We start from the raw sequence: 57671 nt of genomic DNA, 5'->3' as shown, positions 1-57671 counted from the left end.
AATCATAGGTTTTGCTGTCGTTCAGCGCGGAATAGGCGGTGATGTCGAATAGGGCCGGTTGCGTGATGCCGTCGACTTGCGTCGGCATCGGCATCGCCTTCAGATAGGTCGGATCGGCCACCACCTGCAGTTTGTCATGCTTGGTGAACGTCTGTTCCAGCGACTTGAGTCGTGCCTCGTCTTCTTTGCCGGGAACGGCGATTTTCGAAAGTTCTGCGGAAGTGACGCCACCTTTGTTGACGAGCTGTTCCAGCATGGTGTTGTCGGTGGTCCATCCTTGCGCTTCGAGCGGCTGCACGATGGTGATATTCATCGCGGGCGTGTCGGGGGTATTGATTCCAGCTCCGGTCCGTGTTGCGAAAGTGTGTGCTTTGTCTTGCTGGACTCCGCCGGCCTCATAGCTGAGAGTGATGGGCTTGGGACCCCAGGAGTTGATGGATGCCAGTGCCTCTTGGCTTGATTCCGCGTCGATGCGCACGTTCGCTGAAGCTCCCGGCTGAAGCGCGGGAACCTCGCTTTGGCCCACGATATTGGGCGTTGGGATCTGCCCGATGCCTTCCGACCATTCCTGGATATCGTTGCGCGACACGAACGTGTAGAAGGCGTTCATGGCGAGGGTCAGCGTGCCCGATGGGATTTCCTGATCTGTGGTGTTGGTCACCGTTGCGCTCAGATGATAGCCGGAAGTGTCTGTCAGCACGGCTGTGGAGGAGTCGATTGACAGCATGGCTCCCGATTGTGTTTCCTGTGTTTCTTCGGCTTTGGCATGTGGCGTAGGTGCGTATAACAACATCAACGCCATGGTCATGACCATGGCGAGGATTGCCGAAAGAGCACGTATGCCGTGCGGAACGTTCCGTTGTGCGGGTTGATTCACCTTCACGCCTGTCTGTTGAGTTTCCTTGCGTACAACCATGCTATCTTTCGTTCGTTCGGGTAGCTGAGAACGTCGTCCAAATCAGCAAAATCCACCCAAATCGCGTCTTCTGCCTCATGGTCCGGGTCGCCTTCCACCGTCAGCTCGCCGCCGATCTGGCGCAATGCGAAGTGATGCACCAGCTTGTGCACGCGCTGGCTGGTTCCCGTGAACCAGTAGTCGATGGTAGCGATGGAATCGACCACTTCACCCAAAATGCCGGTTTCCTCATGTACCTCGCGAACGGCGGTTTGCTGCGGTGTCTCGCCTTTTTCGATATGACCTTTCGGCAGGCACCATTCCAAATGCCCGCTGCGTGAATGACGTGCGATGATCGCCACACGGCCCTTGTCATCGAACACGAGACCGCCCGCCGAATATTCGCGTACCACCGGCAGTTCCTGCGCGTCGAGCGAGGCGAATGTGGTCGGACCGTCTGTGGCGCGCCGTTGCGGCATCATTGCTGGGGTGGGTGCGCTGGGCGTGATGATGGTCTCTTGCCGCAAGGAAACGGACTGCGATGTGTACAGCAGTTTGTCCGATTCCATCGGATTTTGGGTATGGTCGTCCGCAGCATGGGCAAGCATGCGTGCAAGGTCTGCGGGCGTAATCATGATTCCAACCATACTCAATTCTGTGTGCAGGTGGGGTAACGGTATGCTAGTAAGGCAGAAACTTGTGGTGTCGGAAAGGGATGGCGTGAACTTCGAAGTGTGGCCAGAGGCCATTGAATTAGGGCGTATGTTCGCCGCGGAAGGCTATGAATTGGCGTTGGTGGGAGGTCCCGTCCGGGACCTGCTGTTGCATCGTAAATCGCATGATTTGGATTTTTGCACGTCGGCGCGTCCTGAGCAGTTTGAACATATTTTGCGCCGTTTTGGGCGTGATGGCTTTTGGGATATGGGACGCAAATTCGGCACGCTGGGTGCGATGCGCCGTCGCGAGGATGGCACGGAAGTGCAGGTTGAGGTAACGACTTACCGTTCCGACACGTATGACCCCGACTCGCGCAAGCCGGAAGTTAATTATGGCGACACGCTGGAAGGCGATCTTTCCCGCCGTGATTTCACGGTGAACGCCATGGCATTGCGCGTGCCCGAACTGGAATTTGTCGATCCGTTCGGCGGTGCGAACGATTTGGCCAAGGGCGTGTTGCGCACGCCGGTCGATCCTCGCCAGTCGTTCGATGACGATCCGCTGCGCATGATGCGCGCCGTGCGTTTCGTGGCGCAACTGGGCTTCCGCATCGAACCGGAAACCGCCGAAGCGTTGACCGACATGGTCGATCGCATCGAAATCGTTTCCGCCGAGCGCGTACGTGACGAACTGGTCAAAATGCTGCTGTCCGATCGACCGCGTGCAGGTATCGAAGCGCTGGTCGATTCCGGTCTTGCGGATATCGTCTTCCCGGAAATTCCGGCATTGCAGCTCGAAATCGACGAACATCATCGTCATAAGGACGTGTTCGAGCACACCATGATCGTCATTGATCGTGCTGTCGCTCTCGAAACCGGCCCGGACGGTCCTGTGCCAGCTCCAGACCTGACGTTGCGTCTTGCCGCGCTCATGCACGATATCGGCAAGCCGAAGACGCGTCGTTTCGAATCGGGCGGCAAGGTGAGTTTCCATCATCATGATGCGGTCGGCGCGAAAATGACCCGCAAGCGCCTTAAGGCATTGCATTTCGATCATCATATGGTCGAGGACGTCAGCGAACTGGTCAACCTTCACTTGCGTTTCCATGGATACGTGGAGGAGCCGTGGACGGATTCCGCGGTCCGCCGTTACGTCAAAGACGCAGGCCCGCTGTACGAGCGTTTGAACCGCCTGACGCGTGCCGACGCGACCACGCAGAACAAGCGCAAGGCCATGGTGTTCTCGTCGGCGATGGACGAGATGGAACAGCGCGTGCGCGATCTGAAGGAGAAGGAGGATTTCGACGCGATCCGCCCTGATCTGAACGGTGACGAAATCATGCAGCTGCTCGGCATTGAACCGGGACCGCTGGTTGGCAAGGCGTACAAGCACATGCTGGAATATCGTCTCGATAACGGCCCGGTCGAGCGTGATGTTGCTGTTGCCGAGTTGAACCGTTGGTACGAGGAACAGCAGGCCGAATAATCCGCCTTCTGACCTCACGATTTGCAAACTGACCTCATGATCTTGATTTTCAGTAAAAAATCGAAATCATGAGGTCAGAAAATGAAAATCGCGAGGTCAATCCAAGAATCTGCAAATCAAAAAAATCTGCAAATCACACGGCGTCGTGTTCGGGGGCCTTCTGCACGTCGGCCATCTTGTCGACGGTAACGCATCCTTCGAAGCTTTCGATCTTCTTGCCGGCGGTCGGCACTTGCTTTTGATCCTGCAGATTGTCGAAGGTTGCGCCAACCACAACGTCGATCAGCATATCCTCGCGATCGTCCATCACCATTTTCGCGTCGGTGAAGTTGCTGTTCACCGTGTACGCCTGATTAACGGCGTTCTTGCCGAAGATGATCATCGTGCGCTCCACCTGGGAACTGGTGTAGTTGCCGGCGGCCTGGGTGTTGAACTCGCGATTCTGTAGCGCGCTGCTGACGGCTTGTGCGAAGCCGGAGAATTCAGTGCCGTTGAGCACGCGCACGGTGATGTTGCGGTTCTCCACGTATTTGCCGTTGCTTCCATCCTGTTCCTGGGTGGCGCAAGGAGCCTGCTGGCCGTAATTCGGTTGTACTGCAGCCGACTTGACCCTGCCCAATCCTCCAACATGGAAGAAGAACAGCAGGGAAGTCACCAATGCGACCGTCAAAATGGCGCCAGTTATGGTGAACGCCACCTTTTGACGGCGGCGAATGTACTGTTTGCGCGCGGCGCGCTCATCGTTAGCCTGAGTCATGTACGAGTCCTTCTCCAAAAAATCTGTTGACTTCAACCTTACTGTTACGCGATGATATGCACAATCGGATGGGCCGGTGCCTTGGTGGCGATGATGCGGTCGACGCAACGGCTTTCCTGCCATGCCGACTGCACCGCGTGTGCGGCATCGTCGGTTGGTACGAATGCGATTACGGAAGGGCCGGATCCGGAGACGAACGCTTGCTTTGCGCCTGCCCGCAATGCTTCGTCGATCGCCTGTCCGCTGCGTGGGTGCAGTGAGATCGCCGCTTGTTGCAGATGATTGTTGTCTCCTGGTCCGGCGCCGATTTGGTCGAACATGGCATACACTTCCGGCGTGCGCAGTTCCGCCTGATATGCGCCGACCAGCAGGCGGCCTGCAAAACCCTGTCTCGTCAGATTTCGCACGTCGTCGCTGTACTCGCTGAGCTGTTCGATCTGCTCGCCGAAGCCTGTGCCTCGCGCGTAGCCTCCGGTCAGACAGAACGGCATATCCGCGCCTAATGTGGCGGCAACCTGCTGCAACCGTTCGATGGGCCAATCAAGATTCCATAGCGTGTTCAACGCCAAAATCGTGGCAGCCGCATCCGCGGAACCACCCGCCATGCCTGCGCCGACGGGAATGCGTTTTTCGATGTTCAACGCCACATCCGGTTCATGGCCGCTCGCCTCGGCCAAAGCGAACAGGGCAAGTACTGCGTGGTTGCGTCGCATATCGTTGCCTGAGGAGGCCAGGTCGCCAAGATAGGCGCCTTCGAGGTTCAGTGAAAACCCGGATCCAGGTCTTTTGCGGCTGGCGGTGACGGTGTCGTACACGCTGACGGCGCAGTAAATGGTGTCCAGCTCGTGCCGGCCGCCCCATTCGCTGCGTGGCTTGCCTACGTGCAAGGTCAGATTCGTTTTTGCCGGGCAGTCCACACTGACCGTGTTGATTGCGTTGCCGTTGCCGCTCATGCTTCCGGCACCTCGCCCATGGCTCGTGCCAGTGCCACGAATTCGTCGATGGTAAGCGTCTCGCCGCGTCGCGTCGGATCGATGCCTGCTCGCTCAAACGCTTCGGAAGGTACGATTTTCTTCAACGCGGCATGCAGGGTTTTGCGTCGCTGCCCAAATGCGGCGTCGATGAGACGGAACACGGTTTCGCGGTCCACCACGGAACCGTCGGGATTGTTGGCGGAAGGCGTGTGCCCGCCCTCGTATCGTTTGAACAGCACCAGCGCGGAATCCACATTCGGCGCCGGCCAGAACACATTGCGCCCGATAATGCCCACACGTTCCGCGGTGCCGTACCATGCGAGCTTCACGCTTGGAGTGCCGTAGATCTTTGAACCGGGTTTTTCACTCAGTCGGTCCGCGACTTCCTTCTGCACCATCACCAGAAAAGTTCCGAGATTGTCAAAACGTTCCAGCAACGTCAGCAGAATCGGCGTGGCCACGTTGTATGGCAGATTTGCTACGAGTGTGAACGAATCGTCATTATTGAAATCAGGCAGATTTTCCGGCGTTACGGTCAAGGCGTCACGGTTGACTACACGGAAACGATCCACCGCGTCCGGCATGAATTCGGCGATGGTGCCAGGCAGTCGTTCCGCAACGGGCGGGTCGATCTCCACGGCGGTCATCGTTGCACCGGTTTCCAAAATCGCCAATGTCAGTGAACCCAATCCAGGTCCGACTTCCAGCACGTGATCGTCGGCGGTCACACCCGCCTCGCGCACGATACGACGAACCGTGCCCGGGTCGATTACGAAATTCTGCCCGAATTTTTTTGTCGGGCTGATACCGGCCTCGGCTGCGATACGGCGAATGTCAGCAGCCCCCAACAGGTGGCCTTGCACAGTTTCGTCGGTTTCGTTGGTTTCGTTCGCGTTTTCTGTCATTACCTCATTATCCGTTCAACTGGTATGAAAAAGTGTGTGTTGTTACGTTTGCGTATTGTTGCGATCGGCGTTGTTTAATACCATCCGACTTGCTCGGAATGCTCCCATGCCTTCGATGGGTTGCCGTATCGTTGCGCGATGTAGCTTAGACCCCAGTCGATCTGTACGGCCGCATCGTCACGCCAGTTTGCGCCGAATGCCGCCATTTTGCTGCCTGGAAGCGATTGCGGGATGCCGTAAGCTCCGGAAGATGCGTTTTCCGCATACCACAGCCAGCTTGATTCGCGCGTCCACAGTTTCACCAGATCGGTCCAGTTTTGCCCGGTCCAGCCATATTGCGCCGCGGCTCCGGCTGCGTAGGCCTGTGCCTGCGCGGGGGAAGGGTGGTAGAGGCGGCATCCTGCCGAAGGATCGGAAGGTTGCGGTGTCGGGGTGGGCGTCGGTGTCGGATCCGGTGTGGGGGCCGGGTCCGGAGTTGGCGTCGGATCCGGGTCCGTTTTTGATCCGGAATCGTCTTTCTTGCTGTCGTCTTTATTGTTGTCGCCCGAATTGTTCGTATTATCGGAATTATTGTTCGACTCGTTTTTCTTGTCGGAATTATCGGAATTGTTGTTCTTATCCGAATTATCGTTCTTTCCGGAATTATCCTTTTTCCCGGAATTGTCGGCATTGCCGGTATCTCCGGAATTGCCGGATCCGCCACCCGAACCAGAATCGTCGGAAGATGCTGCCGGTCCTACTGCGATGATCCGGTCAAGGGCGATTTTCGTGGTTGTTTCGTTGGTCAGCGTCTCGCTTTCCTTCTCGCCATCCACATACGTGACGTCGTACGTTTGCTGGATTTCGCCTTCCTCGCCTTCCTGCCTGACTACGACTTCGCCAGGCTGCAGACTGGGATCGATGATGGTTTGCGTGCCGAATGGCACCGCTTTCGTGCGTGTCTCCTCGCCGTGCGTCACGCGGCGGACGCGCAGGATCGTTTCGCCGTTGTCTTTTTCGACGCTGACGCGATCCTCCTTGTTCAGCGTGATGCCTTTGGAGTCAAGAATGGAGGCCGCCGGCAGTTTGCCATTTGGTGCTGCGGAGCTTTGCCCGTCTGCGATGACGGTGACCGGCCCGTTTTGGTTGATGATCAGTCCGCCGGTGAGTTTGTTGTACACGTTGTCGATATTGACGGTGACTTTTGCCGCGTCTGCTTCATTTTGTTCGAAAAAGCCGATTAGCTGATCCGCGCTGGTCGCCACTGTCCAGAAAGGTACTTCCTGCCCGTTGATGGTGATGGTGGTCTGGTAGGCGCTTCGTACAGTCACCACGTCATGGTTGTTCAGCATGCTGGTGGGGCTGGTGGATTCCACAAGATCATGCGTTTTGACTTTCACGCCACGCTCTTGCAGCAGACGGTCGACACTCATCGCGTATGTGGTTACTGTGGTGGTTTTGCCATCGATGGTCAGAGCTACGGTTTTGCGCGCGCCTACGCCGAATGCGAGCGTCGAGGCGAGCGTCAATGAGACCACGCATGCCGTCACACGAACACGCCGAAGCGTCACAAATCTCCGGGGGGTCCACCTTCTTGTCATACGTCCTCTTTCCAGCGACTGTCTACATCGCCGTCATTGTAACGGTCAGATCGGGACGAGTGGCATGGTTCCCGCTGGTTTTATCTATACCGCCACATTTTTGAGGAAAAGGAATAAAGAAAAAGGGGGCAGGAGAGAAGGGGATATCCTGCCCCCTGTCCGGACGAGGCAGGTTGGGGGAAGCCTTGTCCGGTTACCAGAAGCCATAAGTTGGGGGAAGACTTCTGGATCACTTACCCATGGTAAGAGGTTAAAGCCCGTCAAAACGGGTTTCGAGCCTCCTGTCGGGATCGAACCGACGACCTGCCGCTTACAAGGCGGCCGCTCTGGCCATCTGAGCTAAGGAGGCTTATGCCGCTTTCTAGCATAATGCATAAAAACGGCAACGATTGAATAGCATAACCAGCGTGCCCGATGCCGTCAACTTGGAACTGCGCTTTGGCTGGCACGCTGGCGAGTAGGGGGCTATTATTTTTCGATTATGAGGATTGAGTAGGGGGTGATCACTTACCAGTGGTGTTGGAGATCGGATCCTTGTCGGAGCCGATGGAGGGCATCACGCCTTCCTTTCCAATATCGTCTGACTTGATTCCAATGGCCTCCAGCAGACCTTCCTTGATGGTCTCCTGCGCGGTGCTCAGCTGGTTCATATCCCAGAACTTGCCGTTGATGGTCACCGTTGGGGTGGTCATGCTGCCCTTGTAGTTTCCGGACGTGTTCCACAGTTCGGAACGCTTCGGCGTATAGGCATCGATGGCGTCGAGCCAATCCTGGTAGTCACGGCCGAACGCCTTGTCGGCAACCTCTTCGGAAACGCCGGAAGCGATCATCTGCTTCTTGATCTGATCATCGCTGACTGACTTGTAGTTAGAGCTTTCCTCAGGCTGGAAATCCTCGGCGTACATTTTTTCCATGAACGTGATCAGATGCGTTGGATTGCTGTCATGTTCGGCCAGGTAGATTGCGGCATTCGCGGCACGGCTTGAATATTCGTCAGTGGACCATTTGTCCATGAACGCCATGAAATGCAAGTCAAGATTGATCTGACCGGCGTCGACCATCTTCTGCAGATCCGCATCAAGCTGACGATGCAGATTGCCGCAACCGGGGCACAGGAAATCCATGTAGATCGCAACCGTCGGAGCGCCTTCGACAGACTTGCCGTAGCCATCCTTCGAAATCAGCAATCCGCCCTTGTTGTCGACGAGCTTTGGCGTGTTCTCGGCCTTCTGCAGCTTGTCGTATGCCTCTTCCACGGTTTGGGTGGAAGCTTGGGTTTCGGCATTCTTGTGCATGTTGTGATACACGGTGAACGCGCCGATCGCCACCAGGATCACCAGCACGGCCACCACGATGGCACCGATGATGGTCTGCTGCTTGCGTTCCTTTTCCATCTGTTCGGCGCGGGCCTTCATGGCCGCGGCCTCAGCGGCCCTACGCTCGGCGCGGCTGGCGCGCTTCTGCGCATCCTTACTGTTCTGGGCCATCCACATTCCTTTCGATGTTTCATCGTTTGCTGCGCACTATAGTAGTGTGGGCGCGTTATTGCTGAATGAAGTATTTCGTAAAAGCTTATGTTGCCATACTACGTGCGATTGTCTGACGTTTTTCTGAGGATTGCAAACGTTTGCCGATTCTTGGTTTTCGCTACATTTCATATGGATTCCGCAGGAGTGCTGGATTTCGGGCGACCACGTAGCGTTCCAGCTCCCAATCGCAACACCAGAGCTCCCGGAGTGAGGGCGGAGACCAGCCAACCGATGGCGCAGCAACCAGCCTGGACGACGCCGCTTTGCGAAACCGGTCCTTCAATCCAAGTCGGCAGTGGAATCGTGAATCCGAATATTGCGGTATCCACCATGGTGAACGGCAATTGCAATGCGACTGTGGCGATCGCCAATCCCAATGCGGCGATCGCAGCCATGATCAATGCGCGCGGCACCGCATAACCCAGCCCCTTGAGCACATGCCAAGGCAATGTGGCGGCGCGTGCGAACCAATCAGAGGCTTTGCGGCTGCCTCCACGGCGTCCCTCGCGTTCCAGCTGCGCTTCCATATTGAAGCCTATGGTGGTGAGCAGCCAAGCCAGCAGTGCGCCCGCAGCCCATGCCAGCCAAGGCGAGAACAAGCCGAATAGCGCTACGGGAATGGCCAAGAGCGCGCAGAGGAGCGTGCCTCGGCTCAACAGCTCGCCACGAAGTACATCGGCTGGATTCGGTGGCTGCGGCGCATTCGGGTTGAGCGGCGCAACGGGGGTGATTGCTGCAGTTGGAGTAATTGACGAGGCTGAGACGACCGGTGCGGCACCTGGCTGCGCAGCTTGCGCTGCCTGCGCATTCCGTGCGTTTTGCGCCATTTCAACCGATGCATTCGGTATTACGGCAGGCGGCCGCTGGTTGGCGATGCGTTGCAACGCAGGTTTGATGGTCGGATCGATCTGCGTCTGCTCTTCGGCGGGATTCCAAGCATTCTGAACAGGCATCACCCGCGTGGATTGCGACGTGTCTCGTGGCAATACGCTGGTGGTTTCGCTATTGGCAGGAAGTACTCGTGTGCCGGTGGCGTCGATGGTTTGCGTGGCCTCAACGAATTGCGGCAAGGTGCGTGTGCCGATGGCGTCTTCGCCTGTTATGTGATCCAGCGCCCGCCAAAGCTCTCGTGGATTGTCAGGCGATTCAGCAAAAGGGGGCATCGCCTCCGGTGTGCCCGCAGCTGAACTGGCAGTATCTGCAGCATCCCAAGCTTGCGGATTCAACGCATCCAACGCAATCGCCTGCAACAATTCGTCGGGCGTGCAACGTTTCGTACGATCCGGATTCAACGCTGAACGGAACGCGGCCATGGTTCCCGCCGGGAGCCCGGCCAAATTCGCGCTTCCCGCAGCGGCACGCTCCAACACGGTCATCATCGGCTTCGTACCGAACACCGGCTCGCCGGTAGCGGCAAACGCCAGCACGCTCGCCACTGACCACCAGTCGCTCATCTCATCGGATTCCGCGCCATCAATGATCTCCGGTGCGATGAATCCCGGCGTGCCCATAACCAAACCCGTGCGCGTCACATGACTTTCGCCCTCGCCCATGGCAATACCGAAATCCACCAATACCGGTCCGGTATTCGACACCATCACATTCGTCGGTTTGATATCGCGGTGCACAATACCGGCCGCATGCACGGCCTTCACCGCCTCGATCAGCTTGCGCCCCAACCGCTCCAAATCGTCGCCCACATACCTGCCGTTGGCTCGCACATCCTCACGCAGATTCTTGCCCTCGATCAACTCGGTCACAATGAAGGCCAGAGCATCATCCAATTCCATATCCACAATGCCGCACACGCCCGGATGACGCACCTTCTGCAGCGCCATAGCCTCCCTGCGCAGACGCTCGCGTGCGGTCAGCTGATCGCGGGAACGTTCGCCGGATGCATCTTCCTCGGCAAGGGAATCGCGCAAGATCTTCATCGCATACTGGTGTCCGCCGTCATCGCGCACGCGCCATACCGATCCCATCGCCCCCGATCCAAGCCGTGAAATCAACGTGTATCCGCCAACGAGGCTGCCCGCCTCCAGATTCAATGCGCTTAAGTCGCTCATGGAACCCATGGTACTTGCCTTGCGTCAGTTGCCGTTGAAGCAGCTCGCCGCAGTGTGCCGAAATCATCATAAAAACCGCGATCGTGCATCCAACGTTCGATTAAGAACAGAGATTTACGCAATATAGCAACGATATTCAGTAAGATGAGCAAGGATTTACAACAATCTGCGGAGAAATGCATATTGTTGCATACGCAATCATGCAACAGGACTATATGTGCGCGAACGGTGGTTTTGCATGCGCAAGTGGCATGCAGATTATGCGCGTGAAACGACAGGCTGGGAAAAATCAGGACGCTTTTTCCGCGGATTTTGGTGAAATTAAAACATCGACATGAAGAAGTGTCTTCACTTCTGAAAATCATGCGGTGCGGGGCAGCGTTACGTGATTTTTGGTTTCGATGAGGAAATCGGGGCCTGTATGTCGTTTGGTTATGAGAATCAAGGAGGAGGCAGACCATGCTGCAGATCAACATGGCTGACGTCATGAACGTTATTGGTTCGTTGACGCCGTACCTGATTGCGATTGGCGTAATATTTGTGCTCGCGCTGATCATCACTTTTGCCGTCAATAAGAAGACGGTGAAGGAAGTGGCGACCCGTAAGATCATCCACTCCGAGTCTTGGCTTGTGGCGCTGGTCGGTATTGTCGTCGCGGTTTCCATGATGCTGTCCGGTCCATTGTCGACGCTGCTCAACAATGCGACCGCCACCAAGTACATGCTGTCTGATGCTACTGTTTCCAAGGCTAACGATCTGGCCAAGGAAGTGCAGTCGGAAGCTATCACCATGCTGAAGAACGATGATTCCAACCTGCCGTTGAGCAACAAGAAGGTCAACGTGTTCGGTTGGGGTTCCACCAACCCGGTTTATGGCGGCACCGGCTCCGGTTCCATGTCTGACCAGTACGACACCGTTTCCCTGCTCGACGGCATGAAGGAAGCTGGTCTTGAAACCAACGCCGACCTGACCAAGCTGTACACCGACTACCGTGCTGACCGCCCGGTTGTTGCTATGTGGTCCCAGGATTGGACCCTACCTGAGGTTCCGGCCGACCAGTATTCCGATTCTTTGATCTCTGATGCCAAGAGCTTCTCTGATGAGGCTGTTGTGGTGCTCACCCGCGTTGGTGGCGAAGGCGCTGACCTCCCGACCAACATGAAGGCCGAAACTATCACCTACAAGAACAACTCCAAGGACTACGACGACTTCCAGGATGGCGAGCACTTCCTGCAGCTGAGCAAGACCGAGCGCGACATGCTTGATCTGGTCACCAAGAACTTCAGCAAGGTCACGCTCGTCTATAACGGTGCAAATGCTTTCCAGTTCGACTTCCTGAGCAACTATCCACAGATCAAGTCCGTGCTGTGGTGCCCGCCTGCAGGCCAGACCGGCTTCTCCGCACTCGGTGACGTGCTCGCTGGCGAAACCAACCCGTCCGGCAAGACTTCCGACACGTTCGTCAAGAATCTGACCAAGACTCCAGTGTTCAACAACACTGATGGCGCAGCTGCTGCCAGCTCGTCTTCCGTCGGTGCCGATGGCGCATTCGTCTACGATAACGTCGACGATCTGGCCGCCAAGTACACCGGCTTCACCGGTCAGGAAACCACTGTGCTCCCGTCCTTCGTCAACTATGTCGAAGGTATTTACGTGGGCTACAAGTTCTACGAGACTGCTGCCGATGAAGGTCTGATCAATTACGATGACACGGTCATCTATCCGTTCGGTTACGGCCTGAGCTACACCAGCTTCGAGCAGAAGATGGGCGACGTCTCCTACAAGGACGGCAAGGTCACGTTCGACGTGACCGTCACCAACACTGGCGACACCGCCGGCAAGGACGTTGTTGAGGTCTACTACAATCCGCCGTACACCGATGGCGGCATCGAGAAGGCTTCCAAGAACCTTGTCGCTTTCGAGAAGACCAAGAAGCTTGAGCCGGGCGCCTCTGAGACTGTGAAGATCGAGTTCGATGATGACGACATGGCTTCTTATGATTACCAGAACGCCAAGGCATACGTGCTCGAAAAGGGCGATTACACCATCTCCATCCAGTCTGATTCCCATCATGTGATCGATTCTGAGAAGATCAATGTTGCTGACACCATCACCTACGATTCCGAGTCGAACACCCACAACGATGATCAGACCGTGGCTACCAACCAGTTCGACTATGCCGCTGGTGATGTGACTTATCTGTCCCGTGCCAACCACTTCGCGAACTACGCTGAAGCCACCGCAGCTCCGACCAACTTCTCCATGAGCGACGAAGTCAAAGCTGCTTTCACCAACAACGGCAACTACGATCCGACCAAGTACGACGATGATTCCGACGAAATGCCGACCACCGGTGCCAAGAATGGCCTCCGTCTGGCCGACATGTACGGCAAGGATTACGACGACGCTGATTGGGAAAAGCTGCTCGACCAGTTGACCTTCGACGATATGGACAACCTCATCGCCAATGGTGGCTACGGCACTCCGGCCGTCTCCTCCGTCGGCAAGATCCAGCTCATCGACGCTGACGGCCCGGCCTCGCTGAACAACAACTTCACCGGCGTTGGCTCCATCGGCTTCCCGGCTTCCACCGCATTCGCTTGCACTTGGAACAAAAATCTGGCCAAGCAATTCGGCGAGATGATCGGCGATATGGCTCACGACATGCACGTTGCCGGTTGGTACGCTCCGGCTATGAACATTCACCGTGGCGCATTCTCCGGCCGTACTTTCGAGTACTTCTCCGAGGATTCCCTGCTCTCCGGAGTTATGGCATCCAACGAGATCGCAGGCGCCAAGGAGAAGGGCGTGTACTCCTTCATGAAGCACTTCGCACTGAACGATCAGGAAACCAACCGTACCAACATGGTGTGCACGTGGGCGAACGAGCAGGCCATCCGCGAAACCTACCTGAAGCCGTTCGAGATGAGCGTGAAGGAAGGCGGCGCACAGGCTGTGATGAGCTCCTTCAACTACATCGGTTACACCTATGCCGGCGCTTCTAACAACCTGCTGAACACCGTGCTCCGTGACGAGTGGGGCTTCAAGGGCTTCGTCCTGACCGATTACTTCGGCGGCTACGGCTACCAGAACGCCGATCAGGAAATCCGCAACGGCAACGACTCCATGCTGGCTACCACCAAGGTCACCAACCACATCACCGACAAGTCCGCAACCTCCGTGAAGGCCATGCGTACCGCTGCTCACAACATTCTGTACACCGCCGCCAACAGCTGGCAATATGCAGACGGTGAGCCGAAGGTTGCCACTCCGATCTGGAAGACCGCCATGTACGTGGCTTGGGGCGTGACCGCAGTCCTGGTGATCGCGCTTGAAGCTTTGACCATCAAGCGCTACATGAATCGCAAGAAGGCCAAGGCCGAAATCTCCGCCTGATTTCGCTTCCTTCTAGTGGATCAACATCAATAACTGAATAACAACTGAAGAGAGCAGCTGAAATACAGCGAGGGCCGCCGTCTTTCCCCAGTCGGCGGCCCTCGCTGTATTTCAACGTGTATTTCATTGCGTATGTCACTTCCAGTGTGGCCAGGTCTATTTTTGCCTTCGTAAAGCGGTGTTGGATTCCTCATATGTTCCTTACGTGGTGCCGACACGCCCGGGTGTTGGCTTGCGGTGGGGTGTTTTGAGGTTTTTCCGACGGTCTTTTGCCGCGCGATGGTGTTCCTTGCCCGCTTTTCCCGTGTTTTCGACACGCCGGTGGAGTCCAGTGTTTTCAATGGTTTTCGTGGTGTTCGTGGATGTCCGATTTGCGTTGCCGGCCGTTGTGCTGTAGGTTTATCTCTTGCTGCCGCTCAGCGAGTGGTTCCCCGGCTGGGGTTCCTTGAGGTGGGTGAGTGGTGGTGGTTTGAGAACTCAAAAGCGTATTTGTACTACTTCTTTATAGTCAATGATTGCCAGTCCGTCTTACGGCCCGCGTGTTTGGCGTGGGTGCCGGGAGGCCGGTCAAACGGGACGGGGTTTTTGCGGACAGTCCGTTTTCCTTATAAACGGATGTCGGTTTCTTTATTTTTGAGAGTCACATGTTGGTTCTCTTCATGAAAGGTTTTTTGTGGAGGGTTCGATTCTGGCTCAGGATGAACGCTGGCGGCGTGCTTAACACATGCAAGTCGAACGGGATCCATCAAGCTTGCTTGGTGGTGAGAGTGGCGAACGGGTGAGTAATGCGTGACCGACCTGCCCCATACACCGGAATAGCTCCTGGAAACGGGTGGTAATGCCGGATGCTCCGACTCCTCGCATGGGGTGTCGGGAAAGATTTCATCGGTATGGGATGGGGTCGCGTCCTATCAGGTAGTCGGCGGGGTAACGGCCCACCGAGCCTACGACGGGTAGCCGGCCTGAGAGGGCGACCGGCCACATTGGGACTGAGATACGGCCCAGACTCCTACGGGAGGCAGCAGTGGGGAATATTGCACAATGGGCGCAAGCCTGATGCAGCGACGCCGCGTGCGGGATGACGGCCTTCGGGTTGTAAACCGCTTTTGATCGGGAGCAAGCCTTCGGGTGAGTGTACCTTTCGAATAAGCACCGGCTAACTACGTGCCAGCAGCCGCGGTAATACGTAGGGTGCAAGCGTTATCCGGAATTATTGGGCGTAAAGGGCTCGTAGGCGGTTCGTCGCGTCCGGTGTGAAAGTCCATCGCTTAACGGTGGATCTGCGCCGGGTACGGGCGGGCTGGAGTGCGGTAGGGGAGACTGGAATTCCCGGTGTAACGGTGGAATGTGTAGATATCGGGAAGAACACCAATGGCGAAGGCAGGTCTCTGGGCCGTTACTGACGCTGAGGAGCGAAAGCGTGGGGAGCGAACAGGATTAGATACCCTGGTAGTCCACGCCGTAAACGGTGGATGCTGGATGTGGGGCCCGTTCCACGGGTTCCGTGTCGGAGCTAACGCGTTAAGCATCCCGCCTGGGGAGTACGGCCGCAAGGCTAAAACTCAAAGAAATTGACGGGGGCCCGCACAAGCGGCGGAGCATGCGGATTAATTCGATGCAACGCGAAGAACCTTACCTGGGCTTGACATGTTCCCGACCGCTCCAGAGATGGGGCTTCCCTTCGGGGCGGGTTCACAGGTGGTGCATGGTCGTCGTCAGCTCGTGTCGTGAGATGTTGGGTTAAGTCCCGCAACGAGCGCAACCCTCGCCCTGTGTTGCCAGCGCGTCATGGCGGGAACTCACGGGGGACCGCCGGGGTCAACTCGGAGGAAGGTGGGGATGACGTCAGATCATCATGCCCCTTACGTCCAGGGCTTCACGCATGCTACAATGGCCGGTACAACGGGATGCGACATGGCGACATGGAGCGGATCCCTGAAAACCGGTCTCAGTTCGGATTGGAGTCTGCAACCCGACTCCATGAAGGCGGAGTCGCTAGTAATCGCGGATCAGCAACGCCGCGGTGAATGCGTTCCCGGGCCTTGTACACACCGCCCGTCAAGTCATGAAAGTGGGTAGCACCCGAAGCCGGTGGCCTAACCCCTTGTGGGATGGAGCCGTCTAAGGTGAGACTCGTGATTGGGACTAAGTCGTAACAAGGTAGCCGTACCGGAAGGTGCGGCTGGATCACCTCCTTTCTACGGAGTTTTCAGGACGCCGTCTTGGCGTCCGTCGTGTGGCCCATGCGTCGGGAATGGTTCCCGGTTTCGCGTGGGCGTGCTGGTGTGGAAGAGATCATGGGCTTTCGGATTCCTTTCGGGGGTCCGGGGAGTGGTATGGGTATGCTTTTGGGCTCCCGGACCGCCACCCGCGACTTGTGGTCGCGTGCGGTTTTCCGGATGCCCCTGGTGGGACGCCGTGGGCCTGTGGGCCTCGGGTCGGGTCCTGGCGGGGCGCGTGGTGGTTTGAGAACTGGATAGTGGACGCGAGCAATGCGATGAATTCTGTTTCATCGTTTGCTTTATCGCGATTTCGCCAGGCTCTTTTTTGGAGTCTGGTTTCGAGATCGATCGTTTTGTGATCATTTTTTACAGTGTGATGATTTGTCGTCTGGCGTGATGAAGCTATCATTAGGGTTTTTCGGGGCGTGTGCCGCCCTGAAGGGCGTATGGTGGATGCCTTGGCAGACAGTACCGATGAAGGACGTTTGAGGATGCGATAAGCCTCGGGGAGCCTCCAACATGGCTTCGATCCGAGGATTTCCGAATGGGGCAACCCGCCGGCCGTCATGGGCCGGCACGGAACCTTGTTGTTCCGGGGGTACGCAGGGAAGTGAAACATCTCAGTACCTGCAGGAAGGGATACTCCGTGAGTAGTGGCGAGCGAAAGCGGATCAGACCAAACCATGGGCGCGTGATACCCGTCGGGGGTTGCGTCCGTGGTGTTGAGGGAGCGTGTGTCCCGGTTCCGACGGACCGGGCGGGAGTCATAAAACGGCTTGCCAGGGGAACAGGCTTGAAGGCCTGGCCGCAGAGGGTGCCAGCCCCGTACCTGGAAGCTTGCCGTCTTCCGATCATGCGTCCCAAGTAGCGCGGGCCTCGTGGAATCCCGTGTGAATCCGCCCCGACCGTGGGGTAAGTCTAAGCATACCTGTCTGACCGATAGCGTACCAGTACCGTGAGGGAAAGGTGAAAAGCACCCCGGGAGGGGAGTGAAAGAGTTCCTGAAACCGTGCGCCTACAATCCGTCGGAGCCTTCTTTGTGGGGTGACGGCGTGCCTATCGAAAAATGAGTCTGCGAGTCAGTGGTGCGTGGCGAGGCTAACCCGTCGTGGGGGAGCCGTAGCGAAGGCGAGTCTCAAAAGGCGTTTTGAGTCGCGTGCCCTGGACCCGAAGCGGGATGATCTAGCCCTGGGCAGGTTGAAGCGCGGGTAAGACCGCGTGGAGGACCGAACCCACCTGGGTTGAAAACCGGGGGGATGACCTGGGGCTAGGGGTGAAAGGCCAATCAAATTCCGTGATAGCTGGTTCTCTCCGAAATGCATTTAGGTGCAGCGTCGGTTGATTGCATCGCGGGGGTAGAGCTACTGGATGCTTGCGGGCCCGTGTCGGGTACCAATAGCAGCCAAACTCCGAATACCGTGGATGTGTATTCCGGCAGTGAGTCGGCGGGGGATAAGCTCCGTCGTCGAGAGGGAGACAGCCCAGATCGTCGTCTAAGGTCCCGAAGCGTGTGCTAAGTGGGAAAGGATGTGGAGTCGCATAGACAGCCAGGAGGTTGGCTCAGAAGCAGCCATCCTTGAAAGAGTGCGTAACAGCTCACTGGTCTAGTGGTTCCGCGCCGACAATGTAGCGGGGCTCAAGCACACCACCGAAGACGCGGCAACGGCCTTTTCGGCCGTTGGGTAGGAGAGCGTCCCGCGTGGGGCGAAGCGGCCGTGGAAACGTGCCGTGGACCGCGCGGGAGCGAGAATGCAGACATGAGTAGCGAGAGACGGGTGAGGATCCCGTCCGCTGGATGACCAAGGGTTCCGGGGCCACGTTCGTCGTCCCCGGGTGAGTCGGGTCCTAAGGCGAGGCCGACAGGCGTAGTCGAATGGATGAACGGGTGGATATTCCCGTACCGGCAGCGAACCGCAAGAGCCGAACGGATGAGTACTAACCTCCGGTCGCGTGGCGTCGTTCCCTTCGGGGTTCGGTGTCCGCGATTGTTGGGAGCGTAGTCCTGGTAGGTTAGCGCACAGGGGTGACACGGAATGGGAGCCGGCCGCGGAGGTGGTTTTCCGTGGTCAAGCACGCAGCCCGTCCCATAGGCAAATCCGTGGGACATGTAGGGTGAGGTGCGATGATGGGCGCCTTTTGGCGCGATATCCGGTGGTCCAGGCCGTCGAGAAAAGCCTCGGCGCGAGGGGCGTTGCCGCCCGTACCCCAAACCGACACTGGTGGTCAGGTAGAGAATACCAAGGCGATCGAGCGAATCCTGGTCAAGGAACTCGGCAAATCACTCCCGTGCCTTCGGTATAAGGGAGACCCCCGGACGTGAAGAGGCTTGCCCTCGGAGCGTCGGGGGGTGGCACAGACCAGGGGGTAGCGACTGTTTACCAAAAACACAGGTGCATGCGAAGGCGCAAGCCGCTGTATATGCACTGACGCCTGCCCGGTGCCGGAAGGTTAAGAGGATCCGTCAGCCCTCGGGTGAAGCGGTGAATTCAAGCCCCGGTAAACGGCGGTGGTAACTATAACCATCCTAAGGTAGCGAAATTCCTTGTCGGGTAAGTTCCGACCTGCACGAATGGCGTAACGACTTCCCCACTGTCTCGACCAGGAGCTCGGCGAAATTGCAGTACGAGTAAAGATGCTCGTTAAGCGCAGAAGGACGAAAAGACCCCGGGACCTTTACTATACCTTGGTATTGGCGTTAGGCGCGGATTGTGTAGCATAGGCGGGAGGCTTCGAAGCGCGGGCGCCAGCCCGTGTGGAGCCGCAAGGTGAAATACCGCTCTGTTCTCGTTTGACGTCTAACCTCGGCAAGTCATCCTTGTCAGGGACAGTGCCTGGCGGGTAGTTTAACTGGGGCGGTTGCCTCCCAAAGAGTAACGGAGGCGCTCAAAGGTCCGCTCAGCCCGGTTGGCAATCGGGTTTCGAGTGTAATCGCACAAGCGGGCTTGACTGCGAGAGCGACGGTTCGAGCAGGGACGAAAGTCGGAGATAGTGATCCGGTGCCGGCGCACGGGCGCGGCATCGCTCAACGGATAAAAGGTACCCCGGGGATAACAGGCTGATCATTCCCAAGAGTCCATATCGACGGGATGGTTTGGCACCTCGATGTCGGCTCGTCGCATCCTGGGGCTGGAGCAGGTCCCAAGGGTTCGGCTGTTCGCCGATTAAAGCGGCACGCGAGCTGGGTTCAGAACGTCGTGAGACAGTTTGGTCTCTATCCTCTGCGCTCGTTGGAATCCTGAGGAGGCCTGCCCATAGTACGAGAGGACCTGGGTGGACGGACCTCTGGTATGCCGGTTGTCGCGCCAGCGGCATGGCCGGTTGGCTACGTTCGGGAGGGATAACCGCTGAAAGCATCTAAGCGGGAAGCCTGCTCCAAGATTAGGATTCCTTGGCACTTCGGTGCCTGTAGCCCGCATGTGGAACACGTGTTCGATAGGCCGGAGGTGGAAGCCCCGCGAGGGGTGGAGCCGACCGGTACTAACGGGCGATCGCGGCACATTCTTCCAATCCTGTTGGGTTGGGTCTCGTCCTGTGGTGGTTTCTCGTTGGATGGCAAGGAATGCTGTTTCTTGTGGTCACGACGACGATACTGGTAAGGCGTTTATCGCTCGCGTCCGTTGTCCGGTTCCCGGACCGCCACGATCGGAATCGGTCGTGTGGCTGGTTCCGTTTGCCGGCCGATCCCCTGGTGGGTTGGCCGTTATATTGGTTTTGCGGTGGTCATGGCCCAGGTGAGACGCCCGGTCCCTTTCCGAACCCGGAAGCTAAGGCCTGGCTGCGGCGATGGTACTGCACTCGAGAGGGTGTGGGAGAGTAGCGCGCCGCCGCATTGAATTTAGGAATATGAGGATCCCCGGTGGAGCTTGGCTCCCGGGGATCTTTTCGTATCCGTGGGGTTACGGGCCTTCCCGGCGGGAGGATCGTTCTGGCCACTGAAAGTTCCAGTACGCCGACAGATCTCAGGAATGTTAAGGGACCTTCTTGCGCTTATCCGATGGTTGAATAGACTGAAGAACTATGCATTATTTCGTACCCAAACGCTGTGTCGAATCGAACAAAATCATGTATCACGACAAAGCAACAGCTCAGCAGGCCGCTGACCAAAGTTGGCGTGAACGTGGCACCGAACTTTGGGTATATCGGTGCGAATTCTGCGGAACCTGGCATCTCACGCATCGCGATCCACAATCCAGCTATACGTACGTTCCATTTAATCAGCAGATTAAACCGCATTCCCGCAAAAAAGGCTACAAACCACGTCGTAAGTAGCCGTACCGTCCTAATCTTTCCACCGACTGGAGGTTTATGGACGTTTAGAGGTCTGTAGGCGGGGGTTTCTTCCAGCGACTGGAGGAATCACCCCGCTCGCATGCTTCCTAGCGTCCCGATTTTTCCAGTGAGTGGGATTTTGGGACTCCCAGAGACTGTGAGCGGGGTGATTGTTCCACTGACTGGAAGTTTTGCTCGGGCGGAGCGCATGGGGGCAGTTCGTCGAAGCCGTAGTTTCGTTAGCGCTCGAGGCGGAAGCCTTGGTGCTTGGCGTTTGGAGCTACGGCCTTGCTGGTCACACCGGAATCGACCGCATTCGACGCAATCTGATCGCTGAACGTATCAACCGGGCGCTCGGTATTGCGCAAATCGTAATACCGATGCACTTCCTCGTCGAAATCCTGCAAACCAGCAAGTAACGTCTCATTGCTCGACGGATATTCATTCTCAAAGAACTGCATGGAACGCGGCATACGCGGCTTGAGTGCAGGATCCTGATCGGGCTTGCCGATCGCAAGTCCCAGCACAGGGTACGTGTATTCCGGAAGATTCAGCAGATCAATCAAAGCCGGAACATCGTTAAGCAGCGAGCCGAGAATCACGCAACCAAGACCGAGCGAATAAGCGGCAGTCTCCATCGCATGAAGCGCCAAAACTGCGTCATTCTGCGCCTGAGCGTAACGATAGCTGCCATTCAACGTAAACTCGTCGGAAGCGGTCTCAACGCCCTTGGAAGCTGCGATGGCCGCATTGCGATGTTCGTCAAGCACAAACACGTACAGCAGTGGCGCGGTCGCAATATATGGTTGCCCGCCGATTTCAGCAAGACGCTTCTTTGCGGCCGGATCGGTAATGCGGATTGCCGACCAGTCGTTTAGGAATTGGCTGCTTGCGGCATGCTGAGCCACGGTTTCGAGTGTTTCGACGATATCGTCGCTCAGTGGCTTCGGCTAGAATTTACGGATTGAACGACGCTCCAGTAGAGTGTCAACGGTTGCATTATGCAGAATATTGCTCATGTTGCCTATTTTTATCCTATCCGCGTAATTGCGCAAGCAATTTCGCCCACAAGCGCACCTCTTTCCAATCGCAGTTTCAGTGGATTTCGCGTGCTTGTCGTGAGTGTCGGCGGTTGACCAGCGCTTGCGATCCGTGGTCGAAAAGCTGCGATACCAGTGCACCGAAACCAGCGGAAACTACGCCGAATACGAGATTCAGCGCCAGTTCCTTGCGTTTGTCGGTGGTGCCGTCCGGTAATACGGCTTTGCGGCCAACCGACTTGTGCCATGCCAGTTCGAACAGTTTGCCGAACACGAGTCCGGCCAGCGCGGGGGCGGCCGCCTTGAATATCTTGTCGCAAAGATCGTCGGGATCGTTGATTCGCTGTTCGCGCAAGGCGTTCACCTTCTCGTCGACGTTGTGCAGTGACGCTACGATGCGGTCTGCGTTGGATTCCAAGTCAGGCATTTCACTCATGGTTTCCAGTGTAGACCGTGCAGTCGGATTTCGGTTGGATTTCGCTGGATCGTGCGTGCGTTGCGAAGCGCTTAAGACACATGGTGAAAGATTGCTGGTGAAACGCTTTCCGTCGGTTAGAGTAGGAGTATGACAGATATTCAAGTTGGAAGCGAGGATGCTTCTTCAATCGTGCCCGGCCGCCTGGTGCTGTTGCGTCATGGCCAGACTGTGTGGAGCGAATCGGGCCAGCATACTGGCCGAACCAATATTCCGTTGACCGATACCGGTTGCGAGCAGGCCCGTGCGGCGGGCGAGCGTCTTCGTGAGGCGTTTCCAAAAGGGTTTGATCCGGACTGCATGTTCGCAAGCCCTCTGCGCCGCGCCCAGCAGACCGCGCAACTGGCCGGTTATGGCGATTTCAAAGTGCTTGACGAGATTGCGGAATGGGATTACGGCCGTGCCGAAGGGCGTACACGTCAGGAGGTGAGCGAGGCCGGCGGCTTCCAATGGGATGTATGGCGTGACGGTCCGCGTTCCCTCCCCGAATCATTGGAGGGTGACTGGGTTGAGACGTTGCCAAGTGGCGAGCAGGTTCCGGTGCACAATGGCCCTGGCGAGACGGTTGAGGAGGCTGCCGCACGCACCTGCGATGCGATCGACGTGGTGATGCCGCTGCTCAATGCCGGTCATGACGTGCTGTTGGTGGCACACGCGCATGTGTTGCGCATTCTCACCTCGCAGTGGCTGGGCGTCGATCCGCATTTCGCGCGTTTGCTGCGTCTCGACACCGCACATTATTGCGTGCTGAGCCAATATAAGGGAGACAACGTTATCGAGCATTGGAATTGCTAGGCATGCTGCGCTGGACTGAACGTCGGTAACGGGAAGGTTTTCGCATTTCACCAATATTTGGACCGTTTTTTGGGCTGATATTTGGCTGCGTCGCCTGAAGACACCTGGCTTACGGCACCTGAAGCTGACTGTTGCGAACGTCGGTAGTTTGGCATCGTTTACAAACTGCCGACGTTTTTTGTTGCCGCAAGTTGTCAAGTTTGCGATCTACTGCGTTTTTTTGCCGTGCGACATGGAGGGTGTGTCGCAAACGGTTTCATAAAGATAGTGTGATGAAAACCGTTGAAAATAAAGGATTTTGAGAAAAACTCGCGATTGTAGAATCGCCCTAAAAAAGGCTTTTTCTGCTTACGTTTGCAAAAATGGGGGAAATGCGGCACAATAGTGCATGTCAGGAATCGTGAGGAAGCGATTTCACAGGATGTTTTCCAGCGGGGTGCTGGGAAACAGGAATGGAAGAGAAAGGTTCGCTGATGAATCGTACTATCAAGGCAGCAGTTGGAATGGTCGCCATTGCGGCGATGTCCGTAGGCACGTTGGGCGCTTGCGGATCGAGCTCCAGCTCCAGCTCCAACGACGGCAAGGGCAAGGTCTATTACCTGAACTTCAAGCCGGAATCCAACGACGAATGGCAGAAGCTGGCCAAGGATTACACCAAGGAAACCGGTGTCGAGGTCAAGGTGCGGACCGCTGCTTCCGGCACCTACGAGCAGACCCTGAAGTCCGAGATCGCCAAGTCCGAAGCCCCGACCCTGTTCCAGGTCAACGGTCCGGTCGGCTATCAGAACTGGAAGTCCTACACTGATGACATGACGGACACTGAGCCGTACAAGCAGCTCATCAACAAGGACGTCGCCCTCAAGGATGGGGACAAGGTCGTTGGCGTTCCGTACGCTATGGAAACCTATGGCCTGATTTACAACAAGGATCTGCTGGCCAAGTACATCGCTACCGATGGCGCCAAGATCAAGGACGTCAAGGATATCGACAATTTCGATACCTTGAAGGCCGTGGCTGATGACATCCAGGCCAAGAAGGACCAGCTCGGAGTCAAGGGCGCATTCACTTCCGCTGGTTTCGATTCCAGCTCCGATTGGCGTTTTAAGACCCATCTGGCCAACCTGCCGCTGTACTACGAGTTCAAGGATGATAACGTCACCAAGCAGCCGGAGACCGTCAAGGGTACCTATCTGCCGGAGTATAAGAACATCTTCGACCTGTACCTGAAGGATTCCACCACCGAGCCGACCCAGCTGAGCTCCAAGACCGGTGATGACGCCACCTCCGAGTTCTCCCTCGGTGAGGCCGTGTTCTATCAGAATGGCACTTGGGCATGGACTGATCTGCAGAAGAATGGCATGAAGGCCGAGTCCCTTGGCATGCTCCCGATCTACATGGGCGTCAAGGGCGAGGAGAACCAGGGTCTGGCCACTGGCTCCGAGAATTACTGGTGCATTAACTCCAAGGCTTCCGACGCCGATAAGAAGGCCACCAAGGACTTCCTGAAGTGGGTCGTCACCAGCAAGACCGGCATCGAATCCCTGTCCAGCGCCATGGGCTTCACCACTCCGTTCAAGTCCTTCAGCGATGTCAAGTCCGACAATCCGCTGGTGCAGGCCGCTGTTGAAGATCAGAACTCCGGCAAGACCGCAGTCTCCTGGAACTTCACCATGATGCCGTCCGAAGAGTGGAAGAACCAGCTCGGTTCCGCCCTCCTCGAGTACGCGCAGGGCACCGGCGACTGGAATGCCGTCAAGACCGCATTTGTGGACGGTTGGAAGACCGAATACGACGCGGCTCACTGATCGCATCGAAAAACCAATCAAAATCGCGCATGACGAATCGGTCCGCGCATCGCGTAGCGTGGACCGCTGGAAATACCATCAGCGCGCGATCAATCGAATAACTTCATAACTGAATAATTGAATAAACGACGAGCTGCAATCAGGAGTCTTCTTTCCTCTCCTGATTGCAGCTCCTTTTTTGTGCGCGGCGATGTATGGCTGTAGGACATGCCGTGTGTTGGAGGATTGCATTGCATTAATGAAAGCGCTATCATTTCAATTACAAACAGAGAAGAAATCAATATAGGATTGTTTTTATCTGTAGTTTGAAGAAATGTAACCGCTATCATTTTGCGACGATGCGAACGAAAGTGAAAAACAATGATGCAACAAGGAATTGATACTACCGATCCGGCGTTGTGGTGGAAGCAGGCCGTGGTGTACCAAGTGTATCCGCGTTCCTTCAAGGATTCCCGCGGTTCGGGCTTGGGCGGCATTGCAGGCGTCACCGAGAAGATCGACTACCTCGCCGAACTCGGTGTGGACGCCATCTGGCTGAGCCCGTTCTACCCGTCCCAGCTCGCCGACGGCGGCTACGACGTGGACGACTACCGCAATGTCGACCCGAAGCTCGGCACCATGGACGACTTCGACGAGCTCGCCAAGGCCGCCCACGAGCGAAACATCAAGGTCGTGGTCGACATTGTGCCGAACCACAGCTCCAACCTGCACGAATGGTTCAAGGCCGCCCTTGCCGCCGCCCCAGGCTCCCCGGAGCGCGACCGCTACATCTTCCGCGACGGCAAGGGGCCGAACGGCGACCAGCCGCCGACTGACTGGATCGCAAGCTTCGGTGGTCCTGCGTGGACGCGCGTACCCGACGGCCAGTGGTACCTGCACATGTTCACCAAGGAGCAGCCCGACTGGAACTGGAAGAACCCCGAGGTACGTGCCGACTTCATCAAGACGCTGCGTTTCTGGCTCGACCATGGTGCGGACGGCTTCCGCGTGGACGTGGCGCACGGCCTTGCCAAGGACCTCGACCGCGACGATCTTGAAAGCTACAAGGTCTGCGAGCATCTGCTTCCCTCGGATGGGTCGCACCCGTTGTATGACCGTGATGAGGTGCACGACATCTACCGCGAGTGGCGCAAGGTGTTCAACGAGTACAATCCGCCGGCATTCGCTGTGGCCGAAGCGTGGGTCAATCCGGATCGCCAGCATCTGTACGCATCGACCGAAGAGCTCGGGCAGGTGTTCAACTTCGAGTTCGCCAAAAAGGATTGGATCCGCGATGACATGCATCTGGCCATCGAGGAAGGTTTGGAAAGCGCGGAACGTTCCGGTTCCTCGGCAACCTGGGTGATGAGCAACCACGACGTGCCCCGCCACGCCAGCCGTTATGGATTGCCGCAGGTTCCAGCCTTGTCGCACCATCAGTTGGCCAAGGATTGGCTGCTGCGCGACGGCACCACCTATGAGGAGAACCGCGAACTGGGCGCCAAGCGCGCTCGTGCCGCGATTCTTATGGAACTTGCCTTGCCTGGATCCACCTACATCTACCAGGGAGAAGAACTGGGATTGCCGGAAGTCGCGGATATTCCCTGGGATGAGCTGGAGGATCCCACCGCGTTCAACAGCGTGCGCGGGCAAATCGAAAAAGGCCGTGACGGCTGCCGTGTGCCGCTGCCTTGGGTTGCTGCCGATGCGCCGAAGCTCGATAATCCCGATGACGAATTCGGCCATGGTGGCTCCTTCGGTTTCTCTCCTGCGGGCGCCGAGCATGATCCGCACCTTCCACAGCCGAAGTGGTACAAGGATTTCGCCGTCGACGTGGAGGACGCCGACCCGAATTCCATGCTGAACCTGTATCGCAAGGCTCTGTCGTTGAGGCATAACCTGATGCCGCAGGACACCGTGCTGCAGTGGCTGGACGAGGACCGCCCCTCCGATATGCGTGACGGCGCGGATGGGCAGCGTGGTGGAGTCATTGCCTACCGTCGTTCCAATGGTTGGGCGAACATCACCAATTTCAGCGAACGTCCAGCCGAACTGCCGCAAGGCGAAGTCATCCTCGTATCGGGCGAACTCACTGCGGACGGGCGTTTGCCGCAGGACACCACCGCTTGGCTCCAGCTATAACGCGGCGACCAGAGGCGCTACCAATACCAGCACACATAGGAATAACAACAAATCCAACGAAGGAGATAAGCAATGAGGCAGGGAATCATCACCAAAACGTGCGCGGTCGCCGCGGCGTTGGCCATGGGTGTATCGTTGGCGGCTTGCGGCGGCGGCAGCAGCGCCGATTCCGACAAGGGCCATGTGTATTTCATGAACAACAAGTCGGAAGTCGTGGACCAATACAAGCAGCTCGCCGAAATGTATACCGAAAAAACCGGTGTGCAGGTGGACGTGCAGACCGGTGCGTCCGGCACATACGATGCGACCATGAGCTCGGAACTGGCCAAATCCAACGCGCCGACCATGTTCAACATCTCCGGTTTCGACCAGTTCGCAAAATATCAGAAGTATTGCGAGCCATTGCAGGACACCGAAGTGTACAAACTGCTCACCGATGACGGCAAGGCCTACTCCTACACCATTGATGGCGATTCGTTCACGCTGCCATACGCAGCTGAATGGTACGGCATCATCTACAACAAGAAGATCATCAACGATTACGCCAGCAAGAATTACGCGGTAATCAAGAGCGCCGACGACATCAAGGATTACAAGACGCTCAAGGCCGTGGCCGAGTCCATCAACGAGCACAAGGACGATCTCGGCGTTGACGGCGCGTTCGCGACGCCAGGTCTGGATGCCTCCGACACATACCGTTTCGCCGCGCATATGGGGCGCATCCCGCTGTACTACGAATACAAGGATATGAACACCACGTTCTCCAAGACCATCAAGGGCACCTACTTGGATAACTACAAGGATCTGTTCGATCTCGAGCTGGAGACCAGCCCGACCGATCCGAGCCTGGTCAGCTCGAAGACGTACGACGACGTCACTTCCGAATTCGCGCTTGGCCAGGTGGCGTTCTACCCGAACGGCGTCTGGGCTTACACGCAGATCAAGGGTAACGAGGTGGCGGATGACGATCTTGGCATGCTGCCGTATTACATGGGCATCAAGGGTGAGGAAGAGACCGGTCCTGCGGGCGTGTATGACGCCAGCTGGGCGGTGAACAAGAACGCTTCCGACAAAGACAAGCAGGCCACGCTCGATTTCATCAAGTGGATGGTCACCGATGACGAGGCCAAGAAGATCCTCTCTCAGGATATGGGCTTCTCCGTGCCGTTCACCACATTCGATGGCGATGAGTTCCAGCCGGATAATCCGCTGACCAAGATCGCCCGTTCCTACTCTGCCGACGGCAAGACCGAGGTACGCAGCTTCACCGTTCCGGATCAGCAGTGGCAGGACGACGTGGCTGCGGCGCTTATCGAATACGCGCAGGGCACTGGCGATTGGAGCAAGGTGAAGAGCGCCTACGTCGACGGTTGGTCCACCGAATGGAACAACAACGAGGAATCGCTGGGATCCATTCCTCAAGCGCAGAAATTCAATTAGCAGGGGTGAGATCGCACCACTGATTGAAGCCCTACAAGGTTTGCGATGAAAAGAGCGGCCTGTGTGCATGATTTGGTTCATGCATACAGGCCGCTCTCGTGTTTTGGCGGCTTTACGTTTTTCCGCTGCCTCTCGATTTATTCAGCTGCCGTCGATTTATGACGCCGATTTATTCCGACGTCGCCGCCCCGCTGTCAATGCGGCTTGTAGTGTTGCGCAACACCAGCAAAGGATCCTGCAGTTCATGCGGATGTTCAAGAGGTTCGTTACGTAGGAGCTGCAGCACTTTTCTACCGGCTATGCGCCCTAGCTCGATTGGCTCCTGACGGATGGTGGAAAGGTCTGCGGCCTGCGCGATTTCGGCGTCGTCAAAGCCGAGCACCGAAATGTCTTCCGGCACATTCAGCTGCTGTTTGCGTAGTTCCTTGACCAGTGCGATGGCGACCTGGTCGGTTTCCACGCAGACGGCGGTGGGGCGTTCCGGAAGTGACAGCAGTTTCGCGGTCAGTTGTGAGGCGAGGTCGGATTTGCTCAGCGGCGCATCGTGCGCGTCGGCCGTGAGCAGGCTGAACATGATTCCATCGGTGGCGTTGGCCTGTGCGGCATCCGCGAACGCCTGGGTGCGTTGGCTGGTGTTATAAATCATGTCGGCCGGAATGTAGTCGCTGCAGAACGCGATATTGGTATGCCCTAAGGAACGCAGCAGTCGTACGGCCATGGTCATCGCACTGTAGTTGTCGATGCTGATGGAGGCGTCAAAATAGCCTGATTCCGCAGGGACATTGACGCCTACCGTTGGCAGGTCGATGGCTTGGAGCTGCTCCCGCATGGCGGGCATGAGCTGGAATGAGGAGATGATGATGGCGTCCGAGTTGCGGCTTTTTGGCAGCTGGGAGAAGAACCGGTCCAGTTCGCTGCGGCCGGTGATGAAGGCCGGTGTGACGTCATAGCCGAACGGCGCGAGCTCCTCGTAGGCTCCTTGGAGCACGCCGGAATTGAACCACTCGTTGAGTTTTCCTGAAACCAGGAGGATGACGCGCATGGTTTTTCCGGATGCCAGTGCGGAAGCGCTTTTTGAGAGTGTGAAGTTGAGCTGATCCGCCGCCTGCTGGACTTTGCTGCGGGTTGCTTCCGTAACGTTGGTCGCGCCACGGAGTGCTCGGGAAACGGTGGCTTGAGACACTCCTGCCAATTTGGCCACGTCGGCGATGGTCGGTTTGGCCATGTGGCTCCTTTGATGAAAATGATTAACGCTTCCATGATACTAAAAGCCCTGATTTGCGACGAAAACACGCTGTAGATTGGTGAATTTGTACAACAGAAATGAAAGCGCTATCACTTACAGTAGTCAAAAACGAATATAAAGATTCGATTACAAGATAGCGTAAAGCAACGGTAGCCTGTAAGCGCTGTCACGAAGTGGTGAAGTTCAACATGGCAGCAAAAAACAGACGCTATGCGAACGGTGCTCGTTCGGAACGTTTAGCGATGCAGATGAGCCGTAGTGGAACGTACGATCAGCTGTGCCGGGAACGTTTTGAACGGCTGCTCCAGCGGGCGTCCCTCAATCAGGTCGAGCGTCATGCGAGCCGCTTCCTGCGCCATTTCGATGGGCTTCTGGCGCACGGTGGTCAGTCCGAGATCACGTGCGTAGATGCTATCGTCGTAACCGATGATGGAAACGTCGTTCGGCACGGTGAATCCGTTGCGTTCCAGCTGGAACAGCAGCGGCACGGCGATGCCGTCTTCCTGGCAGGCGATCGCGGTCGGCATGTGGTCGAGGCTGAGCAGCTGCGTCACGACTTTGCTGATGTTGTTCTTGCTCTCGTCGGTAACGAGCACGCGCGGCGTGACGCCGTTCTCTTTGCAGCGGGCCATGAACGATTCGAAACGCCCCTGTACGCTGAAGTGGAGCGTTACGTCGCGATTGGTGCGAATGTAGGCGATGTCGCGGTGGCCGAGAGCCATGAGATGGCGTGCGGCAAGCTCGGATCCCTGCTTGTCATCGATGCGCACGGCCGCGCTGAAGCCGCGCTCTTCCGGCAGGCTCGAGTTGATGCCGATGATCGGCACATTGACGGACCTGAGCTGCTCGATCTCATTGGCGTCGATGTCGAAGGAAATGACGATCACCGCGTCGACATTGCGGCGCACCGGCAGCATGTCGAAGAATTCGCGGCGCTCCTCGGTGCTCGACATCTGGTAGATGGAGATGTCGTAGCCTTCATCATGGAATATCTCGTTGAGTCCTTCGATGATGGATGAGCTGAACCACAGGTTGAGCCTTCCGGAAACCAGTACTGCAATGCGTAGCGCGCGGCCGGTTTTCAACGCGGCTGCGGAGCGTGAGATGGAGAAGTTCAGCTCGTCGGCTGCTTTCATCACCTTGTCTCGGGTGGCTTTCGACACGAGGTCGGGGCGTGTGAACGAACGCGAAACCGTCGAGATGGACACGTGCGCAAGCTGCGCTACATCTTGAATACTGCTTTTCATTTTTTTCCCTTGTAACTGCGTACGTTCCAGCATACTGTATTGCAACACGTTTGCAATACATGCATTACAAACGTTTTCATCATAGCAGGAAAAGTGTAAAAGTGTTTGGTATGACAACAATTTCAGAGGGTCACAAAATATGACAACGTTGGTAAAATCACGTCTTGAGACATGCGAAAATGACAACGTTTGACATCTTGTGTCATGCCGTTTATCATGACGAATGTAAGCACCGGAAAGGTGGAGAACAGAGCAGTGATCCGCTGATTCGGTTAAAAATGCAAGATTCCGCACCGCGTTGACGCGGTGCGGAATGGAGAAGGAAGAAAGCAGGCAGGCTATGATCAGCATGGCTGGCAAGGCGATACGCAAATGGTGGGCGCTGTTCGCGCTACCGACGTTCGCCGCATTCATTATTGGATTTGTCGTTCCATTCATCATGGGCGTCTATCTGAGCTTTTGCAAGTTCACTACGGTTACCGACGCCGAGTTTGTAGGGCTTAAGAACTACACCCGTGCACTGCAGGATAAGGAATTCCTGCATGCGCTGGGCTTCTCTACGTTGCTGACTATCGTTACCACGATTGTGATCAACGTGGTCGCGTTCTCCATCGCGTACATGCTTACCAAGGCGATCAAGGGATCGAACATTTTCCGTTCGGTGTTCTTCATGCCGAACCTGATTGGTGGCATCATTCTGGGCTACATTTGGATGCTGCTGCTCAACGGCATTCTCGCGCACTGGGCGCGCTCGCTGACCTATAGCGCAACGTACGGCTTCTGGGGTCTGGTCGTGCTGGTGTGCTGGCAGCAGATCGGCTACATGATGATCATCTACATCGCCGGCATGCAGTCGCTGCCGACCGACGTGCTCGAAGCGGCTTCCGTGGATGGCGCAAATGGCACGCAGACCATGTTCAAGATCATCATTCCGCTGATGATGCCGTCAATCACCGTGTGCTCGTTCCTGTGCGTTACCAACGGCTTCAAGCTCTATGACCAGAACCTCGCATTGACGAACGGCGCTCCGTCGAACATGTCTGAAGGCCTGGCGATGAACATCACCCGCACCTTCTATGGACGCGTCGGCTGGGAAGGCGTTGGACAGGCCAAGGCAGTGCTGTTCTTCGTGCTTGTCGCGATTGTTGCGCTGATTCAGAATAAGCTGACGACTTCCAAGGAGGTGGAAGCATGATTTCCGGAGAAAAGGTCAAGCACGGCGGATTGTGGACCGTACTGTTTTCCTTGGTGTCGCTGGCATGGGTTTTCCCGATCGTGCTGGTGATCATCAACTCCTTCAAGCAGAAGGCGTACATTTCGCGTAACGCGTTCTCCATTCCGACCGGCAAGGCGTTCGTTGGATTGGAAAACTATACCCGTGGTATTGAAACCACGGATTTCTTCGCCAGCTTCGGCTGGACCCTGCTGATCACGGTCGGTTCGGTGATTTTGATCCTGGTGTGCACCTCGATGTGCGCATGGTGGATCGTGCGTGTGAACAATTGGGCTGCGAAGCTGCTGTACACGTTGTTCCTGTTCAACATGATCGTGCCGTTCCAGATGGTGATGTTCACGCTTTCGAAGCTTGCCGACATGCTGAAGCTCAATACTCCGTGGGGCTTGTGCATTGTGTATTTGGGATTCGGTGCAGGCCTGGCCGTGTTCATCTTCACCGGTGTGATCAAGGGCATTCCGCAGTCGTTGGAAGAGTCCGCGATGATTGATGGCGCTTCCGTGCCCCGCATTTTCTTCCAGATTGTGGTGCCGATCATGAAGCCGTCGATCGTGTCTGTTGCGATTCTGCAGGCGATGTGGATTTGGAACGACTACCTGCTGCCGTACCTGACGCTCGACTTGGGCAAGTACAAGACCATTTCCGTGGCCATCCAGTACCTCAAGGGCGGTTACGGTTCCGTTGATATGGGTGCCATGATGGCCTGCCTGGTGATGGCCATCATCCCGATCATCGTCTTCTACCTCATCTGCCAGAAGCACATCGTCAAGGGTGTAATGGCTGGTGCAGTCAAGGGATGATCGAAGATCATCCCTTGTGGGACAGCGCAGTGCGCTGTCCCAAGGCTCCAGCCTGAGCGAGGCCGACAGGCCTCGCGAAGGTAGCATTGAGCCCGGCCGAAGGCCGGTCCTTAATTGCAGGTCCGAAGGCGGAGCCGTCAAGGATGATCCTTCGATCAGCCACGGAAAAACGCCGCTGCCTCGCAAAAAAGAGTCCGAACGAGAGAAATCTCGCTCGGACTCTTTCATATCCGAATCAGAAAACTACTTCATATATTTGCGGAACACGTGCTCGAAAATCGGCACGTGAATCATAATCATGGTGCCGTAGCCCAAAACGAGTAGCAGGAACAGGCCTTGCGGCATGTAAAACCAGCTGCCGACCAAAAGCGCGATGTAAATCGCGTCGATGGCGGCCATGCCGAGCGTGTGCCCGATATTGCTCACGCCGAATACGAAGGCGTTGCCGAGCGTGCGCCAGAACGAGTTCTCGAAGCGTGACTGCAATGCCCAGATCCATTCGAATCCGATGACCCATACGATGCTCAACGCGAATTTCGGAATCAGCAGCGGCGTGATCTGCAGCACGATCCATGAGTACACGCTGATCGCCCCTGCAATGCCGAAAATCAGCCAATAGCCGGTTGCTTTTACGAAGTTTGACCGGAATGCGGCGAAATAATTGCGGGTGACGGTGCCTTCGCCTGCGAGCGAGCGTCGTGCCGCATCGTGGCCGGCGGTCAAGGCTGCGCCGATGGTGACGATCGGAATGCTGGTGACCAACATGAGAATGTTGATCCAAATTGCGTCGACGGCGTCGCTGAGGCCGCGCATAAAGCCAGAGTCGGGTGATAGGAATTTCATGCGCACTAGTCTACTCGGCGGTGCGGCAATCGTTTTCATATATAAAACCGTTTACCGCATACTATTTCTTGTGAAAACTCTTGTTATTGTTGTCATTAAACAGAGGATTAAACAGGGCGTCGAACAGAGATAAAGAAAAGTCCCGTCAAATATTTCGTTTGACGGGACTTTTCTGGTGTTGTGTGAGGAAATTTTACTTTCGGGAAATCATCATCGGAGAAAGCTTACTTTTCACCGTTCATGATGGCGGAAAGCGACTTCACGCGCGGCAGGTCGAACACTTCGTCGGTGTGCACCACCTTGTGGTCGGGGCCTGCCAGCGGCACACGCCAGTTGCAGTATTCGCTGGACGTGCCCGGCTGGTTTTGTGCGCGGGTTTCGCCGACGCCGTCCACCAGCGCCGCCTGCAGAAGCACGGATGGTGAGTGGAGCAGCATTTTGTGCATCGCTTCGACGATTTCCTGAATATGATTGTCGACGTCCGCTGCGATTTCCGGCGTGATCAGTTCGCTTTCGACCAGTCGGTCAAGCATGGCCTGGCGCTCCGCGGTTGCGGATGCCTGGAATTCCTCGACCGGGCCGGTGAGCAGGTGCAGTTTCTCACGCAGTTTGACGTGTTCGAACTGCAGGTAGCCGGCGGTTGGCGGCATATCGTGCGTGGTTACGGAAGCCAGCGCGTACTTGCGGTAGTCGGCCGGGTCGGCGTACGGGTCGCCGGCGTTGGGGGAGTCGTCCACGCGGGCGAACCATTCCACCATGCAACCGAGCAGGCCGTGCTCGGCGAGCACATTGCGCACGTAATCGGGCACGGTGCCGAGATCTTCGCCCACCACCAGGCCGTTCACGCGGGAGGCTTCGATCGTGAGGATCGCGATCATCGCCTCATGGTTGTAGGTGACGTACGCGCCGCCGCGTGCACCTTCGCCCTGCGGAATCCACCACAGGCGGAACAGGCCGAGCACATGGTCGATGCGCACCGCGCCCGCGTGCGAAAACATGTTGTGCACCATTTCGCGGTACACACCGTAACCGGTTTTGGCGAGATAATTCGGATTGAACGGCGGTTGTCCCCAATCCTGGCCCTGCTGGTTGTAGAAGTCCGGCGGGCAGCCCACGGTGACGCTGCCGACGGCGAAACGTTCCGGATTCCACCACACGTCGGCGCCCAGCGAATGCACGCCCACGGCCATGTCTTGCATGAGGCCCAATGCCATGCCGCTTTCGCGCGCGGCGGTCTGTGCGGCGGTCACCTGTTCGTCGGCGATCCACTGCAGCCAGCATTCGAAGTCGACCATATCGGCATGATCGTGTAGGAGTTCGGCCACTTCCGGCGAATCACGGTTCGTCTCCGCAAACCATGTGCCCTCCCACGGAGCGCCCCACACCTGGAATGCCACCGACCATGCGGCGAACGCACGCAGATCGGGGCCGGCCGCTTCCTTGAACGCTTCGAACGAGGCCTGGCGCTCGGCGGAACGCGGCACCTTGAACACGAGCTGCAGAGCTTGGCGCTTATGCCACCACGCGGAGTTGATGTCGAGTTCGTCGGCGTTGTCGTTGGCGGGGGCCACTTCGGCGTGCAGACGCTCGACCTCGGCCTTTGCTTCCTCGTCAAGCCCTGCATATTCCTCAATATCCTGCGGGCGAATATAGGTGACGTTCATGAATCGGCGCGATTCCGGCAGGTACGGCGACGGTTCGAGCGGCTCGACCGGCGCGGTCGCGTGAATCGGGTTGATGAGCATGAAGTCGGCATGAGACTTTTCGGCGGCGTCGGTGAGCAGCAACTTCAGGTCGCCATAATCGCCCACGCCCCACGATTCGGCGGAGCGGATGGAATACATTTGCGCCATCCAACCCCAACGCTGCTTTTCGGCGACCGCCGGTGGCAGGGTCATGCGTGCCGGGGCGCAGATCAGTCGCGCCTCGCCGTGCAATGGGCCCGCGTTGACGCGCAACGTGTGGTAGCCGGCGGGAATGTCGTCGGGCAGAGTGAGCGTAAGTGAGCCGTCGGCCTGCGAGGTCAGGTACATGCACAGGTTGCCCTCGTACTGCGTGCCGTCTTCGAGTAGCAGGCGCAGCGTCACGTCATGGCCTTTCGCGCGGATCGGCGTGGTTGACTCCTTGCCGATGAACTTCACGATGGTCGGTTCCACGAGCGTGTCTGCGATGCGACGCTTGGTGAGTTCGTACGATGTTGTGATCGCCTCGTCGCTGGACGCGTCCACACCGAGCGCCGCAAGCACGGAGACGAGCACTTCGTCGCGGATTTCCACGTAGGTGCCGAGCTGGTCGATGTACGACGTTGATATGCCGTTGAGCTTGGCGAGTTGGATAAGCGGTCGTGCGATGCGTTCCGCGCTTTCGGTTTGTTGGGTTTCCGCCATAGGTTCCTTCTTCCCTGGGCCGTTGATGGCCAATCATGCTGCATTGCCACGCGATTGGCGCGCTTCGGTGCGATCAATCGTTCTGATATGTACTGTAGCATATGGTGACATCGTTTTCAATAGGCGTGTTATTGGGTGTAAACGTTGCCGTATTGCGATTTCTTGACTGTCTTATGGATGAGAAATAAGAAAAATGTTTTTTCTGTTTGACTATCGTTTGCAATCTGGAGGTTGCGGTAACCTCATGTATAACGCATGTAACTCATTGGTTTGCAATGGCGGCGGTTGCAAAGTGGCAATAGCCGCCGCCGGTAAAGCGGCGACGATGCCGACGAAAGGACCTGTTATGGAAAACGTGACGCATACCCCTAAATATGAGGTTGTGTTCTTCGATTTGTATGGAACGCTTATCGACATACGTACCGACGAACAGTGCGACGCGGCCTGGCAGGCCTTGTATGACGCCGCATGCGAATTGGGCGCGCAATACGATTCGGTCGAGGCGTTGCGTGAGCGTTTTAAAAAACTTGAGGCGCGCGAAATGGTGCATCAGTCGAATCATGCCATCGTTCGCAATGGGTGGGACGAGTTCGACGTACTGCCGGTATACCGATCGCTGCTCATGAATCGCAGCGATGAGACGGAACGTTTGCTGGCATTGCCGCAAGCCGCTCAAAAAGCCGCATGGGCGTTCCGGCAGGGCAGCACCAGTATGATCCGCCTGTACCCGGGGGCTCTGGAAATGATCGAAAAACTGCAGGAATCCGGCATTGTCGTGGCGCTGCTGAGCAACGCGCAATCCTGCTACACCCGCGCAGAACTGGAAATGACGGGACTTGTCAACGTGCTTGACGACGTGATCATCTCCAGCGAGGAGAAGATCCGCAAGCCCGCGCGCGACTTGTACATGCTGGCGCTCGACCGCGAATTCGTGACCGCCAAGCATGCACTGATGGTGGGCAATGACGAGCAGAACGATATTGTTGGCGCTCGTACCGCGGGCATTGACGGCGTGTATTTTCGCACGGAGATTTCGCCGGCAGATGATCCGGAAACATCGAGTTATGCGGTGCGTTCGTTTACCGGCGCCGATTATGAGGGATTGCTGGATTACGTGCTGAACGCCTGATCTTGCGTGGTACGCGGTGCGTATTGCGCGGTGCGCGTTGCTCACGTATTTCGCGTTGTGGGTGGGTGCTTTGTGTTTGCGTAACCTGAAAATCGACCCTGATACTGGACTTGTGCAGACGCGGAACTGTCTGGCTTCTCTTTTGAAAGAATTCACTGGTCTTGCTTTCTCGTAATGTGCCGGTTGTAGGGCACTGAAATGTGTGGGAATGTACTATCGCAACTATCGCAAGAAGGAAGAAATGCGATGGTAGGGGAGAGATGAAGAAATCGGATATTTCCAATATTTCGAATGCTGAAAGTGTTGAACGCGCTGAAGATAGCGGACAGTCGAATGCGCAACCGAGCGGGCAGATGAGTGGGCAGTTCAGTAAGAAAGCGGACCGGCTGTTTGGCGCGGATCCTGCGGGACTCGACGAATCCGCGCGAGGCATTGCAGTGCTGGTGATCGTCGGCGTGGCAGTAGGGCTACTATCCGGCATGTTTGGCATTGGCGGCGGTACTGTGATTGTGCCCGCGCTGGTATGGCTCGGACTGACGCAACGTAATGCGGCGGCGACGTCAATGCTTGCGATCGTACCAACTTCGATTTCCGGCGTCATTTCTTACGCGACTTGCGGGAATGTGGACTGGCTCGCCGCGCTGCTGCTGTTTTGCGGCATGTTCGTAGGCGGCCAGATCGGCAGCTGGCTGCTTTCGCGCTTGTCGGAACTCGTATTGCGATGGATTTTCGTAGTGTTTCTCGTGTTTGTGGTGGCCAATCAGATTAGTTTCGTGCCGTCGCGCGACCAGCACATTGCGATGAGTGCGTTGACCGGAGTTTGCCTGGGGCTGCTGGGTGTGGTGATTGGCACGTTGGCGGGACTGCTGGGAATTGGCGGCGGGGCTCTCGCCGTGCCCGCACTATCGATGCTGTTCGGCGCGTCCGATCTGATTGCGCGAGGTACGTCGCTGCTGGCCATGTTCCCGAACTCGATCACCACAAGCGCGGCAAACCTGAAACGCAAGCTGGTGCATGTAAAGGCCGCGCTGGTTATTGGCTTGGTGGCTGCCGTTACCGCGCCATTCGGTACGTGGATAGCGGGCGTAGTCTCGCCACGCGTCGGCTCGATTCTGTTCGCATGCTACCTGTGCGTGCTCCTGATTCGCTCGATATTCGTAGCCGTAAAAGCCACCCGCTCGGCCCATGCTTCCGCCTGACCGTCTGCACATCATGCGACAAAAGCATGAGTCATGATTCAGTCTTAAGGGGGAATATTGGGGATGATGGTTGGAGGAAAGGGAATTTGAGATAAGTGTTCACTTTGTAAAGACGAGAGTTCACGTTTCGTTCGTCTAAAACGCCTCGGAAGTTGGTTTGCGAAATCTAGCGTGGAGATCGCAATACAGCACAGGCTAAAGAAAGAAGAAAAAGATGAGCAATCGAAGGGCTCTCAAAGGAGCGATTGCAGCAATCGCTTCCGCTGCAACGCTCGGTGCGCTCGCGGCACCGGCGCTCGCCAACGAAACTTCCACTTACAATCTGAACGGCAAGTCCGTTGCGGAACTGACCCAGCACGGCGGCGCACAGCGCATTGCAGCCATTGGCAACGGCAACGCCAAGAACGTCATCCTGTTCATTGGCGACGGCATGGGCGATTCCGAAATTACCGTCGCCCGCGATTACCTGAAGGGTGCAAACGGTCACTTTGAAGGCCTTGACGCAGTCGGCCAGCCGGCAGAGCTCGGCGACACCAATGCCGGCACCGGTCAGTACACCACCTTCTCGCTGGGCGGCAACAGCGGCGACAGTGCGGTCGGCAAGGATGACAAGGGCAGCCTCAACGCCAACCCGAACCCGGGCAAGCTCACCGAAGTGACCGATTCCTCCGCATCCGGCTCCGCATGGGCAACCGGTACCAAGACCTACAACAACGCGGTCGATGTAGACGTTTATGGCAATCCGCAGCTCAATCTGTTCGAACTCGCCAAGGCGGCAGGCAAGGCCACCGGCAATGTGACCACCGCCGAAATCCAGGACGCCACCCCGGCCGTGCTCGAATCGCACTCCACCGAGCGTGGCTGCTACGGTCCGCAAGGCAAGACCGACGGTTCCTCTAATGATGCTGCGAAACGTTGCCTCGTGAATCAGCTCAAGGAGAACGGCGGCATCGGCTCCATCTCCGAGCAGCTGCTCGATACCCGCGCTGATGTGACCATCGGCGGCGGTTCCAAGTACTTCCGCCAGACTGTGCAGGGCGGCGAATACGCTGGCAAGACCGTGTGGGAGCAGGCTCAGGCCATGGGCTACCAGACCGTCGAGAACGATCCGGCTGCCATGAACGCGCTCGAATACAAGGAAGGCCAGCCGGTGCTCGCCCTGATGAGCGATGGCAACATGCCCACCAAGTTCAATCCGTCCAAGGCCACCGCTCAGAATCCGGCCAAGGATGCCAACCCGACCGTGTGCACCATGAACGACAAGTGGCTCGGCAACCAGGGCTCCTCGCTCGCTGACATGACCAAGAAGGCGCTCGATCTGCTCGAAGCCAACCCGGACAGCGACGCGAACGGCTACTTCCTGCAGGTTGAAGGCGCTTCCATCGACAAGCAGGATCACGCTGGCAACGCTTGCGGCCAGATTGGTGAAACCGACGATTTCGATCAAGCCATCGCCTACGCCATGAAGACCGTTGACCTGAGCAACACCCTCGTGATCGTCACCGCCGACCACGCCCACACCTCCCAGATTCTCAACGCTCAGCCGGCTTATGCGCTCTCCACCGTGCTCAAGACCGCTGATGGCAATAACATGGTCGTCTCCTACGGCACCGCTGAAGCTGACTCCCGCGACGAGGATGGCGGCTACAACGGTGGCGACATGGCTCACACCGGTACCCAGCTGCGCATTGCTGCTTCCGGCCCTGGCGCCCAGCGCGTGATCGGCCTGACCGACCAGACCGACAACTTCTACACCATCGCCAACACCCTCGGCCTTGCCTCCACTTCCGATGCTCAGCAGTCGCTCTCCAACGACGCCCAGACCGAAGTCAAGCTCACCGATGGCAAGTATGTGGCCGAATCTACTGGATTCAACGGCGACGCAGTGCTCTCCTACGAACTCAAGGACAAGTCCGGCAACGTGGTCGCAGCTTCCGACAGCTCCACTCCGGTCTCCGGCGTGCGCGTCAAGACCGCTCAGACCACCGGCATCACGCTCGACAAGGTCACTGAAGGCAATGAGTACACGCTGATCGTCACCGGCCGCCAGTCCGGCAAGACCGTGACCGTCGACTTCCAGGCGCCGGCCCGCGGTTCTTCAGATAAGGAGCCGGGCAACGGCAAGAATGACGTGATCGCTTCCGGCAAGGTGAACAACAATCCGAAGTCCGGTGTGCTCGGCAACACCGGTGCCGCGATCTCCATCGCCGCACTTGCGATCGCCATGCTGGCCGCAATCGCGATGATCGTCAAGACCACCAAGATCAGCCGCTGAAAATCTGAAGATGGAAATCGGAAGAATTCTGAAATTCTAAGAATTCTGGAAATCTGAGAGTCATAACTGAAGATAACAACTGAAGATTACGGATAAGATCCGGATCGCACTCATTACAGTGTGGTCCGGATCTTGTATATTTCGTGTAATCCGTGCAAATCCAAATTGAGATGGGGCGTCCAAAGCAACGGTCGCTGTGAGACAATATTGCTCGAGGTGTCTATCTCAAAAATGAGATATTCATCTCGAGATATCTATCTCTCGAATCGAGGGTGAATCTCGCAAACCGAGTAGACCCCTTAAGGCAGAGAGCAAATCTCTCGAAACCGAGGGCAAATCCCTCGAAACCGAAGTGTCAACAGGGCGAAGGAGCATTCGTGCGTATTTACAATCTGACGGATAATGACGATGCCGCGATCGTCGCGCAGCAGGGCATTTTCCAGGTCATGGAATGGAAGCGCGACTTTTCCGTGACCTACGGCAGCGCCATGGACGCCTACTATGCGTCCGAAATGAACGTGCGCCGCCGCCAGCTGGTCTGCAATCTCAATGGCAAGACCGGCGCGGTTGTGCAGGCGGGCGCCATGCAGTGGGCCGTCGGCCATATCGAAGTGACGACCGGTGTGAAGGGCGTTGGCGATTTCATCGGCAAGCTGGCGCGTGGAGCGGTCGCCAACGAGTCCGCGGTCAAGCCGGAATATCATGGCAACGGCGTGGTTGTGCTCGAACCGACCTACCGCCATGTGCTGCTGCTTGATCCGAGCCAGATGGGCGGCGCGATCACAGTGAACGACGGCCTGTTCTACGCTTGCGAAACCACGATTCAGCAGCGTGCGGTTATGGTTTCGCGTCCGAGCGCGATGGTGGCCGGCGGCGAGGGCCTGTTCAACCTGTCGCTGACGGGGCAGGGAACGGTTGCGTTGGAATCGCCGGTGCCCGCTTCCGAAATCGTGACCGTCGATTTGGAGAACGACGAGCTGAAGGTGGACGGCAATTTCGCGATCGCGTGGACGAACGGCCTGCAGTTCACGGTCGAGCGTTCCACGAAGACGCTGATCGGTTCGGCTGCGAGCGGCGAGGGCTTGGTCAACGTGTACCGCGGTACGGGTCGTGTGCTTCTTGCGCCGGTCGCCGCCAATCTGGCTAATCCGAACGTGGGTTCCGGTGCGGCCTGATTTGGCCTGATATTGATCAGCTGATAGCTGATAGGTGGCGATTCGCCAACGAAAGGCAGTTGAAACGTTGACGGATTGCGCTCGCACCCTGCCGATGGTGAGACGGCAGGTTTTGTTGAGATTGCGATTTTCGGATGCTTTTCAATGGTGATCGCGCCTTGAAGTCGTGTCTTGAGATTGCGTCTGAAATTGCGCTTGAGATTGCGTCCGAAAAAAAGTTGAGCGAAGGGAACTCAACTTTTTTGTAGATTTGGGAATAATCGCTTGCGAATCAAAGTTGAGTGGTGTAGGCTCAAGTTTTGGAAAGTCCGAGAGACGGCAAACCGAAACTTGGGCGAAAGAACGAACAGAACAGAAAACGCATAGCGAACCTATCTACAAAGGAGACAAGTTATGGGACGCGCAGTTGGCATCGATCTGGGTACTACCAATTCCTGCATCGCAACTCTTGAAGGTGGCCAGCCCACCGTTATCGTGAACGCTGAAGGTGCTCGCACCACGCCGTCCGTCGTGGCATTCAGCAAGTCCGGCGAGATCCTCGTCGGCGAAGTCGCCAAGCGTCAGGCCGTGACCAACGTCGACCGCACCATCAGCTCCGTCAAGCGCCACATGGGCACCGACTGGACCGTTGAAATCGACGGCAAGAAGTGGACTCCGCAGGAGATCTCCGCACAGGTGCTGATGAAGCTGAAGCGCGACGCCGAAGCCTATCTCGGCGAACCGGTCACCGACGCCGTGATCACCTGCCCGGCATACTTCAACGACGCTCAGCGTCAGGCCACCAAGGACGCCGGCACCATCGCAGGCCTGAACGTGCTGCGTATCATCAACGAGCCGACCGCAGCCGCACTGGCCTACGGCCTCGAAAAGGGCAAGGAAGACGAAACCATCCTGGTCTTCGACCTCGGTGGCGGCACCTTCGATGTGTCCCTGCTGGAGATCGGCAAGGACGACGACGGCTTCTCCACCATTCAGGTGCAGGCCACCAACGGCGACAACCACCTGGGCGGCGACGATTGGGATCAGAAGATCATCGACTGGCTCGTCGGCGAAGTCAAGAACAAGTACGGCATCGACCTGAGCAAGGACAAGATCGCCCTGCAGCGCCTGAAGGAAGCCGCAGAGCAGGCCAAGAAGGAGCTGAGCTCCTCCTCGAGCACCTCCATCTCCATGCAGTACCTGGCCATGACCCCTGACGGTACTCCGGTGCACCTGGACGAAACCCTGACCCGTGCCCACTTCGAGAGCATGACCTCCGACCTGCTGGGCCGCTGCCGCACCCCGTTCAACAACGTGCTGCACGACGCTGGCATTGGTGTTTCCGACATCGACCACGTGGTGCTCGTCGGCGGTTCCACCCGTATGCCGGCCGTCAAGGAGCTCGTCAAGGAGCTCACCGGAGGTAAGGAAGCCAACCAGTCCGTGAACCCGGATGAAGTCGTGGCAGTCGGCGCAGCCGTGCAGTCCGGCGTCATCAAGGGCGACCGCAAGGACGTGCTGCTCATCGACGTGACCCCGCTGTCCCTCGGCATCGAAACCAAGGGTGGCATTATGACCAAGCTCATCGACCGCAACACCGCCATTCCGACCAAGCGTTCCGAAGTCTTCTCCACCGCTGAAGACAACCAGCCGTCCGTGCTCATCCAGGTCTATCAGGGCGAGCGTGAGTTCGCTCGCGACAACAAGCCGCTGGGCACCTTCGAGCTGACCGGCATCGCTCCGGCTCCGCGTGGCGTTCCGCAGATCGAAGTCACCTTCGATATCGACGCCAACGGCATCGTGCACGTTTCCGCCAAGGACAAGGGCACTGGCAAGGAACAGTCCATGACCATCACCGGCGGTTCCGGTCTGGGCAAGGACGAGATCGACCGCATGGTCAAGGAAGCCGAAGCTCACGAAGCCGAAGACAAGAAGCGCAAGGAAGACGCCGAAACCCGCAATCAGGCTGAATCCTTCGCCTATCAGACCGAGAAGCTCGTCAACGACAATAAAGACAAGCTCTCCGACGATGTGGCCAAGGAAGTCACCGACAAGGTCAACGAGCTCAAGGAAGCCCTGAAGGGTGAGGACATTGAGAAGATCAAGTCCGCCCAGAGCGAGCTGATGACCTCCGCACAGAAGATCGGCCAGGCCCTCTACGCACAGCAGGGTGCCGCCGACGCTGCGGGCGCCGCTGGTGCCGCAGGTGCTGCCGGTTCCGCTCCCGCTGACGACGACGTGGTTGACGCCGAAGTCGTGGACGATGACGACAAGGACAACAAGTAATCATGTCCGACTTCAACAAGGACGAATATCTGAACGACCTGCCCGACATGGACAACCTGTCCGGGCAGGCCGCCCCTGCAGCCGGTGCATCGCAGGAGTCGCAGAATAATGGCGATTCTGCAGCAACTGCATCTGCCGATTCCGCAGCTTCTGAAACTGCGGCAACGGCCGCGAACGCAGCATCTTCCGAATCGCAAGAAAACGGCGATGCTGCGGATAGTGCAACGCAAGATGGTGAAGATACGCTGACTCCGCTTGGCCAGGCCAAGAAGGAAGCGGCGGAATATCTTGAAGCGCTCCAGCGCGAACGTGCGGAATTCATCAACTTCCGCAATCGTTCACAGAAGGAACAGGAACGCTTCCGCCAGCATGGCATCATCGACGTGCTGACCGCGCTGCTGCCGGCACTTGATGACATTGATCGCATTCGTGAACACAGCGAAATGGACGAGTCCTTCAAAGCCGTTTCCGCCAAAATCGACAAGGCGTTCGAAAAGTTCGGCGTCGAGAAGTTCGGCGAAAAAGGTGAGGATTTCGACCCGACCAGGCATGACGCGATCCTGCACAAGCCGGATCCGCAGGCCGAGAAGGAAACCGTCGACACCGTGGTGGAAGCCGGCTATCGCATCGGCGATCGCGTGATCCGCGCGGCTCGCGTGGTCGTGGCATCCCCGCAGAACTGAACGCAGTGACATTCTCGATTTCGACACTAACAACCGCAAAACAACACGCAGTGACATCAGCGACCTCGTGAAAGGAGGCACATCATGGCTGAGAATGAATGGCTGAGCAAGGATTTCTACAAGGTCCTCGGTGTCTCCAAAGACGCCACGGACGATGAGATCACCAAGGCGTACCGCAAGCTGGCGCGTAAGTACCATCCTGATCTGAACAAGACCAAGGAGGCCGAGGAGAAGTTCAAAGATATTTCCGAAGCTTACGACGTGCTCAGCAACAAAGACAACCGCCAGAAGTACGACGCCATCCGCCAGTTTGGCATGGGTGGCGCGCGCTTCGCCGGCGGTTCCGGTGCGGGCGGATTCGATGCGGGGGCGTTCTCCGACATCTTCGGATCGATGTTCGGCGGTGGCGCTGGAGCGTATGGTGCGGGCGGTAATGGTTCGCGCATCCGCTTCCAGAACGGCGGCAACCCGAATATCAACGATATTTTCTCGATGTTCGGTGGCGGTGCGGGCGGACCTGCCGGGGCTGGTGCGTATGGTGCCGCCGCTGGCGCCGGAAGCCCTTACGGGGGCAGCTACGAGCAGGCTGCGCAACCGGAAGATGGCGAGGACCGTAACTCCAAGATCAATCTGACTTTCCGTCAGTCGGTCAAGGGGGCAACGGTTTCACTGTCTGCCGACGGAAAAAAGTTCAAGACGCATGTTCCAGCGGGCGTGCGTGACGGGCAGAAAATCCGTATTTCAGGCAAGGGCAAGCCGGGTCGTAACGGCGGAAAAAACGGCGATCTGTACTTGCAGATCAACGTTGCCGAAGATCCGAAATTCAGCCTGCGCAAGCGTGACATCATCATGGATCTGCCAATCACCGTCGGTCAGGCTGTGGCGGGCGCGAAAGTGACCGCACAGGATATCGACGGCAACGAAGTCACCTTCAAAGTGCCGGCAGGCTCGTCCAGCGGCACCGAAGTGCGCATCTCCGGCAAAGGTGTGGCCAACAGGCAGGGCAACGGCGATCTGGTCGGGCGCGTGCAAATCCGCATCCCCGATAAGCCAGGCCTGAAAGTCAAGCATGCGGCGAAGGAATTCGACAAAGAGTGCGGCGACTTCGCCGACGAACTTGCCAAGGAGCGCTGATCGCCATGGCACGCGCATCTCGGACCTCCCAAGCCCGCGCGGCGCGGCAGGCCAAAATGCTGTACGACATGTGTGCGATGGCGATTGCGGCCGGCAGGGCCGATCTTGATGGAGCAGACGAAGTTGGTTTCGACATCGAACTGCCGATGTTCACGGTCGGCCGTGCCGGTGAGCTTGCCAACGTGCACCCCCAAACACTTCGCCAATACGATCGGCTTGGGCTTGTGGTGCCGCAGCGCACGGATGGCGGCGCCCGCCGCTACTCATTGCGAGACATCGCTCGCCTTGCGAAAGCGCAGCAGCTGAGCCAGGAAGAGGGCATCAATCTGGCCGGTATTGCACGGATCCTTTCCCTGGAGGAGGAGAACCGCGAGCTGCGCCGCCAGGTCGAGCGTCTGCGCAAGCCGGCCGGTTCCAGCGTGTTCGCAGCTGATGCAGATGGCGACATTGTGGAGATTGAACGTTCCCGCCGTGCGCGCATGTGGCGTAGGCAGATTCAGGTCAATGCCCGACAGCTGCCATCGCGTGAGTTCGTGGAGTCCGCGCGTGCCGCGGCCGACGCATACGACACGCCCAATGGGGCTATCGTACGCGAAAACGAGGGTATTCAGAGGGGTAAATCCGCCTCTAAGCCCGTTTCTAGGTCAATCGTGCTTTGGAGGGATTGACCGATTTTCGGAAAATACTGAAAATATTAACAAAACAGGCATATCTTGCAACAGATGTGCCTGTTTTGTTATATAGTTTTGCCAAATGCATTACTTTCTGTGACGATGTCGTTGTTGTGGGAAATAATGTTGAGTATCCGCATTCTGACTGTCATTCTTCCGGTCATTAAGGTGCTTCGGTGAAAGGTGGTTCTCCTTTTCTATGAGAAATCATAGGGTAGGGGGTAAGATAAGCGGCAAGAACAGGAAAGGTTAGGAGCGTACAGTGCCAAGAGTTGCGTTCACCGCTAAGACCCGTAAGTATCTCGGGTCTTTGGATGTCGTGGAATCGGTCACCCAGTATCGTATTTGTTACTCCAAGGAGTTTCGCGACGACTGCATGCGCAGGTATGCCGAAGGTGGCTCGCCTGCCGCGATTTTCCGCGAGGCAGGACTTGATCCGAAGATCATCGGCTACAAGCGCGTGGAACGTTGCATCGCCCGCTGGAAGGCGGAAGATGCGGAAAAGGCTACGGAAGTCGCTGGGGAAAACAAGGAGAATCAGGAAGAGTAGATTTCGAATCTTCCGATAGAAGCGAATTTTTTCGAAGGTCATGGATTGCGGCAATGGGGGTTGCCTGCAGTACGTGAAACGGATGATTTCGCAGACGTGAGTTATTGCGTTGATGTGGGAAGCGCTCGGATGAAAGAACGTCCGGGCGCTTTTTGTTTGCCGTTGTGCTGCTGCCTTGTTTGTTGTTTCGCTTTTCGTTTTGCTGCAGCATTTGCAAGCGTTGCATTTGTTTGCAAATTTGCCGTCTTGCCGCTCTGCTGAAATGGCAGTGGAAATCGCGATGGACGGCGCCGCACGCAAATCCGGTGCTCCGAGTCCGACGGTCGTAAGGAAGGAACATCATGACCGAGTCGAACCTGATGATCAAGGCTGTGTTTTGGGATATGGACGGTACTTTGATCGATTCCGAACCGTACTGGCATGAGGGGGAGATGAAAATCGCCGCCGCACATGGCGGGTATTGGGATGAGGAGCTTGCCTGGCAGGGTTCGGGCACGCCGGTTCCGGATGTGGCTCGCCGTATGGTGGAGCATGGTTGCCAGCTGTCGATCGAGGAGATTGGCCAAGGCATGATCGATTACGTAGCCCAGAAGGAATTCGAGCGCATTCCGTGGATCAAAGGCGCGGAAGACGTGCTGATTGCGTTGCGTGATGCGGGTGTTCCTTCGATGCTGGTCACCACGTCGCCGCGTCATCTTGCGGAGAATCTGGTTGCGCAGGCGCCGGCCGGTGCGTTCGCAGGCTACGTGTGTGGCGACGACGATGTTGAGAAGAAGCCGTCTCCGGCCCCGTATTTGGAAGCTGGCCGCCGTCTGGGCATTGCTCCGGAAGATATGAAGTACTGCATTGCGATCGAAGATTCCATGTCTGGCTTGCGTTCGGCCGTCGATTCCGGTGCAACGACGATTGGCCAGACCGGATTCATGCAGATCGACAATTCCAAAGGTCCGCAGTTCGCCTCGATCAAGGGGTATGAGGGCATCGATGCGTCCTCGCTTGACGCATTCGTACGTCAGCGCACGTCTCAAGCCTAAATTTGCGCCCTATCTCGCTTATATATGGCAGATATATGAGTTCGGGGGTATTTGACGAGGGTTGACTGGTTGGTGGCCGACATGTCTGGGTAAAGAAAAAGCCCGCTGCGGTGGAATGAATGCAGCGGGCTTAGTGGAGCCGACGGTAGTCGAAACCGCGACCTCTTCGATGCGAACGAAGCGCTCTACCAACTGAGCTACGGCCCCATGTCTTAAGACAACTCTCGTGATTCTAGTACGAGGTCTGTACTAATGCAATTCCCGATAGTCGCGTGTTGCCATGATTCCTATGAAAAGCATACGAAAACGACGCCTTCCGAATAATCGAAAGACGCCGTTTTCGCCAAGAAAAGACGAAAGATCAGGCTTCTACGGCTGCGGTATCGGCTTTCTTCTTACCGAACTTAGCCTTGAGCAGGCCGACGATCGTAGGAATCAGCGACAGCACGAGAATCGCAACGATGACCAGCTCGAAATGCTTCTGCACGGCCGGAATGCCGCCGAAGAAGTAGCCGAGCAGCGTGAACAGGGTGGACCAGCACAGGCCGCCGAGCACGGAGAACGGGGTGAAACGGCTCCAACGCATGCCGGAAATGCCGGAAATGAACGGCATGAACGTGCGGATGAACGGGAAGAAACGGCCGAGGAACACGGCGAGCGGGCCCCACTTTTCGATCATGCCTTCGGTTTTGGCGAGGCGTTCAGGGGTCATGGCCTTGACTTTGCCGGATTCGATGATGCGACGACCGAAGAAATGGCCGATCCAGTAGTTGCACTGGTCGCCGATGATCGGCGCGCACCAGACCACGGGCAGCAGCGCGAACAGCGGTAGCGCGGAAACGCCGGTCTGGGCGTCGGGCGCGGCGAAGAAGCCGGCGGCGAATAGCAGGGAGTCGCCCGGCAGGAACGGGAAGAACACGACGCCGGTTTCGACGAACACGATCAAGAAGATGAAACCAAGCGTAGGGGCGACGCCCATAGAGATCCAGCCGGCGATCGCGGTGCGTGGATCCTTGAGCAGGTTAATGAAGAAGTTGATAATTCCCATGGAATGCTCTCTGTGAGTACCTTACATCTAAACATTTAAAATTACGTGGTTCAGGCTTCCTTTGGCGGTTGGCCTGAACTTCCGCACGCCTGCGGAACCAATGTCAGCCTACCAGCGGCCCTCTAATGCAGCGCTTAGTAACGCCCGACGGGTGGCAAATCTGCACAAACAGGCGCAAAGTGTCAACTTCGCTCGACAATGAGGATACACGGCGTGCGCTCGTGGCGTGAACATGCAATTGCAGGAAGATTCCTCCAGTGACTGGGGGTTTGGGTTGGTGTTGGGCTTGCGGGCGGGGTGATTCTTCCAGTGAGTGGAGGAATTGGGACGCTGGGAGGGCTGTTTTCCTTTGCGTTGGATAGGCTGAAGGTATGGAACGCATGAATGAGCGCGAATGCGAAGACAAGCGCGAACGTGAAGATGAAAACGCAGCCGGCGATGCGGGACTTGACACTCTCGTGCGCGGAACCAACGTTCCGCAAGGCACGGTCGTGCTGGCGGCCACGCCGATCGGCAACACTGCCGACGCGTCCGCACGTCTCATTGCGCTGCTGGAGCGCGCCGACATCGTCGCAGCCGAAGACACCCGCCGTCTCTATGCGCTCGCCAACCGTCTTGGCGTGCGTGTGAATGGCCGCGTGGTGGCCTACCACGATCATAACGAGCGAGACAAGTCCGATGGCCTGCTTGACCAGGTGGAAACCGGTGCGACCGTGCTGGTCGTGTCCGACGCGGGCATGCCGACCATCAACGATCCGGGCTTGGCGATTGTGCGTCGCGCCATCGAACGCGGCCTGCCCGTCACCTGCGCTCCCGGCCCGTCCGCCGTACTGGACGCGCTGTGCCTGTCAGGCCTGCCGACCGACCGATTCTGCTACGAAGGGTTCCTGCCCCGCAAGCATTCCGAACGCGTGCAATACTTGCGCACGTTGCGTTCGGAGCGCCGCACCATTGTGTTTTACGAGACTTTGCATCGCATCGACGATGCCATGGCCGACCTGCTTGACGTGTTCGGTCCGAACCGCAAGATGGCGCTTTGCCGTGAACTTACCAAGGATTTCGAGCAGATTCGCCGCGGAACCATCGCGCAGATTCGCCAAAGCGTGATCGACGAACCTCCGCGCGGTGAAATGGTGTTGGTCGTTGCCGGCGCTTCCGAAGAGGAGGCCGATGCCGCGGCCCCCACGTCGCTGAGCATAGAAGACTTGGCGGTGCTGTCGATCGACCGTGCGCGGGAAGACAATCTGCGCATCAAAGACGCGATTTCGCAAGTCGTTGCCGAGCACCCCCTTGCGGATGGCTCGCTTGCCAATCGCAAGCAGGTCTACAACACGGTTCTTGCCATGAAAGAGTAAGCCTTTCGCATTGTCTGCCGTTTGACGATCGCTTGCCGCGCGATTGCCCGCTGCGTACTTGCGATTGCGTTGTTGCGTTGTAGGCACTTGTGATTGCGCTACCTTAGCCAGCATGCTCAATCGCATCGTTTAATGTGTGCGATTCCAACGATTCCAGCAGTATTTGCAGGGAACGTGCCACATCCGGTCCGTCGACTTGCGCAAGATATTCCAGCATCGCAGGTGTTGCGGAAGGATTGGCAATCAGCCATTTGCGCAGTCGAGGCGCATATTCCGCGATATGCCAGAGCACGTCTTGTGGGGTGCCGGGACTGCACGCCACCAGCGGCGTCAACGGAATCGGGGGAGATGGCGGGTCGACCAGCGGTTTTGGCCGTGGCTTGGGCTGGTATGGCGGCGGTTCGCGGCGTGTGCGATACGCATGGCGATGCGTGCGATTCCGTGCATGCCGTCGCGTTGCCCGGTGCGCTTTGCGGCTTTCACCCGGCTTGCGTTTTTCAAGGATTCCGAACGGCCCGCGGGCTCTGTCGAAGTTGTCCGATTGGTGCGGGCCTCCCATGTTACGTTCGCGCGCTTTGCTCCAGCGGTGCTCATGTGCTTTGCGTCTGCCGTGCGCCTTGTGCCTGCTATGCGCCGCGCACATATTCAGCGTCCTTACGGTCCTTACGGTCTTCGTAATCCTTACGGTTCCCGTGTTCGTAACCTCTGCCGTCAATCGCAAGAATGTAATTCCGTGCCTGCGGAGCGTTGCGAATATGCTTCGTATCTTCCATGATTTGCATGCAATCGTTGGGACGGAAATGAAATTCCTGCATAAGCATGCAGATGATTTCGGAAACCTTCGATTCCGTTTCGGGGGCACAGTTCAGCGCCAGATCACATGCGGTGCGAACGGGTGTGGTCACGGTGATCGGGCCGACCTTAATGGTGTGCTCGGATGGTGCGATGCGGTTGAAGACGTTGATTTTTCGCCCGTATCGCAGTGTTCTGTAGTGGGCTTTCGCGATGATGTCGATGGAGTCGGGGAACGCGCCTCCCAGCCAGACCCATGCGGCGGTGCGCGCACATGCCACGGAACGGCTTGGCAGTAGCGTCGCGATGATGCATGCTCGCCCGTACAAAGTGTCCGAATCATGGCTTGAGTAGGCGTTCGCGCTGTCGAGCTTGCATAGCGCGCCGGATGAGGCCAACAGGTTCAGGCACATCGGTCCCGGAAGGTCGTCGTTGCCCAGAAGGGGTGGTGAAGTGTCCATGCCGGTACAGTAGCGGATTAGATTCCTCCCTTGCCACTTTCCCCGAAAATCTGTGGATATGTGGAAAAGTGATTGTTGTGCAATGCAACAATGTGAATAAATCGGCAGATATTCAAACAATCGAAATCAACGATCGCATGCCAGTCATCCAATAAAAATCCGACTACTGAAATCGGTTGAAAATGCGGGATATGGCGGTTTGTATAATCAGACACCATGAGTCATATTTTGGTGAATGTTGCTTGGCCGTATGCTAACGGCCCCCGTCATATCGGTCACGTCGCCGGCTTCGGCGTGCCCTCTGACGTGTACGCGCGATACGAGCGCATGAAGGGCAATGACGTGCTAATGGTGTCTGGCACCGACGAGCACGGCACCCCGATTCTGGTGGAAGCCGACAAGGAAGGCGTCAGCGCCCAGGAGCTCGCCAACCGTTACAACCGCGTGATCGCCAAGGACCTGTGCGATCTTGGCCTGAGCTACGACCTGTTCACGCGCACCACCACCGGCAACCATGAGCAGGTGGTGCAGGAACTGTTCAAGCAGTGCCTCGCCAACGGCTACATCTACAAGGGTACCCAGAAGGTTGCCATCTCGCCGTCCACCGGCCGCACCCTGCCTGACCGTTACATCGAAGGCACCTGCCCGATCTGCGGTACCGACGGCGCCCGCGGCGACCAGTGCGACGCCTGCGGCAACGAACTCGACCCGGACGAGCTTCTCAACCCCGTTTCCAAAATCAACGGCGAAACTCCGCGTTTTGAGGAAACCGAACACTTCTTCCTCGACCTGCCGGCGCTCGCCGAAGCCAATCTCGCATGGCTGAAGACCCGCGAAGGCTGGCGCACCAACGTCATCAACTTCTCCATCGGCCTGTTCAAGGAAGTCAAGCCGCGTGCCATCACACGCGATATCGACTGGGGCATTCCCGTTCCGGTTGCCGGCTGGATCGACAATCCGAACAAGAAGCTGTACGTGTGGTTCGACGCCGTGATCGGCTACCTGTCGGCATCCATCGAATGGGCTCGCCGCAAGGGCGATCCGGAGGCGTGGCGTGCATGGTGGAACGATCCAGCAACACCGGGCTACTACTTCATGGGCAAAGACAACATCACGTTCCACTCCCAGATCTGGCCGTCCGAAATGCTCGGCTATAACGGCCAGGGATCCAAGGGCGGCGAAACAGGTAAGCTTGGCCCGTTGAACATGCCGGAGCAGGTTGTGGCTTCTGAGTTCATGACCATGGAAGGCAAGAAGTTCTCGTCTTCCCGCGGCATTGTCATTTATGTGAAGGATATTCTCGCCCGCTATCCTGTGGACGCCGTGCGCTACTACATTTCCGTGGCTGGTCCGGAAAGCTCCGATTCCGACTTTACGTGGGCTGAGTTCGTGCGCCACAACAACGAGGAGCTTGCCGCTTCCTGGGGCAATCTCGTCAACCGTGTGGCCAACCTGATGAATAAGAACTTCGGTGAGATTCCGGCGCTCGACGAGAACGAAATGACCGATGAGGATCGCGCTCTGCTGAGCGAAACCAAGGCCGCGTTCGACACGGTCGGCTCGCTGATCGAGAACCATCGCCAGAAGAACGCGCTGAGCGAAGCCATGCGCGTGGTTGGCGACATCAACAAGTACATTTCCGCCACTGAACCGTGGAAGATCAAGGACAATCCGGCTCGCCTCGGTACCGTACTGCACGTTGCCGCTCAGGCTGTGTCTGACGCGAACCACCTGCTGGCCCCGTTCCTGCCGCATTCCGCGCAGAAGGTGTGGGAGGCTCTTGGTGGCACGGGCACGTTCTCACCGCTGCCGCGTTTGGAAGAGGTTGAGGATCTCGACAAGCCGGGCTTCATGTACCCGATCATCACCGGCGACTACAAGCTGGGTGAAACTGTGCATCCGTGGGCTTCCGAGCCGATCGTGGCTGGCGCTCCGGTGCCGAAGCCGCATCCGATTTTCGCGAAGATCCCGCCGGAGGCCGTTGAAGAGGAGCTTGCCCGCTTCGATTCCGAACTGAAGGCTCGTCGTGAGGCTGAAGCGGCTCGTCTTGCCGCTGAAAAGGCCAAGCTGGAAGGCTGATTCAGCTGATATATTTCAGATGATTTGCTTGATTGCCGGTGCGGGAACTTACGAAGTTCTTGCACCGGCTTTTTTATATCTGATTGTGCATATCTGATTGTGCAATCCGGATTGCATCGATCTCGAATCTGCGAATCCTATCTCTCTTTACCATTCCTCTCGTTACAATGGGGAAGTTGAGGGAAATGCGATGCTGCAGGGAGGACTCTTATGTTGGACGTCAAACGAGTGCTGAAAGCCGCGCCTACGAAAATGCGTTCTCAGGAGCCGCTGCAGCAGTTGTGGACGCCGTGGGGTGAGCAGATCGCCAGCGAATGGCTGTCTTCCAACGCGGCACACAAAGCGTTCTGTCCTACGAAAGATGGCGAACGCAAACTGAAAAACGGCCGCACGCCAATCCTGAACGAACATCCGCGCCCAACCATGGTGCGCAGCAATCACACTATGCTCAACGGATTCTGGGATTACGCGATCGTATCCATTCCCGAAAGCGACAACGGCTCGAAATGGCGCAAATCCACGACTGTACTCACCCGTGACGAAGCGGTGCAGGCAGTAAAGGAAGCGGCCATTCCTGAAACCTTCGATGGAAAAATCCTCGTGCCCTTTTCGCCGGAATCCGCGCTTTCCGGCGTACATCAAACGATTTATCCCGACAATATGATCTGGTATCGCACGATTGTGCACCCTGTAACGCTTGGGGGAGAGGAAGCGGTTCGGCAGATCGGGGATGCAAATCGTTTGATTCTGCATTTCGAAGCGGTTGATTACGTGTGCGCCTGCTTTATCAACGGGCAGTTTGCAGGGGTGCATGTCGGGGGCTATCTGCCGTTCGATGTTGATATTTCGGCATTCGTCGATCCCGATGATGATTTCGAGATTGCGTTGTGCGTGTATGATCCGAACGATTCGGGCACGCAGATGCGCGGCAAGCAGAAGATCGAGCGCGAGGGTATTTGGTACACCGCACAAAGCGGCATTTGGCAGAGCGTGTGGATGGAGATCGTGCCGGAGGCGTACATGCAGACGCTCACGCTGAAGGGCGCTGCGGACGGCAGACTGTTCATTCGCGCAGAAATCGGCGGAGACAAGCCGAACGCCAAACTGCGTATCGTCGTAACGGATCCTGCGGATGGCACGATTGTTACAGACGAGCGGTTTGCGGCCGGCATGCGCAAGGTGCGTACGGAAATCGCAACGCGGGCCGAGCACCTATGGTCGCCTGAAGATCCGTATTTGTATGACGTGACGGCGACGTTGGAATTTGGCGCTGCGAAATCGCAAGAAAAGCAGGAGAAGCAGGAAAAACCGCAAGAAAAGCAAGATATTGTGCACTCGTATTGCGCATTCCGAACGGTTGAGATCAAGCCTGATTTGAAGGGTGTTGCGCGATTCCATCTCAACGGCAAACCGCTGTTCCTCAAGGGTGTGCTCGACCAAGGGTATTGGCCGGACGGCTTGCTGACCGCGCCGAGCGACGAAGCGCTGATTCATGACATAACCGCCATGAAAGAATCCGGCTTCAATATGTTGCGCAAGCATATCAAAATCGAGTCCGCACGCTGGTACTACCATTGCGACCGTCTCGGCATGCTCGTATGGCAGGATGCGGTGTCGGGCGGCGGCGAATATAACGCGTGGACCACGAATCGCAAGCCGACGCTCATGCGCACCACGTGGAACAAGTACCGCGACGACACGGCGAAGCATTTTGCGGCGCTTGGTGCCGACGATTCGACGTACCGCCGTGACTGGTCGCGCACCTGCGATGCCATGGTGCACATGCTTGCCGGCCATCCGTCGATTGTTGCGTGGGTGCTTTTCAACGAGGGTTGGGGGCAGTTCGACGCATGTGATGCGGCGGAACGCATTCACGCGCTTGACCCGACGCGTCCGATTGACGCTACAAGCGGTTGGTACGATCAGCGTTGCGGCGACTTCCATAGTGTGCACAACTACTTCCGTCCGCTGGAAATCTACCCTGATAAGGGGCCGTTGCGCGGGTATGTGGCTGAATATGAGAAGAGGCACAAGAGGCGTCGTCGTGCCGCGCATTATGCGGTGTTGCCGGTGGCGCAGCATGGCGTTCGTGCGTTCATGATTTCGGAATTCGGGGGATTGGCGCAGTTGGTTGCTGATCATGCAGCGGTTTCGCGAGCCTACGGTTATGGCGAATACGATTCGATTGAGGATTGGCGCGCTGCCGTCCGTTCCGTGCTTGCTTCGGCGGAATCGCTGGAATCACGCGGATTGGCGGGCTACGTGTACACGCAGGTTTCCGACGTCGAAGAAGAGCTCAACGGCCTCCTGACCTACGATCGCCGTCTCAACAAATTCGTGCAATGATTCGCCAAGATTGAGCGTGCGGTCATGGAGGCCTTGGCGGCCATGGAAGTGGTCTGCCTCTTGCGTTTCGATGGCACGTTCGGTACGTTGGAAGCGGCGGTCGTTATGACTGCGCTATACAAAGCGATCCAGAGCGGGGCGTGGTAAGTTCGCGTCGGCCGCACTAATCAAGGGGGTCTTATGACCGTGAATCATGTTCCAGAAGCACCACAGTCCGCAAGCGGCGATTATGCATGGCTGGGGGCTGAGCCTGGTTCTGTGGCCGATCAGCTGTACATGTCGGCTGCTGATGAATGGAATCAGGCCATCAATTCACGTTTTGTGAATGAAATGCTGGATGATACGCTTCCGGAATCGATTTTGAAATCTTATTTAATTCAGGATTTCAAATTCTTTAATCAAGGAATCATGGCGCATGCAATTGAACTTGCGCCACGTCAGGAAACCAAAGATATGCTGGCAAAACAATCGCAATGGTTTGCTGATAATGAGGCAACATATTTTACGGGATTCCTTAAGGAATATGGAATTACCGATGAAGAATACAATAATTCCGAGCAAACTCCGGCAAATCGCGAATATTGCGAATATCTCACCAAACTGGTTCAGGGAACGTGGGAAGAGCTGATCACCGCGCTGTGCTGCATGGAATGGATCTATCTCGCTTGGGCCAAGCGCACCATTGATGCGGGTGTTATTCAGCAGATTCCGGCGCACAAAGGCTGGGTTGATTTGCATGAAGGCGATCATTTCCGCGCTTGGACGGGTCGCCTGATCGCGCTCGTCAACGAGTATGCGTCGGTGGACGGCTCGGAAGCCGAAGTGTTCCGCACCATCGTGCATCTCGAGCGCCGTTTCTTTGAGGATTCCTACCCGCGGCAGTGAGCGGTGGCCGGGGCTATGCGTCGCCGATGAGGGAGCCGCGTTCGTGGATTGTCGGAACTAGTGTGCGGATTACGATGGTGGCTTGGCCTCGCAATGTGAGATCCTCGCCTTGCCTGCAACGGTGAATTTGCGGCGCTTTCTGATAATCCGTGGTCATGGTGCGCCTGATTTCATCTTCCATTGCGTCGATGAATTGAGCATTGACGATTTCCGGCGCCCCGTATATCGAAATGTCACGCAGATCCAGCAGTCCGGTCGGTATGGCCATGACGCGACCGAGCAGAGCGCCCGCTTCGGCGAGAATGCGCGTACGTGAGGCGGGATCCTGCGCGATGCGTTCTTGCAATCTGTCGTCGGAAACCAACGATTCAAGGCAGCCTCGTTTGCCGCATTCGCAGGTCGGTCCATTTGGGTCGACTACC

40 protein-coding genes, 2 tRNA genes, 3 rRNA genes and 1 pseudogene (2 of these 46 cut by a window edge) are annotated in these 57671 nt (G+C 57.0%); 26 read left to right on the top strand and 20 right to left on the bottom strand.

Translation table 11 applies throughout. The annotated features are described in order from the left end of the window. Window positions 1-916 carry the 5' portion of a DUF6049 family protein gene (locus tag CE168_RS06190; protein ID WP_099571575.1) on the bottom strand. The gene continues 1247 nt to the left of window position 1, outside the view, so only the first 916 of its 2163 coding nucleotides appear in the window; it begins with the start codon at window positions 914-916; its stop codon lies beyond the left edge, outside the window. After that, window positions 880-1542 carry an NUDIX hydrolase gene (locus CE168_RS06185; RefSeq protein WP_180753446.1) on the bottom strand — a complete coding sequence of 221 codons (663 nt, stop codon included), beginning with the start codon at window positions 1540-1542 and terminating at the stop codon, window positions 880-882. Before CE168_RS06185 ends, CE168_RS06190 begins: the two co-directional genes overlap by 37 nt. Before the next feature lie 73 nt (window positions 1543-1615). Here CE168_RS06185 and CE168_RS06180 point away from each other — a divergent pair, with 73 nt between their 5' ends. Next, entirely contained in the window at window positions 1616-3037 is a 1422-nt protein-coding gene (locus tag CE168_RS06180) for a CCA tRNA nucleotidyltransferase (protein WP_099571665.1), read from the top strand. Between the two features lie 133 nt (window positions 3038-3170). Here the strand turns inward: CE168_RS06180 and CE168_RS06175 are convergent, their stop codons facing one another. From CE168_RS06175 to CE168_RS06145, 7 genes are all read right to left on the bottom strand, one after another. Beyond that, window positions 3171-3794 carry a LytR C-terminal domain-containing protein gene (locus CE168_RS06175; protein ID WP_099571574.1) on the bottom strand — a complete coding sequence of 208 codons (624 nt, stop codon included), beginning with the start codon at window positions 3792-3794 and terminating at the stop codon, window positions 3171-3173. A 44-nt stretch (window positions 3795-3838) separates the two neighbouring features. Next, window positions 3839-4747 carry a 4-(cytidine 5'-diphospho)-2-C-methyl-D-erythritol kinase gene (locus CE168_RS06170; protein ID WP_099571573.1) on the bottom strand — a complete coding sequence of 303 codons (909 nt, stop codon included), beginning with the start codon at window positions 4745-4747 and terminating at the stop codon, window positions 3839-3841. After that, entirely contained in the window at window positions 4744-5673 is a 930-nt protein-coding gene (rsmA, locus tag CE168_RS06165; RefSeq protein WP_099571572.1) for a 16S rRNA (adenine(1518)-N(6)/adenine(1519)-N(6))-dimethyltransferase RsmA, read from the bottom strand. Before rsmA ends, CE168_RS06170 begins: the two co-directional genes overlap by 4 nt. 74 nt (window positions 5674-5747) lie before the next feature. After that, entirely contained in the window at window positions 5748-7253 is a 1506-nt protein-coding gene (locus tag CE168_RS06160) for a G5 domain-containing protein (protein ID WP_099571571.1), read from the bottom strand. Between the two features lie 275 nt (window positions 7254-7528). Next, window positions 7529-7602: transfer RNA gene (locus tag CE168_RS06155), tRNA-Thr, on the bottom strand. Window positions 7603-7756: 154 nt separating this feature from the next. Beyond that, a complete protein-coding gene (locus CE168_RS06150) occupies window positions 7757-8740 on the bottom strand; it encodes a DsbA family protein (protein WP_099571570.1) in 984 nt (327 codons plus the stop codon). Window positions 8741-8907: 167 nt separating this feature from the next. Further along, window positions 8908-10857: a serine/threonine-protein kinase gene (locus tag CE168_RS06145; protein ID WP_099571569.1), complete on the bottom strand. Its 1950-nt coding sequence runs from the start codon at window positions 10855-10857 to the stop codon at window positions 8908-8910. Window positions 10858-11307: 450 nt separating this feature from the next. On the opposite strand from CE168_RS06145, the gene CE168_RS06140 reads away from it, so the two are divergent. The 5 genes from CE168_RS06140 (at window position 11308) to CE168_RS06115 (ending at window position 20735) form a co-directional block, all read left to right on the top strand. Continuing rightward, window positions 11308-14244 carry a glycoside hydrolase family 3 N-terminal domain-containing protein gene (locus CE168_RS06140; protein ID WP_099571568.1) on the top strand — a complete coding sequence of 979 codons (2937 nt, stop codon included), beginning with the start codon at window positions 11308-11310 and terminating at the stop codon, window positions 14242-14244. Window positions 14245-14914: 670 nt separating this feature from the next. Further along, window positions 14915-16442: ribosomal RNA gene (locus tag CE168_RS06130) — 16S ribosomal RNA — on the top strand. A gap of 450 nt (window positions 16443-16892) precedes the next feature. Continuing rightward, window positions 16893-19966: ribosomal RNA gene (locus CE168_RS06125) — 23S ribosomal RNA — on the top strand. 212 nt (window positions 19967-20178) lie between these two features. After that, window positions 20179-20296, top strand: a 5S ribosomal RNA gene (rrf, locus tag CE168_RS06120). The 16S, 23S and 5S rRNA genes sit together here, the layout of an rRNA operon. 187 nt (window positions 20297-20483) lie before the next feature. After that, entirely contained in the window at window positions 20484-20735 is a 252-nt protein-coding gene (locus CE168_RS06115; RefSeq protein ID WP_003835954.1) for a hypothetical protein, read from the top strand. A gap of 239 nt (window positions 20736-20974) precedes the next feature. Here CE168_RS06115 and CE168_RS06110 read toward each other — a convergent pair. Together CE168_RS06110 and CE168_RS06105 are read right to left on the bottom strand one after the other, a co-directional pair. Continuing rightward, window positions 20975-21754: pseudogene (locus CE168_RS06110) on the bottom strand (nitroreductase family protein). A gap of 76 nt (window positions 21755-21830) precedes the next feature. Further along, on the bottom strand, window positions 21831-22211 hold the full coding sequence (locus CE168_RS06105) for a DUF4235 domain-containing protein (protein ID WP_099571567.1): 381 nt from the start codon (window positions 22209-22211) through the stop codon (window positions 21831-21833). A 129-nt stretch (window positions 22212-22340) separates the two neighbouring features. Between CE168_RS06105 and CE168_RS06100 the strand changes: the two genes are divergently transcribed. The 4 genes from CE168_RS06100 (at window position 22341) to CE168_RS06085 (ending at window position 28411) form a co-directional block, all read left to right on the top strand. Continuing rightward, on the top strand, window positions 22341-23045 hold the full coding sequence (locus CE168_RS06100; RefSeq protein ID WP_099571566.1) for a histidine phosphatase family protein: 705 nt from the start codon (window positions 22341-22343) through the stop codon (window positions 23043-23045). A gap of 452 nt (window positions 23046-23497) precedes the next feature. Further along, on the top strand, window positions 23498-24850 hold the full coding sequence (locus tag CE168_RS06095; protein WP_180753726.1) for an extracellular solute-binding protein: 1353 nt from the start codon (window positions 23498-23500) through the stop codon (window positions 24848-24850). 360 nt (window positions 24851-25210) lie between these two features. Beyond that, window positions 25211-26971: a glycoside hydrolase family 13 protein gene (locus CE168_RS06090; protein ID WP_099571565.1), complete on the top strand. Its 1761-nt coding sequence runs from the start codon at window positions 25211-25213 to the stop codon at window positions 26969-26971. A gap of 72 nt (window positions 26972-27043) precedes the next feature. Next, window positions 27044-28411: an ABC transporter substrate-binding protein gene (locus CE168_RS06085; RefSeq protein WP_099571564.1), complete on the top strand. Its 1368-nt coding sequence runs from the start codon at window positions 27044-27046 to the stop codon at window positions 28409-28411. Window positions 28412-28580: 169 nt separating this feature from the next. Here the strand turns inward: CE168_RS06085 and CE168_RS06080 are convergent, their stop codons facing one another. Then, window positions 28581-29636: a LacI family DNA-binding transcriptional regulator gene (locus tag CE168_RS06080; protein ID WP_099571563.1), complete on the bottom strand. Its 1056-nt coding sequence runs from the start codon at window positions 29634-29636 to the stop codon at window positions 28581-28583. A gap of 257 nt (window positions 29637-29893) precedes the next feature. After that, window positions 29894-30904 carry a LacI family DNA-binding transcriptional regulator gene (locus CE168_RS06075; RefSeq protein WP_033501762.1) on the bottom strand — a complete coding sequence of 337 codons (1011 nt, stop codon included), beginning with the start codon at window positions 30902-30904 and terminating at the stop codon, window positions 29894-29896. Window positions 30905-31244: 340 nt separating this feature from the next. Here CE168_RS06075 and CE168_RS06070 point away from each other — a divergent pair, with 340 nt between their 5' ends. Beyond that, complete coding sequence (locus CE168_RS06070; RefSeq protein WP_080789705.1) at window positions 31245-32099, top strand: carbohydrate ABC transporter permease; 855 nt, start codon at window positions 31245-31247, stop codon at window positions 32097-32099. Continuing rightward, on the top strand, window positions 32096-32938 hold the full coding sequence (locus CE168_RS06065; RefSeq protein ID WP_099571562.1) for a carbohydrate ABC transporter permease: 843 nt from the start codon (window positions 32096-32098) through the stop codon (window positions 32936-32938). The genes CE168_RS06070 and CE168_RS06065 overlap by 4 nt, the downstream gene beginning before the upstream one ends. A gap of 243 nt (window positions 32939-33181) precedes the next feature. On the opposite strand, the gene CE168_RS06060 is transcribed toward CE168_RS06065, so the two are convergent. Beyond that, the gene (locus CE168_RS06060) at window positions 33182-33781 is read right to left on the bottom strand and encodes a YesL family protein (protein ID WP_099571561.1); all 600 of its coding nucleotides are present in this window, start codon (window positions 33779-33781) and stop codon (window positions 33182-33184) included. Between the two features lie 224 nt (window positions 33782-34005). After that, window positions 34006-36168, bottom strand: coding sequence for a 4-alpha-glucanotransferase (gene malQ, locus CE168_RS06055; RefSeq protein WP_099571560.1), 2163 nt, complete (start codon window positions 36166-36168; stop codon window positions 34006-34008). A gap of 346 nt (window positions 36169-36514) precedes the next feature. On the opposite strand from malQ, the gene CE168_RS06050 reads away from it, so the two are divergent. The 10 genes from CE168_RS06050 to CE168_RS06005 all read left to right on the top strand — a co-directional run bounded on the left by CE168_RS06050 (window position 36515) and on the right by CE168_RS06005 (window position 48283). Further along, window positions 36515-37297 (top strand): HAD family hydrolase, encoded by a 783-nt coding sequence (locus CE168_RS06050; RefSeq protein ID WP_236824348.1) that lies wholly within the window; start codon window positions 36515-36517, stop codon window positions 37295-37297. A 353-nt stretch (window positions 37298-37650) separates the two neighbouring features. After that, the gene (locus tag CE168_RS06045; protein WP_180753737.1) at window positions 37651-38496 is read left to right on the top strand and encodes a sulfite exporter TauE/SafE family protein; all 846 of its coding nucleotides are present in this window, start codon (window positions 37651-37653) and stop codon (window positions 38494-38496) included. Between the two features lie 214 nt (window positions 38497-38710). Further along, on the top strand, window positions 38711-40771 hold the full coding sequence (gene phoA, locus CE168_RS06040) for an alkaline phosphatase (RefSeq protein WP_099571558.1): 2061 nt from the start codon (window positions 38711-38713) through the stop codon (window positions 40769-40771). Between the two features lie 377 nt (window positions 40772-41148). After that, entirely contained in the window at window positions 41149-41946 is a 798-nt protein-coding gene (locus tag CE168_RS06035) for an AIM24 family protein (RefSeq protein WP_099571557.1), read from the top strand. Window positions 41947-42339: 393 nt separating this feature from the next. Further along, entirely contained in the window at window positions 42340-44211 is a 1872-nt protein-coding gene (gene dnaK / locus CE168_RS06030; protein WP_033501768.1) for a molecular chaperone DnaK, read from the top strand. Between the two features lie 2 nt (window positions 44212-44213). Then, window positions 44214-44894, top strand: a complete 681-nt coding sequence (gene grpE / locus CE168_RS06025; RefSeq protein WP_099571556.1) for a nucleotide exchange factor GrpE — start codon at window positions 44214-44216, stop codon at window positions 44892-44894. Window positions 44895-44978: 84 nt separating this feature from the next. Continuing rightward, a complete protein-coding gene (locus CE168_RS06020) occupies window positions 44979-46028 on the top strand; it encodes a DnaJ C-terminal domain-containing protein (RefSeq protein ID WP_099571555.1) in 1050 nt (349 codons plus the stop codon). A gap of 5 nt (window positions 46029-46033) precedes the next feature. After that, window positions 46034-46696, top strand: coding sequence for a heat shock protein transcriptional repressor HspR (locus CE168_RS06015; protein ID WP_099571554.1), 663 nt, complete (start codon window positions 46034-46036; stop codon window positions 46694-46696). Window positions 46697-46961: 265 nt separating this feature from the next. Beyond that, a complete protein-coding gene (locus tag CE168_RS06010) occupies window positions 46962-47249 on the top strand; it encodes a hypothetical protein (RefSeq protein WP_236824347.1) in 288 nt (95 codons plus the stop codon). A 341-nt stretch (window positions 47250-47590) separates the two neighbouring features. Beyond that, a complete protein-coding gene (locus CE168_RS06005) occupies window positions 47591-48283 on the top strand; it encodes an HAD family hydrolase (protein ID WP_099571553.1) in 693 nt (230 codons plus the stop codon). 134 nt (window positions 48284-48417) lie between these two features. Here CE168_RS06005 and CE168_RS06000 read toward each other — a convergent pair. Then, window positions 48418-48490 (bottom strand) — tRNA-Ala (locus CE168_RS06000). A gap of 154 nt (window positions 48491-48644) precedes the next feature. Next, on the bottom strand, window positions 48645-49331 hold the full coding sequence (locus CE168_RS05995) for a DedA family protein (RefSeq protein ID WP_099571552.1): 687 nt from the start codon (window positions 49329-49331) through the stop codon (window positions 48645-48647). A 371-nt stretch (window positions 49332-49702) separates the two neighbouring features. On the opposite strand from CE168_RS05995, the gene rsmI reads away from it, so the two are divergent. Next, window positions 49703-50686, top strand: a complete 984-nt coding sequence (rsmI, locus tag CE168_RS05990) for a 16S rRNA (cytidine(1402)-2'-O)-methyltransferase (protein WP_099571551.1) — start codon at window positions 49703-49705, stop codon at window positions 50684-50686. A gap of 103 nt (window positions 50687-50789) precedes the next feature. Here the strand turns inward: rsmI and CE168_RS09355 are convergent, their stop codons facing one another. Continuing rightward, on the bottom strand, window positions 50790-51245 hold the full coding sequence (locus CE168_RS09355; RefSeq protein WP_442861945.1) for a variant leucine-rich repeat-containing protein: 456 nt from the start codon (window positions 51243-51245) through the stop codon (window positions 50790-50792). A gap of 67 nt (window positions 51246-51312) precedes the next feature. Next, window positions 51313-51939, bottom strand: a complete 627-nt coding sequence (locus tag CE168_RS05980; RefSeq protein ID WP_099571550.1) for a hypothetical protein — start codon at window positions 51937-51939, stop codon at window positions 51313-51315. A 216-nt stretch (window positions 51940-52155) separates the two neighbouring features. Here CE168_RS05980 and metG point away from each other — a divergent pair, with 216 nt between their 5' ends. From metG to CE168_RS05965, 3 genes are all read left to right on the top strand, one after another. Next, window positions 52156-54018, top strand: coding sequence for a methionine--tRNA ligase (gene metG / locus CE168_RS05975; RefSeq protein WP_099571549.1), 1863 nt, complete (start codon window positions 52156-52158; stop codon window positions 54016-54018). A gap of 210 nt (window positions 54019-54228) precedes the next feature. Beyond that, window positions 54229-56364 carry a glycoside hydrolase family 2 protein gene (locus CE168_RS05970; RefSeq protein ID WP_099571548.1) on the top strand — a complete coding sequence of 712 codons (2136 nt, stop codon included), beginning with the start codon at window positions 54229-54231 and terminating at the stop codon, window positions 56362-56364. A gap of 180 nt (window positions 56365-56544) precedes the next feature. Next, the gene (locus tag CE168_RS05965) at window positions 56545-57249 is read left to right on the top strand and encodes a TenA family protein (protein WP_099571547.1); all 705 of its coding nucleotides are present in this window, start codon (window positions 56545-56547) and stop codon (window positions 57247-57249) included. A gap of 13 nt (window positions 57250-57262) precedes the next feature. Here the strand turns inward: CE168_RS05965 and CE168_RS05960 are convergent, their stop codons facing one another. Continuing rightward, on the bottom strand, window positions 57263-57671 hold the 3' portion of the coding sequence (locus CE168_RS05960; RefSeq protein ID WP_099571546.1) for an ROK family protein. The gene runs 716 nt beyond the window's last position; the window shows 409 of its 1125 coding nt (coding positions 717-1125); the start codon falls outside the window, past its right edge; the stop codon is at window positions 57263-57265.

The organism is Bifidobacterium sp. N5G01 (assembly GCF_002742425.1).
Classification (GTDB): Bacteria; Actinomycetota; Actinomycetes; order Actinomycetales; family Bifidobacteriaceae; genus Bifidobacterium; species Bifidobacterium hominis.
The sequence above is the reverse complement of the archived record's forward strand: the minus strand, read 5'-3'. Positions and strand labels throughout refer to the sequence as shown.

What these genes read in the sequence shown, in the direction of transcription:
- CE168_RS06185 (WP_180753446.1), bottom strand. Translation starts at nt 1,542, where the DNA reads ATGGTTGGAATCATGATTACGCCCGCAGACCTTGCACGCATGCTTGCC.
- CE168_RS06175 (WP_099571574.1), bottom strand. Translation starts at nt 3,794, where the DNA reads ATGACTCAGGCTAACGATGAGCGCGCCGCGCGCAAACAGTACATTCGC.
- CE168_RS06170 (WP_099571573.1), bottom strand. Translation starts at nt 4,747, where the DNA reads ATGAGCGGCAACGGCAACGCAATCAACACGGTCAGTGTGGACTGCCCG.
- rsmA (WP_099571572.1), bottom strand. Translation starts at nt 5,673, where the DNA reads ATGACAGAAAACGCGAACGAAACCAACGAAACCGACGAAACTGTGCAA.
- CE168_RS06160 (WP_099571571.1), bottom strand. Translation starts at nt 7,253, where the DNA reads ATGACAAGAAGGTGGACCCCCCGGAGATTTGTGACGCTTCGGCGTGTT.
- CE168_RS06150 (WP_099571570.1), bottom strand. Translation starts at nt 8,740, where the DNA reads ATGGCCCAGAACAGTAAGGATGCGCAGAAGCGCGCCAGCCGCGCCGAG.
- CE168_RS06145 (WP_099571569.1), bottom strand. Translation starts at nt 10,857, where the DNA reads ATGGGTTCCATGAGCGACTTAAGCGCATTGAATCTGGAGGCGGGCAGC.
- CE168_RS06140 (WP_099571568.1), top strand. Translation starts at nt 11,308, where the DNA reads ATGCTGCAGATCAACATGGCTGACGTCATGAACGTTATTGGTTCGTTG.
- CE168_RS06115 (WP_003835954.1), top strand. Translation starts at nt 20,484, where the DNA reads ATGCATTATTTCGTACCCAAACGCTGTGTCGAATCGAACAAAATCATG.
- CE168_RS06105 (WP_099571567.1), bottom strand. Translation starts at nt 22,211, where the DNA reads ATGAGTGAAATGCCTGACTTGGAATCCAACGCAGACCGCATCGTAGCG.
- CE168_RS06100 (WP_099571566.1), top strand. Translation starts at nt 22,341, where the DNA reads ATGACAGATATTCAAGTTGGAAGCGAGGATGCTTCTTCAATCGTGCCC.
- CE168_RS06095 (WP_180753726.1), top strand. Translation starts at nt 23,498, where the DNA reads ATGGAAGAGAAAGGTTCGCTGATGAATCGTACTATCAAGGCAGCAGTT.
- CE168_RS06090 (WP_099571565.1), top strand. Translation starts at nt 25,211, where the DNA reads ATGATGCAACAAGGAATTGATACTACCGATCCGGCGTTGTGGTGGAAG.
- CE168_RS06085 (WP_099571564.1), top strand. Translation starts at nt 27,044, where the DNA reads ATGAGGCAGGGAATCATCACCAAAACGTGCGCGGTCGCCGCGGCGTTG.
- CE168_RS06080 (WP_099571563.1), bottom strand. Translation starts at nt 29,636, where the DNA reads ATGGCCAAACCGACCATCGCCGACGTGGCCAAATTGGCAGGAGTGTCT.
- CE168_RS06075 (WP_033501762.1), bottom strand. Translation starts at nt 30,904, where the DNA reads ATGAAAAGCAGTATTCAAGATGTAGCGCAGCTTGCGCACGTGTCCATC.
- CE168_RS06070 (WP_080789705.1), top strand. Translation starts at nt 31,245, where the DNA reads ATGATCAGCATGGCTGGCAAGGCGATACGCAAATGGTGGGCGCTGTTC.
- CE168_RS06065 (WP_099571562.1), top strand. Translation starts at nt 32,096, where the DNA reads ATGATTTCCGGAGAAAAGGTCAAGCACGGCGGATTGTGGACCGTACTG.
- CE168_RS06060 (WP_099571561.1), bottom strand. Translation starts at nt 33,781, where the DNA reads ATGAAATTCCTATCACCCGACTCTGGCTTTATGCGCGGCCTCAGCGAC.
- malQ (WP_099571560.1), bottom strand. Translation starts at nt 36,168, where the DNA reads ATGGCGGAAACCCAACAAACCGAAAGCGCGGAACGCATCGCACGACCG.
- CE168_RS06050 (WP_236824348.1), top strand. Translation starts at nt 36,515, where the DNA reads ATGGAAAACGTGACGCATACCCCTAAATATGAGGTTGTGTTCTTCGAT.
- CE168_RS06045 (WP_180753737.1), top strand. Translation starts at nt 37,651, where the DNA reads ATGAGTGGGCAGTTCAGTAAGAAAGCGGACCGGCTGTTTGGCGCGGAT.
- phoA (WP_099571558.1), top strand. Translation starts at nt 38,711, where the DNA reads ATGAGCAATCGAAGGGCTCTCAAAGGAGCGATTGCAGCAATCGCTTCC.
- dnaK (WP_033501768.1), top strand. Translation starts at nt 42,340, where the DNA reads ATGGGACGCGCAGTTGGCATCGATCTGGGTACTACCAATTCCTGCATC.
- grpE (WP_099571556.1), top strand. Translation starts at nt 44,214, where the DNA reads ATGTCCGACTTCAACAAGGACGAATATCTGAACGACCTGCCCGACATG.
- CE168_RS06020 (WP_099571555.1), top strand. Translation starts at nt 44,979, where the DNA reads ATGGCTGAGAATGAATGGCTGAGCAAGGATTTCTACAAGGTCCTCGGT.
- CE168_RS06015 (WP_099571554.1), top strand. Translation starts at nt 46,034, where the DNA reads ATGGCACGCGCATCTCGGACCTCCCAAGCCCGCGCGGCGCGGCAGGCC.
- CE168_RS06005 (WP_099571553.1), top strand. Translation starts at nt 47,591, where the DNA reads ATGACCGAGTCGAACCTGATGATCAAGGCTGTGTTTTGGGATATGGAC.
- CE168_RS05995 (WP_099571552.1), bottom strand. Translation starts at nt 49,331, where the DNA reads ATGGGAATTATCAACTTCTTCATTAACCTGCTCAAGGATCCACGCACC.
- rsmI (WP_099571551.1), top strand. Translation starts at nt 49,703, where the DNA reads ATGGAACGCATGAATGAGCGCGAATGCGAAGACAAGCGCGAACGTGAA.
- CE168_RS09355 (WP_442861945.1), bottom strand. Translation starts at nt 51,245, where the DNA reads ATGGGAGGCCCGCACCAATCGGACAACTTCGACAGAGCCCGCGGGCCG.
- CE168_RS05980 (WP_099571550.1), bottom strand. Translation starts at nt 51,939, where the DNA reads ATGGACACTTCACCACCCCTTCTGGGCAACGACGACCTTCCGGGACCG.
- metG (WP_099571549.1), top strand. Translation starts at nt 52,156, where the DNA reads ATGAGTCATATTTTGGTGAATGTTGCTTGGCCGTATGCTAACGGCCCC.
- CE168_RS05970 (WP_099571548.1), top strand. Translation starts at nt 54,229, where the DNA reads ATGTTGGACGTCAAACGAGTGCTGAAAGCCGCGCCTACGAAAATGCGT.
- CE168_RS05965 (WP_099571547.1), top strand. Translation starts at nt 56,545, where the DNA reads ATGACCGTGAATCATGTTCCAGAAGCACCACAGTCCGCAAGCGGCGAT.